A 55,347-nucleotide genomic window follows, 5' to 3' on the forward strand; every position below is an offset into this window, starting at 1 on the left:
GGTGAACACGCCGCCAATTGGAAAATGCAGGCCGGGCATATGCATGGTCTGCGTGCCGGCGGTCGAGCGCATCAGGCCATTGATCCAGATCGGACCACCGCCAACGCCGGCAGTCACCGCAGCGGCCATCGCGCCCGCCGCGACCGCCGCCGCGCTCACACTGCGCATCCCCAGCTTGACGATGGCTCCCGCACTCATCGCCATCATGCCCGTCGACACCATGCTGCCGACACCTTCCGGCAGCGTCGACAGGTATTCCATCGGATCGAGCACGAAGCCCACGTGCGGATGCGGCAGCGGCAAGACGACGCCCGCGGGCGTCTGAATCAGATGCACGTCCACGCCGACGACGGGCGTCAGGTGCGTGACCGCCGGCATGCCCATCAGACTTCTTCCCTGCCGATTGGCTGCTGAACATGGATTTCCGCCATGCTCAGCTTGAGATCGATCCGGCAATGGTCAACCAGATGGATAAGGTGCCCTGTCTGCATCATGCGCCCGAAGCCTCGTTGATCGAAGCTATCAAGCCTCCTGCATCCAGCCCTTCAACGGAATGATTAAAGTCTGAATTGTGAAATTGATGAAGTGAAGCAGATGCGCTGCATTCCCGGGGACAGTTCCGACAGCTTCTTGATGGCCCTTGCCACTACCCCAACCAATGCCGCGATCACGCCCGGGCCCATCGTTCCAAACCGACACTGTGATGGCGGCGCGTCGTGCGGCCGTGTTGCCGGTGGCGGCGGCACGCATCCCATTTCCTCAACTTCCTCGAACAGGAGAATGCCATGCGCGTTGGTCAGAGCCCCTATCCTCAGCAAACCACCACCGACTATCTCGATCCTCAAAGTCATCAGAACCTGAACCGCGTCACTCAAAAACCCGACGGCGGTTACAGCGTTGAGGACTATAACGGCCGCGGCAACGTCGGCTCGCTGCACGAATACGACGCCTTGCGCAAACCCCTCCAGTCGACGGGTTTCGATCCCGGCGAAGGCCGGGGGCGGCACGCTTACCAAGGTCAAGTTCCATCCCGACGGCAGTCGCACGGTGTCCAAGCTGGGGCAGAACGCGTTGATCACTTATGAAGTCGGCAAGGATGGCAAGGAAACGAATATTCAAAGCCGGCCATTGACGGCGAATGAATTTCGGGATTATTTGAAGTGGCGATCCGAGGCTGACACGCCGGAAAACGGAGCCGATACGCAATCGGAGGCCGCGCCTTCACCTCAGGCAGCAACTCAGCAACAGACGGCCCAGGCTCCCGAGCCTCCGGCTCAGCAACCCATGGACGATGCCTCACAGAACGCCGGGCAGCAGCCGGCGATGACCCCGCAGACCGCGCTCCAGCAGCAACCGGCGACAGCCATGCAAACCGCAGCGCAGCGGCAGACAACACCCGATCAGCAGACCGCCTTGCCGCCGTTTAAGCGACCACGCAGAGTTATTTCGATCCGCAAAGCGGCCGCGAATTGAACCGCTTGGTTACACGGCCTGACGGCAGTCACACCATTTACTCGTTCAACGAAAATGGCCATGAAGCGAGACAGGACAGCTTTGACAGCAGCGGCAAGCCCACGCATTTGATCGGCTACGATCACGACGAGGGTCTGGGGGGGACGTTGACGGTTTCCAACTTCAAGAACGACGGCCGCGACGTAACGAAGGCGAATCAAGCCGGCATGACAACTACTCGGTCGACGCCAACGGCAACGAGTCGAATATTCATGGGCAGGCGCTGACGCCGCAGAACCACGCGAACTATGCGACATGGCAGCAGCCGGGCGCCGCGGCACCACAGCTCGCCAGCGCACAGGCGCAGACTCCAACGCAGTTGCAGTTGGCACCGGCTCCGACGCAACAGCAACCGACGGCACAAGCTCCGAGACAACAGCAGCAGCCGGCAACACAGACTCCGTCGCAACAGGATCAACAGGATCAACAGGAGCAACAGCCAACACAAACTCCGACACAGCAGCAACAGCCGGAAGCCCTGCCCTCCGCTGAGCAAACGCCCGCCGCAGCCGACCCTGCCAAACAGCCCGACACCACGGCTGTGAACAGCGACGCTCCGGCCAAGGAAGCTCCGGAAGCCCCCACCGCTTCACAACCGGACACAAACTCCGTCGATACGTCCTCCACCCAGAGCGACTAACCTTCCCAGACGCGCCCACCCGGGCGCCGAACCTCACCGCGTGCGCGCCCACCCCGCAAGCCCCGCGCACGCGATCAACAAACTGCCCGTCACAAAAAACACCGAATGCAGGCCGAGCATCACGCCGATCTGCCCGCCGATCACCGGCCCGATCACCTGTCCGCTGAACTGCGCGGATTGCAGATATCCGAGCAGCGTGCCGCTGCTGTTCTCATCGACGGCACTGCGCGCGAGCTTGGCGATGGACGGCAGCAGTCCCGCCAGCGTCATGCCCATTACCACCCGCAGTCCGGCGAGCTGCCACCAGTGGTGCACAAAGGCTTGCGGCAGCATCGCGAAACCCGTCAGCACGAGACAGCCGACGATCACGTTCCAGCTGCCGATACGATCCGCCAGCGCGCCCAGCCGCGCCGCCGTCAACATGCTGCCAAGCGCCGAGCACGCCATCACGAGGCCCGCGATGCGCGTCACGTGATCGCCCGCCACGCCGAGACCGCTGATGTACACCGTGATGATCGGCTCGATCGACATGTTGGCGAGCAGCACCATCATCGCCGTCGCGAGCAGCGCGGCGACCACCGCGTAATTCGTGCGCCGGGCCGATTCGGCAACATGGCGCGCGCCGCGGCGCTTGGCATCGCCGGGATGGAAGTCCTCCCTGACGAACACGATGCTCAGCAGCGCGGCCACCGCGATCATCCCCGCGCCCGCGAAGAAGGTCCCGCGTATGCCGATCAGCCCAGGCAGGAACCCGCCCACCAGCGGCCCGGCGAGATTGCCGGCGAGCGCGCCCGTCGAGAGGATCCCGAGCGCCCAGCCCGCACGTTCGCGCGGGGCCTGCGTGCCGATCAGCACCGTCGAGGCCGACGCATAGCCGCCGATCAACCCCGCCAGCAGCCGCAGCGCCACGAGCTCATACACCGAATGCGCGACGCCGATCAGCGACATCACCACCGCCATGCCGATGGCGGCGCGCACGAGCATCGGCTTGCGGCCGTAGCGGTCGGCGAGCCGGCCCCAGAGCGGCGCGGTGACGGCGGTGCCGAGAAAGGTCGCGCTGAACGCGACGCCTGACCACTGGATCACACCCGCCTGCGACTCGACGCCCAGCTGCCGTACGTAGAGTGGCAGGAACGGCAGCAGCATGCTGAGACTGACGAGCGTCGTGAACGAACCGAACACGCAAACCGCGAGATTGCGCCGCCAGTAGCCGGCGTTGCGTTCGGCGTAGCCAGTCGGCGGCACGGCCGCTGACATGATCTGGCTCATCGCGTTTCTCCCCGTGTCGCCGCGAACAGGTCGATGGCGAGCGCCATCACGAGCGCCCCCGCGCCGATGCCGAACAGCACGCGGTAGTCGCCGCCGCTGTTCGCAAAGAGAAACGACATGCCGTACGCCGCGAGCGCCTGCAGGATGGCGAAGGACGTCGTCGCGGTGCGCCACGCGCCCTTCTGCTCCGCCGGATGATGCGCGAGCAGTTCGTTGACCCGCCCCAGCACGAGCGGCACGATGCCCGGCGTGAACGCGCCGACCATCACGCTCGACACCATCAGCAGCGCCGTGTTCGAGGTCAGCGCGGGAATCGCGACGGCCAAGGCCTGCAGCAGATAAGCCACGCGCAGTGCCGGCCCGAAGCCGGCGCGATCGGCGAGATGACCGGCCAGCAACGGCCCGGCAATCGCGCCGATGCCGTACAGCACCCAGAACTCGGCGCCGGCATCGACACCCTTGCCGAGACCGCGCGCGACGAAATCCACCAGGAAAATCATGTGCGGCACCAGACCGGCCGCGTTCAGCGCGTATTCGGCGAAGAGCGCGCGCAACGCGGTCGGCCGCGTGGCCTTCGCGTGACGGCGCGGCGCTGCTTGAGTCACATGAGTCACATGAGCGGGTGCATCCTGCGCAGGCCAGCCCCGCCACGCGACAACGGTCAGCAGCAGCGACACCACCGCGAGCCCGAGCCACGTCGCCGTGAGTCCATGCCGCAACAGCAACGGCACGATCGTGCCCGAGGCCGCGATGCCCAGCCCGATGCCCGTGAAGATCGCCCCGCTCGCAAAGCCGCGCCGCGCGGGCGCGACGTGCGCGATGATCGTCGGCGCGGCGAGCACCATCAGCGCGCCGCCCGCGATGCCCGAGAGAAAGCGCCACGCGAAGAACCATACGAACGACAGCGGGATCGCGCAGGCGACGAATGCCAGCGTGGCGAGCACCATCATCGCGCGCAGCACCGTCGCGGCGCGCGCGTGGCGGGCGAAGACGCCCGCCATCAATGCGCCGGCGAGATAGCCGCCGAGATTGGCCGCGCCGAGATAGGCGGCCGTCGAGGCCGGAAACCACTGCGCGCCGATGATCGCCGGCAACAGCGGCGTGTACGCAAAACGCGCCAGCCCGATGCCCACCAGACTCGCACTCGCGCCGGCCAGCACGCCGCGCCACACCTGAAACGTGCTGCGTTCCGTCCGATTGAAAACTGCATCACTCATACCGCCTCCACGACTGCGGCGAACGCGGTCTACGCATCCTGCCCATGGAGTCAATATAGTTTCAACCGGATGTCGAGAGAATCAGCACTCAATGGAAGACACTCTTCCGAGCGGCGGTTGAATCACATGGAAATCAATCCAGTCGCAGCCGCTTGAATTCGCGGCGCAGGCGCGGTGTCGCGAAATCGACGAATGCGCGCACCTTCGGCACGGCAAGGCGTCCGTGCGGTGTGAGCAGATGTACGGGCAACGGCGCGTGCTCGCGATCATCGAGCACGATCTGCAGCGACGCATCGCGCACTTCCTTCGCGACGTGATACGAGAACAGCCGCACGAGGCCGTGCCCATCCACCGCCGAAGCAATCGCCGCCCGCACCGTATTGACGATGAAACGCGGCGCGAATTGCACGACTTGCGGAATCGCCGCGCCGCCCGAGGTTGGAAAGCTCCACGAATCCAGGCCGAAATGGGTCATCGAGACAATCTTGTGGCGGGCGAGATCGGCGGGCTGGAGAATCGGCGGATGCTTCGCCAGATAGCGCGGCGACGCCGCCACGACGCGCCGCACCTCGCCCACTGGCACCGCCACCAGGGTCGAGTCCGGCAGATGCCCGATGCGCAGCGCGATATCGATGCCCTCGTCGATCAGGCTCACCGGCCGGTCCAGCAGTTGCAGCCGCACGGAAACCGCCGGAAAGCGCGCGATGAAGTCGTCGAGCATGGGGCGCAGCAGATCTTCGCCCGCCGCGACCGGCGCGGTCAGCGTCAACAGGCCGCGCGGCGCGGAGCGTTCGTGGGCGATCAGGAGATCGGCTTCCTCGAGATCGGTGAGGATCCGGCGGCACGCGGCGGCATAGCGCTCGCCGGCGTCGGACAGCTTGATGGTGCGCGTCGTGCGATGCAGCAGCGCCGTGCCCGTGTGCTCCTCCAGGAACGCAATCGCCCGGCTCACGGCGGCGGGCGAGCGGCCGAGCCGCCGTCCCGCGCCCGCCAGGCTGCCTTCGTCCAGCGTGGCGATGAAGACTTTCATCGCGTCGATTCGGTCCATTGGGGGATCGGCGGCGCCGGGTCGTCTCGAGAAGCGCCCAGTCTAACGCTGGCGCCCCTTCCGGGCCGCGTCAGACCACGGTGATCGTCACGTCGATATTGCTCTTCAGCGCCTTCGAATACGGACAGGTCTGATGCGCCATCTGCGCGATCTCTTCGGCCAGCGCGCGCTCGATGCCCGGCAGGCTCACGTTCAGGCGCGCACGCAGCAGATAGGCATCGCCGTTCATGCCGAGATCCACTTCCGCGTCGACGGCCGTCCCGGCGGGAAGGCGCGTTGTCAGTTTCGCGGCGGCCTTGCCCATCGCGCCGATGAAGCACGCCGACCAGCCCGCGGCCAGCATCTGTTCCGGATTCGTGCCCGGTCCGGTCGAGCCCGGCGGCGAGAGCTTCACGTCGAGACGGCCGTCGGTGCTGCGCGCATGGCCTTCGCGGCCGCCGACGACGCGGGTCTTGCCGGTGTACAGCACGGTATCGATCTGGGTGGTCATGATTAATCCTTGTCCTCTGTTGATGACTGATTTAACTGAATGGTTTAGTGATGAGCGAACAGCCGGGCGGTGTCGCTGACCGCCACGGCGCGCGCGCCGGATTGCGAGCGGGTGTCGTCCATGCCGCCGTAGGCCTCGGCCGGCGCGGCTGCGGCTTCCTGCGCGAGGGTCTGCACGCTGACGCCGCGCTGCGAGGCGGGCGCGCCGGCCAGCGGGTCGTAGTGCGGCGCGGGGCCGTAGCCGCTGCTGGCGAAGGCGGAACCGGCGGCGGCCGCGCTGGCGGCGATGATGGCGGCGGTAACGAAGTGCTTGATCATGATCGGTGCTCCATACGAGAGAGTGATTAGTGATGACGGGTGCGTCGGCTGAAAGTGCCTGCTGCGCCGTCGGTGGATGCATTTGAATGCCCGGAGGTATCCGGCATGTGTCCGGCAAGCGGGTCCGCTGCAATGTTTTGTATCGGCCACGCGGCAGATACAGTGAGATACGAAGGCCGCGCGCGCGCTGCCGTTCGCCGCGACATGCGATGGCAACCTTATGTATCGCCCGGCATGCGGGATACACTGCGATACAAACCATCCGCCGGGACGCGCTATAACGCATTCATCGACGCAAGCAACGCGTCACCCGCCGGAGCTTCCCGCATGAAACGCTTGCTCGCGATGTTCGCCTTCCTCGCAGGCGGCCTCGCCACCGAATTGGCCCATCCGGTCCAGTGCCTGCTCGTCAATCCGGGCCGGATGCAATCCTGGCGTCAACGACCACGGTCCATCGATGGAAAACACTGACCACGTATTGATCGTCGACGACGATCGCGGGATCCGCGAACTGCTCGCGTCCTATCTCGAGAAGAACGGCATGCGCGTGTCGCTGGCCGCCAATGGCCGGCAGATGCGCACAGTGCTGGAGCAAGGCGCGCCGGACCTGATCGTGCTCGACCTGATGCTGCCCGGCGAAGACGGTCTCGTGCTGTGCCGCGAACTGCGCGCGGGCAAGTTCCGCGACGTGCCGGTGCTGATGCTCACCGCGCGCAACGAGGAAGCGGACCGGATTCTCGGCCTCGAAATGGGCGCCGACGACTACCTGCCCAAACCCTTCGCGGTGCGCGAGCTGCTGGCGCGCATCAAGTCGGTGTTGCGCCGCACGCGCATGCTGCCGCCCGGCATGGAAGTGAGCGAATCGAGCTCGATGCTCGGCTTCGGCGACTGGAAACTCGATACCACCGCGCGTCATCTGCTGGACGCCGAAGGCACGATGGTCTCGCTGTCCGGCGCGGAATACCGGCTGCTGCGCGTGTTTCTCGATCATCCGCAACGCGTGCTGACGCGCGATCAACTGCTGAACCTGACGCAGGGACGCCAGGCCGACGCCTTCGACCGCAGCATCGACCTGCTCGTGTCGCGGGTGCGCCAGCGGCTGCGCGACACCGCGCGCGAGCCGCGTTACATCAAGACGCTGCGCAGCGAAGGCTATGTGTTTTCTGCCGAAGTCAAACCGCTCGGACCCTCAGAATGAGCACACTATCCACCGCTTCCACGACTGCCGCCGCCGCTCCGGCTGCGGCGCTGCTGCGCGGGCCGCGCACGCTGTTCGCGCGACTCGCGCTGATTCTCGTCGTCGGGCTGGCGCTCGCGCAGACCTTTTCGTTTCTGCTGACCATGCACGAACGCGACGACTCGATGACCCACATGATGGTCGGCTACGTCGAGCGCGAGGTGGCCACGTCGGTCGCGCTGCTCGATCACCTGCCGCCGGACGAACGCGCGCAATGGCTGCCACGCCTCGCGCGACGCAGCTACAGCTTCGTCCTCGGGCCGGGCGAGAGCGGCACGCCGCCCGCCGCGCCGCTCTCGGCGCGCTTCGCGCAATCGATGGTCGCGGGCGCCGCAGCGGGCCTCGGCACGCACGTTCCGCCCACCGTGAACGCCGTGCCCGGCGGCAAGGAACACTTCCAGGTGCATCTGAAGCTCTCGGACGGCACGCCGCTCACCATCGACATGCGGCCGATGGTCGGCATGCCGCTGTCCGACTGGCTGCCGCTGGTGCTGCTGCTGCAGCTCGTCGTGCTGGGCGCGTGCTGCTGGCTCGCGGTGCGCATCGCGACCGGGCCCCTCAAGCAGCTCGCGCGCGCCGCCGACACCCTCGGCCCCGATCTCAAGGCCAGCCGCCTGCCGGAAAGCGGACCGGAGGAAGTGGCGCATGCAGCGAAAGCGTTCAACGCGATGCAGGACCGCGTCGCGATGTACATGACCCAGCGCATGCAGATTCTCGCGGCCATCACCCACGACCTGCAGACGCCGATCACGCGCATGCGGCTGCGCGTCGACACGATGGACGACGACGCCACCGGCGCGCGCCTGCGCCAGGACTTGCAGGAAATGGAATCGCTCGTGAAGGAAGGCGTGACCTACGCGCGCACGCTGCATGGCACCCAGGAAGCGCCGCGGCGCATCGACCCGGACGCGCTGTTCGAGAGCATCGCCGACGACTATCGCGATGCCGGGCAGGACGTGACGCTGCGCGGCAGCATCGGCGGCGCGCTGATGGCGCCGCCGCAGGCGCTCAAGCGCGTGGTGGGCAATCTCGTCGATAACGCGCTGAAGTATTCGGGCGCCGCCGAGATCGAGACCGGACGGCAGGACGACGGCCGCGCGTTCATCGCGGTGCTGGATCGCGGGCCGGGGATTCCCGAGGAGTCGCTCGCCGCCGTATTCGAGCCCTTCGTGCGGCTGGAGGAATCGCGCAACCGGCAGACGGGCGGCACCGGACTGGGACTTGCGATCGCCCGTCAGCTGACGCTCGCGATGGACGCCTCGCTGACGCTGCACCGGCGCGAAGGCGGCGGGCTGGAAGCGCGGCTGGTGCTCAGGCCGGCGTAGTCATCGCCCCATGAGAGCCATGAGTCTGCGGACGGCCAGAAGCGGCAGCCGCAGCACGAAGCCCGCCAGCAGCCTGAGGTGCATCCACGTCAGCAGGAGGTTGTCACGGCCATACTGGAAGTGCGACACGCCGCCCTCTTCCGCCGTGAAATAACGCACCGGCGCGTCCAGGTTGATCGGGCGCACACCGCGCCAGCACAGCCGCACCACCGCTTCGGGATCGAAGTCGAAGCGGCGCATGAACGGCTGCGAGCGCATCACGGCGGCGAGCGGCGCGATCGGATAGACGCGAAAGCCGTACAGCGAATCGCCGATGCCCATCCACAGCGTCTCCAGATTCGCCCAGCCGTTCGATATGCGCCGGCCCTGCACGCGCAGTTGCGGCGCGCTCGCGTCGAAGCGCGGACGGCCGAGGATCATCGCGTCCGGCGCGGCGCGCGAGCTTTCCATGAATTGCGGAATCAGCGCGGCGGGATGCTGGCCGTCGGAGTCCATCGTCAGCGCGTGAGTGAAGCCCAGCCGCGCCGCTTCCTCCAGCCCTGCGAGAATCGCCGCGCCCTTGCCGCGGTTGTGCGGCAACACGATCACGCGCAGGCCCGCATCGGCTTCGGCCATCTGCGTCAGGCGTTCGGCGCTGCCGTCGGTGCTGCCGTCCACGACGACCCACACCGGATTCCACTGCTCGCGCGCGCCGCGCACGGTTTCCTCGACTTTCACACCGGGGTTGTAGCTCGGAATGAGGACGAGGTGCGTGGACGATGCGCGTGACGAAAGCATTGAGAAGAAATCGAACAGAACGGGATGCGACAAATTTTAACGGCTGTGGGACAACCCGCCCGTCAGCTGCGTGGACGATGCGGGTCCAGTTCGCCGGCATAGAAGCGCTGCAATTCGGCGATGAAGCCTTGCAGCGCGGCGTGATCGCGTGCCGGCGGCGCGAAACGGCGACCGAGCGTGACGCGGTAGGTGATCGGCAGCGCGGGCTTGCGGAAGATCTGCCAGCCCTTGCCGAGAAAGCCCGAATCCGTCTCGATGATGAGCGTCTGCACCGGCGCCTGCGCGCGCGCCGCAATCAGCGCAATGCCGCCCTTCAGCGGATTCACGGACCCCGAGCCGACGCCGGTGCGCGTGCCTTCGGGAAACAGCAGCAGTGGACTGCCGCGCTGCAATTCGCCGACGGCCGCGCGAATCAGCCCGACCGGCGAGTCGTTGACGATATAGCCGGCGAGCAGCGCGCCCGGCCCGAGGAACACGTTGCCCGCGACATCGCCCTTCATCACGCAGCAGGTGTCCGGCACGCGCGACGCGATCAGCAATGCATCGAGCAGGCACGGATGGTTCGGCGCGAGGATCATGGCCGGCTGGCCGGCGAGCGCATCGAGGGCCGAGAGATCGAAACGGCACGCGCCAAGCGAACGCAGCAGCACGAAATACAGATGCCAGACGCGCTGCACCGCCGCGCGGCCGACGCGCCGCCCGTCAGCGGCAGACAGCACGCGCCGCAGCAGCCACGCGAGCGGACACCACGTCAGACACACGAGCGCCAGCACCAGCAGCGCAAAGTAGAACGCCACGCATTGCCACGCGTATTCGAGCCCGCCGCCCGCCGTGATGCGTTCGCCCGCGCCGCCGATCTTGCGCTGCGCGTCACTCATCGCTCGCCACCATCTTCGACGACTGCCCGAACACCCATGCCACCGCGATGCCGCCCGACAGCACGCTCTTCTGCCGCACGAGCGGGCTGTCGTCGAAGTGCGCGCCCGCGAGATTCGCATAGCGCACGAACGCGCCGACCCAGTAGCGGCTGAAGCGCCGCGACATCGACACCAGCGCCTGCGAGCCGGCGTAACCGCCGCTCGCATGGAAGGCCGGACGCGCGGCGGTCGCGTATTGCGGGGCGACGGTGTAGTAGTGATCGCTGTACTTGCTGTCGGCGAACATCGGGCCGGCGAACACGGCCGCGTGCAGCCCGGAGACGTGGCCGACGTCGGTGAAATCGAGATTCAGGTTCGGCGTGAACTGCCAGCCGACCGTCTTCGGCGACGACTCCAGCGTGATGCCCAACCGCACCGGCATGCGCAGGTCCAGTTGCATGTCGCGCGATGCCGAACGCCACAGATGCACCTCCACCGAAGGCCCGACCTCGATGGTCGGCTTCAGGTCGGGCATGCCGGCGCGGGCGTTGTCGTCGCGGCTCGACACGGGCAGCGAACCGAGCACGCTGATGTTGAAGTTCACGCGATCGGTGTCGAGCAGCTGGCCGCGCACGCCGTCGCGATCGGCGCGCAGATACTTGCCGCGATAGACGATGTACGGAAACGGAAAGACCCACGCGCGCGTCTGGTCCGAGCCGGGATAGTGCGGAAACGCGGCCACGCCTGCGCCGACGCCCACTTCCCAGAGCGGCTTTGAAGGCGGCGGCGCTTCATCGGCTGCGGCGGAGGCCGTCATGACTAGCGCGAGCCACGCGAGATGCGCTGGACGGAACACGGTCGGCGTGATCAATTGGCCGGCCGCTCCATGTGCTCCGCCTCGCTCAGGTTGCGCCGCCGCATGCGCCACGCACGCAGCGAATTGCGAAAGTCGAGCGCCGCCGTCACGTAATAGACGCCCTTGAACGCGCGCAGCGAATGCCAGATCGGCGTCTTGCCGAAGATGTCGCCCGCCAGCAGCGACAGCAGCGCCTCCTTCATGCGCAGCGGATTGCGCGGGCCCATGAAGAGATTGCGCATCGTCGGCGACGTCATGCGATAGATGAACCACGAGAATTCGCGCGGGCCATGCCGCACGTCGCGGTCGAACTTCGCGAGCGCAGCCTGGGCGCGCGCCGGATGCGCCAGCGCCGTGTCGATGGCTTCCGCGCCCGCGAAGGCGCTTTGCATCGCCAGCATCACGCCGGAGGAGAACACCGGGTCGATGAACGCGAAGGCATCGCCGAGCAGCAGGAAGTTCGGCCCGTGCGTCATCTCGCCGGTGTACGAATAATTGCCGGTGGCGTGGACTTCGCTGACGAGCTCGGCGTCCTTCAGGCGTTTCGCGAGCGGCGCGCACAGCGCGATGGTGTCGCGGAAAAACGCTTCCACCGAAGTGCCCTTCGGCCGCTGCCTGAGATACGCGGGCCACACCACCGCGCCGATGCTGGTCGTGCCGTCCACGAGCGGAATGAACCAGAACCAGCCGTGCTCGAACCAGAACACGGTGATGTTGCCTTCGTTCTCGCCGGGGTTGCGCTGCGCGTGGCGGAAGTGCGCATAGAGCGCCGACGAATTGTGCCGCTCGTTGCGCCGCTTGGTCTTGAAGTGATTGGCGAGCAGCGTGTCGCGGCCCGAGGCATCGATGACAAAACGCGCCTGCACCGTCTCGCTGCGGCCGTCATCGTGCTCGGCGTGGATGGTTGCGCTCGCGCCGTCCGCCGCGAACACGACTTCGCGGGCGCGGCACCCTTCGCTCACTTCCGCGCCGTGGCGGGCCGCGTTGCGCAGCAGGATTTCGTCGAGTTCGGAGCGGCGCACCTGATAGGCGCTCGGCATCGACTTGTCCCAGGCGTCGGCGAACAGGAAGCGCTGCATGCGCCCGTCATGTTGCGGCGACACGAATTCCGCCGCCAGCTTGACCATGCCGATGCGGCGAACCTCGTCGGCCACACCGAGTTGCTCGAACAGGCGCAGGTTCGCGGGCAACAGCGACTCGCCGATATGAAAGCGCGGATGCCGCGCCTTCTCCAGCACGCGCACGCGATAGCCGCGCCCGGCGAGCAGCGTCGCCGCTGTCGATCCGGCCGGTCCGCCGCCGATCACGGCCACGTCCCAGGCCTGCGTCGCTTCAGTCATCCACGCTCCTTGTTTTGTCTCGTTTCGGCAGATGCGCCGGTTCAGGCGATCCCGCCATTGATCGACAGTACTTGCCCGGTGACATACGCCGCCGCGTCCGACACCAGGTACGCGACCATGCCCGCGACTTCCTCCGCCGTGCCCGCGCGCTGCGCCGGCACCAGCTGCCTGATGCGCTCGGGTGGAAACGCCGCGCCGAGCATCGGCGAATCGATGACGCCGGGCGCCACCGCGTTCACCGTGATGCCGCGCGACGCCAGTTCCTGCGCGAGCGCCCGCGTCGCGCCGATCAGCCCGGCCTTCGCCGCGGCGTAATTGACCTGTCCGCGATTGCCCATCAGCCCCGCCACCGACGACAGATTGACGATGCGTCCGTGGCGTGTGCGGATCATCGGCAGGAGCAGGGGCTGGGTGACGTTGAAGAAGCCGTCGAGCGTGACATCGAGGACGCGTTTCCATTGCTGGCGCGTCATGCCGGCCATGGGCGCGTCGTCATGGATGCCGGCGTTGTTTACCAGGATCTGCACCGGCCCGTCCGTCAGGATGCGTTCGATGGCGTGCTGGGCGGCGTCGGGATGGGTGACGTCGAAGGCGATGGCGTGCGCCGTGCCGCCCGCCGTGCGAATGGACTCCACGCACGCTTCGGCCCGCTCGACGCCGCCGTTGGCGTGCACCCAGACTTCGTGTCCCGCGGCGGCCAGGGTCCGGCAGATGGCCTGTCCGATGGCGCCGCTGCCGCCCGTCACGAGCGCGCGCATGGCTCGGCTTGTGTCATCGATTGCACTCCGCTGGTTGATTGCGCCGTCCAGTCTCGAGGCACTGGATTTCACCCGCGTGAAGGCGCCCGAGCCAAGAGGCTGAGCGCCGTTATGGGGTCTAGCGCGTGCGATGCGCCGCGACGTGTGCCGCGAGCGCGCCCAGGCTGGCGAAAATCTTCTGGTTGTCGGGATTGTCCGAGCGCAGCTCGAACCCGTATTTTTTCGAGATCAGCAGCGCGATCTCGAGGATGTCGATGGAATCGAGCCCGAAACCTTCTTCATACAGACGCGTGTCGGCCGATACGGCCTTGGGATCGACGTCCTCGAGATTCAGATCGGCGACGATCAGCTCGGCCAGCTCTCTTTCCAGTTCGTTCATCGTATTTGCAGAGCGGCGCAAAAAAACGCGCCAAAGGCCGCCCGGCGATAGTGCCCCGCGCGCTTGCGCACGCTTCCGGCGGCCTGATTTCGAGATAATTGCGGTTCGCGAAATTCTAGACGAAGCCCCTTGGGACGCCTAGTAGGAAAGGTAACCGCTCGTACGGCAGGCCCCTATGCGAAATTTCTGAGAAGAATCAGTGATTTCCACGCGGGGCCGGGCGCAGGTGGCCGTAGGGTAGAATCCGGCCCGTCCGACGGTTGTAAGAGCATCGAACAATCGGTTACAGACCGGGCGCGCACCCGCACGAGAAAATAAGCGTCAGGCAGGCGACTGCCGCATTTTTGTTCAACAAACGGGCGTTTTCGACAACGCCGCAGCCGCAATTCATGGTGCGTACTCTTTTTCTTCCGCGAGCCTGCTCGCAGCCGTTGGTGCATCTGCTTCCGGAGTCCGGCCGGTGAAGGCCGCCCGCGTCCTGCGCGCGGCGGGCGTCGTCGCCGGCATCGTCGCGTACCAGTGCGCCGCGCATTACGCGGTGTCCACGCCGGGCGCGCACGGCATCGGCCTGGCGCTGGTCCTCGCGCCGCTCGCGCTGATCCTTTTGAACGCCGCCGCGCGTTCCTCGGCGCGCGCCTGGCTGCTGCCGCTCTGGGCGCTGGCCGGCGTGGTGCTGTGGCTCGGACGGGCGCCGCTCGTCGAGCATTTCGGCTGGGGGTTGTGGATCGAGCACGCGGGCTTCAACCTCGCGCTCGCCTGGACCTTCGGACGCACCCTCGCGGCCGGTCGCGAGCCGCTCTGCACCCAGTTCGCCACCCTCGTCCACGGCCGCATCGAGCCGCGCGTGATGCGCTACACGCGCGGCGTCACGCTGGCGTGGACCCTGTTCTTCAGCGCCACGGCGCTGGTCTCCACGGTGCTGTTCGCGGGTGCGTCCATCGTCACGTGGTCGACGTTCGCGAACTATCTCGCGCTGCCGCTCGTCGGACTGATGTTCGTCGTCGAATATGCGTGCAGGCGCATCGCGCTGCCGGGCATGAAGCCGTCGAGCATCATGGACGCCGTCCGCGCGTATTCGCAGTCCACGCAGATGCGCCGCGGCGCGCCATGATCCCGCCGGGCCCGTTACTCATGCAGACCTTTCCGCTGGTTTTCCACGCATCGCCCGATCAGACGCTCGCCTGGCGCGATGGCGCGCCCGTCAGCGTCCGCGCGTTCCTCGCCGACGTGCGGCGCGTGGCCGCCGCGCTGCCCGAGGGCGGGCATGTGTTCAACGTCTGCGCGGACCGCTACCGCTTCACCGTGAGCCTGTGCGCGACGCTGTTATCGGGCCGCATCAGCCTGCTGCCGTCCACGCACACGCCCGAGATGGTGCGCGCGCTGGCGTCGTTCGCGCCCGACGCGTTCTGCCTGCACGACAGCGACGACTGCGCGATCGACCTGCCGCGCATGCGCTATCCCGAAGACGCCGCGCCCTGTGACGGCGCCGACGATCCCGATGTGCCGATGATCGACGGCGCGCGCGTCGCGGCCTATGTGTTCACGTCGGGCTCGACCGGCGCGCCGGTGCCGCATCGCAAGACCTGGGGCTTCCTGGTGAAGAACGTGCGCGCGGCGGCGGCGCGTCTCGGTCTGCTCGGCGGCGCGCCCGCCACGCTCGTGGGCACGGTGCCGCCGCAGCATATGTACGGTTTCGAATCGACGGTGCTGCTCGCCCTGCTCGGCGGCCTCGCGTTCAGCAACCGCCAGCCGTTCTATCCGGTCGATATCCGCGCCGAACTCGCCGCCGTGCCCGAACCGCGCGTGCTGGTGAGCTCGCCGATCCACCTGCGCGCGCTGTTCGCCAACGAAGCGCCGCTGCCGCCCGCCGCGCTGGTGCTGTCCGCTACCGCACCGCTGTCCGAGAAACTGGCGCTGGACGCCGAGGCGCGGCTCGCCGCGCCGCTGATGGAAATCTACGGCAGCACGGAAACCGGCCAGATCGCGACGCGCCGCACCTCGCGCGGGGCGGCGTGGGAATTGTTCCCCGATGTCACCCTGACGCCGCGCGCCGATGACAACGGCGACACCACCATGTGGGCCTCGGGCGGACACGTCGAGACGCCGGTGCCGATGGGCGACGCACTCGAACTCATCGACGGCGCTTTTTTCCTGCTGCACGGACGGCGTGCGGACCTGATCAACATCGCGGGCAAGCGCACTTCGCTGGCTTACCTGAATCATCAGCTGAATGCGATTCCGGGCGTCATCGACGGCGTGTTTCACATGCCCGACGACACCCACGCCGACGACGAACCCGTGCGCCGACTGATGGCGCTCGTCGTCGCGCCGGAACTCGACGCGGCGGAATTGCAACGCGCGTTGCGCGAACGCATCGACGCCGCGTTCATGCCGCGTCCGCTGCTGTTCTTCGACTCGCTGCCGCGCAACGCCACCGGCAAGCTGCCGCGCGACGTGCTGACGCGGCTGGTCGCGCAGGAACGCGGGCGGCGCGCGGCGCTGTCGTTTTCGGTGCCGCCCGGCCATCCCGCGCTCGCCGGGCACTTTCCTGGGCGGCCGATCGTGCCGGGCGTCGTGCTGCTCGATCACGCGCTCGATGCGCTCGGCATCGCGCTCGGTCAGCGTTTCGATGCCTGCCGGATCGATTCGGCCAAGTTCCTGAGTCCGGTGGCGCCGGGCGAGGCGCTGGACGTCGCGTATGAGACGGCGGCGAGCGGCGCGATCCGCTTCACGATCCGCGCGGGCGCGCGTGCGGTGGCGAGCGGTTCGCTTACCGCACCGTCCGCACGGTCCGCACGGTCCGCGACGTGAGCGACATGAAGCCCGCGCGCATGAACCGCGACGACTGGGCCGAGCGCCAGGAACGCAGCAATTTCGCGTTGCTGCGCTTCATGACGTGGATTTCGCTGCGCTTCGGCCGGCGCGCCGGGCGCGTGCTGCTGCGGCTCATCACCGCCTATTTCGTGCTGTTTTCGCCGGCGGCGCGGCGCGCGTCGCGCGGTTATCTGAATCGCGCGCTCGGGCGGCATGCGGGCTGGCGCGACGGCTATCGGCATGTGTTTTCGTTCGCCTCGACGATCCACGACCGCATCTACCTGCTCAACGATCGCTTTGACCTGTTCGACATCCGCACCCACGGCGTCGCGGACGTCGAGGCCGTGCTCGCGGACGGCGGCGGCGCGTTCCTGATGGGCGCGCATCTCGGCAGCTTCGAGGTGGTGCGGGCGATCGGCCGGGCGCAGCCACACATTCGCATTGCGATCACGATGTACGAGGAGAACGCGCGCAAGATCAACGCGATCCTCGCCGCCGTGAATCCCGCCGCGCATCACGACGTGATTGGCCTCGGCAAGGTGGACGCGATGCTCAAGGTGCGCGAGCGGCTCGATGCCGGCAGCCTGGTCGGCATCCTGGCGGACCGCACGCTGCGCCAGGCCGGCGACACGCTCAAGGAACGCGACTTCCTTGGCGCGCCTGCCGCGTTTCCGCTCGGCCCGCTGCACATGGCGGCAGTGTTGCGGCGGCCGGTCATCTTCATGACGGGGCTGTATCTCGGCGGCAACCGCTACGATATCCACTTCGAGACGCTCGCCGATTTCTCGAAAGTGGAACGCGGCGAGCGCGCCGCCGCCGTCGATGCCGCGCTCACGCGTTACGTGGCCTTGCTGGAGAAGTATTGCCGGGCGGCGCCGTACAACTGGTTCAACTATTTCGACTTCTGGCAGGCCAATGCGGCGTCCGCGCCGCAACGCGCGGCCAAGGCATCCGGCGCCGCCCAGGCTGCAGATGCCTGCGTGCCCGAAGTCGCACGGGATTCCTGAGCTTATGCGAATTTTGATCGCGGCCCTGACCGCTGCGCTGGTGTGTGGCGCCTTCTCACTCGCCACCGCCGCCGACGCGCCTTCCTCCGCGTGGACGCTCGACCGCCTGATGAACACGCTCGGCGCGAAGAAATCCGGCCGCGCGCATTTCACCGAGACGCGCTATCTGAAGATCGCGCAGGAGCCGCTGGAGTCGTCGGGCGAACTGGTGTTCGTCGCCCCGGATCATCTGGAAAAGCATACGGTCAGTCCGAAGCCGGAGAACCTGGTCGTCGATGGCGACATGCTCACCGTCGACCGCAACGGCCATACGGTCACCATTCCGCTGCGCAATTACCCCGAACTGGGCGCGTTCATCGAGAGCATCCGCGCGACGCTCGCCGGCAACCGCTTCGCGCTGGAGCAGGCGTACCGGGTGTCGGTGACGGGCAAGGGCAACGACTGGACGCTGACGCTCGTGCCGATCGATTCGCGCATGCAGAAGAAGGTCAGTGAAATCACGCTCGCCGGGACCGGCGCGGCGCTGGCGCGCGTCGAGATCAGACAGGCCGACGGCGATCATTCGCTGATGCGCCTGCAAGACGCTTCCGCCCACTGACGCCGATGTCTTCAGGCGCGCGCGGCCTCGTCGCGGTGTGGCGGGTGCTGCGCCAGCCCGCCGTGATCCTCTGGGTGTGCCTGCTCGCAGCGTGCGCGGGCGTGATTGCGCGCACGCAGTTTTCCGCCGATCTCTCCGCCTTCCTGCCACGCACGCCGAGCGAACAGCAACGCGTGCTGGTCGAGCAACTGCGCGACGGACTGGTGTCGCGGCTGATTCTCGTCGGCATCGAGGGCGGCGACGCGGCCGGGCGCGCCGAGGTGTCGCGCAAGCTGGCGGCGACGCTGCGCAATGACGCGCGTTTCTCCGCGATCCATAACGGCGAGCCGGTCGCGCAGGCGCGCGACGAGCGCTTCGTGTTCGAGCATCGCTATCAGCTGAGCCCTGACGTGACGCCCGAGCGTTTCAGCGAGGCGGGCCTCAAGGATGCGCTGGCGGGCAGCCTCGACCTGCTCGAATCGTCGGCGGGCATGATGGCGAAGGACCTGCTGCCGCACGATCCGACCGGCGAAGTCACCGCGCTCGTCAGCCAGCTCGACAGCGGCGCGCAGCCGCCGTTGCAAGATGGCGCGTGGGCGTCGCGCGACGGCCGGCGCGCCGTGCTGCTCGCGCAGACCGCCGCCGCCGGCTCCGATACCGACGCACAGTCCGCCGCGCTCGGCGCCCTTCAACATGCCTTCCGGCAGGCCGCGCCTTCGGCGTCGCCATATCGCCTGCTGCTGACGGGTCCGGGCGTGTTCGCCGTCGAGACCCGCGACACCATCATGCGCGAGGTGCGCTGGCTGTCGGCGGCGAGCATCGCGTTGATCGTCGTGTTGCTGCTGGCCGTGTACCGCTCGCTGCCTACCCTCTTGCTCGGCCTGATGCCGGTGCTGACGGGCGTCGCGGCCGGGGTCGCCGCCGTGAGCCTCGTGTTCGGCACGGTGCATGGACTGACGCTGGGCTTCGGCACGACGCTGATCGGCGAGGCTGTCGACTATTCCATCTACCTCTTCGTGCAGTCCGCCGGCATCCGTTTCGGCGGCCGGCGCGAGTCGCTCAAGGACTGGGTCGCGGGCTTCTGGCCGACCATCCGTCTGGGCGTGCTGACGTCGATCTGCGGCTACGCGTCGATGCTCTTCTCGGGCTTTCCGGGCCTCGTGCAACTCGGGCTGTATTCGATCGTCGGCCTGGCGACGGCGGGCGTCGTCACGCGTTTCGTGCTGCCGTATCTGCTCCCGGCCAACTTCACGATTCGCGATGTCTCGCGCCTCGGCACGCTGCTCGCGCGCGGTGCGGCGCGCGCCTCGAAGCTGCGCGGCGCGCTCGCGGTGCTGCTGATCGCCGCGCTCGCCGTGCTGCTGATGCAGCGCCACGGCCTGTGGAGCCAGGAACTCGCGGCGCTGAGTCCGGTGCCGAAGGCCAGCCAGGATCTCGATGCCCGCCTGCGCGCGGATGTCGGCGCGCCGGACGTGCGCTATCTCGTGGTGGTGTCGGCGGCGACGGAGCAGGCGGCGCTCGAACGCGCGGAGGCGGTCGCGCGGCCATTGCAGCCGCTCGTCGATGCACACGTGATCGCTGGTTTCGAAAGCCCGGCGCGCTATCTGCCAAGCGAGGCGGCGCAGCGCGCGCGCATCGCCAGCCTGCCGCCCGCCGACACACTGCGCACGCGGCTCGCCGACGCGCTGCGCGAGCAGACCGTTCGTATCAAGCCGGAGGTGTTCGAGCCGTTCATCGCCGATGTCGACACGGCCCGCGCCCAGCCGCCGTTGCATCGCGCCGACTTGCAGGGCACGTCGATGGCGCTGGCCGTCGATTCGCTGCTCACCGGAAGCAATGGCCGCTGGACCGCGATGCTGCCGCTGCGCGCCGCCGCGGGATCGGACCTGCAGGCGCAGCGGATTCGCGCGGCGCTGGCGGAGGCGCACGTGCCCGCCGCGCTGTTCGTCGACATGAAAGCCGAAGCCGACCGGCTCTACCAGAACTACGTGCACGAGGACATCCGGCTGTCGCTGGGCGGCTTTGCGGCGATCGTCGTGCTGCTCGTGTTCGCGCTGCGCTCGCCGGTGCGCGCGGCCCGCACGCTGGCGCCGCTGGTGGCGGCGGTGATCGTCGTGATCGCCGGGCTGGCGGCGGCGGGCAAGGCGCTGACGATCCTGCATCTGATCGGCATGCTGCTGATCGTCGCGGTCGGCTCGAACTACGCACTGTTCTTCAATTACCGCCCGCACGCTGAACGCGGCGCCGTTTCGCCGCAGACGCTGGTCTCGCTGCTGATCGCCAATCTGGCGACGGTGCTCGGCTTCGGCCTGCTGGCGCTGTCGCATGTGCCGATGCTCGAAACCTTCGGACTCACGGTCGGCCCCGGCGCGATTCTCGCGCTGCTGTTCTCGGCGATTCTCGCGCCGCGTCCGGAGTCCCGACGATGAGTTCGCCCCTTGCACCGCCCGGACAGCCGCGCCGCTGGCGGCCAGCGCCGCTCGTCGGCGGCGCGGCGGCCGTGCATGCGGGCGCGCTGGCCGCGCTGCTGGCGGCGCCCGCAAGCTGGCCGTGGGCGGCGGGCGGCGTCGTGGCCTCGCATCTGGCGCTGACGGCGGCGGGACTCTGGCCGCGCAGCGCGCTGCTCGGCCACAACTGGACGACGCTGCCGGACACGGCCGGCGCGTGCGTGGCGATCACCATCGACGACGGTCCTTCTCCCGAAGTCACGCCGCGCGTGCTCGACCTGCTCGACCGGCATCAGGCTCGTGCGACCTTCTTTTGCATCGGCGAGCGGGCGCGCGAACATCCAGGCATCGTGCGCGAGATCGTCGCGCGCGGGCATGCGGTGGAGAACCACAGCCAGCGGCATCGGCATCATTTTTCGCTGCTGGGGCCGCGCGCGATGCGGCGCGAGATCGAAGCCGCGCAGGACACGCTCGGCGATATCACGGGCACGCGGCCGCTGTTCTTCCGCGCTCCGGCCGGCTTGCGCAATCCGTTTCTTGAGCCGGTGCTGTGCGGGCTCGGCCTGCATCTCGCCAGTTGGACGCGGCGCGGCTTCGACACCCGCACCGGCGACGCGGCGCTCGTCGCGCGCCGTCTGCTGGACGGCTTTGCGCCGCGCGACATCCTGCTGCTGCACGACGGCCACACCGCCCGCGATGCATCCGGCGCGCCGGTCATCCTCGCCGCGCTCGACACCGTGTTGCACGCGGCCGGCGCGCGCAGCCTCGCGGCCGTCACCTTGCGCGAGGCGATCGCGTAGACTGCACGGGCCCATCGTTCATCAGGTCCCGCATGGTCCCGGCCGAGCTCATCGAGACAGCCCGTCGTCCTTTCCGCGCCGCAGGGCGCTTTGCGTGGCATTTCGCGGCCGCCAAGCTGCGGCACGATCCCTTCTTCCCCCATCTGCTCGCGCACGGCCTGATTCCGGACGGCGCGCGCATCCTCGATCTCGGCAGCGGTCAGGGGCTGCTGGCCGCCTGGCTGATGGCCGCGCATGCCTGGCATCGCGATGGCGCGCCCGGCACATGGCCCGGGCATTGGCCCGCGCCGCCGCTGCTGGGCTCGCTGCATGGCATCGAACTGACGCCGCGCGATATCGAGCGCGCGCGCATCGGCTTGCGGGCGCATCGGGCGCGCGTGCAGTTCGTCTGCGACGACATTCGCGCCGCGCCGTTTCCGCAAGCGGACGTGATTGTCGCGTGCGACGTGCTGCATTACGTCGATGCCGACGCCCAGGAATCGGTCCTGCGCCGCATCCGCACGAGTCTGGCGCCGGACGGCGTGCTGCTGCTGCGCGTCAGCGACGCGGCAGCGGGCTGGCGAGCGGGCCTCGACCGGGCCGTCGATTTCGGCATGCAGATCGCGCGCTCCGGCCGCGCGAACGGTCTGACCTGCCGCAGCGAGGCGCAATGGCTGGCCTTGCTCGACGCGCTCGGCTTCAACGTGACGACCCGTCCGATGGGCGACGGCGCGCATGAGGCGAATCGGCTGATGATCGCCCGCCTTGGGCGCATCGGCCGCCTCGGTCGCTGAGCCCCTGAGCCCCGTCCGGCGCGCGACAGAGCGTTTGTTACAATTCATCGAATATCGAATGCCTGAGCCCGTAGTGAACCCTTTTCTGCTGACGCACTTCACCGCCACGAGTTGCGCGGGACGCGGCCTCGACGCGACGCGCGCCGCGCTCGTCGAAGGACGCGGCGGACTCGCCCCATGCGACTTCGACGGGGCCGATCTCAAGACCTATACAGGCCGGGTTGCCGGCATCGAGGACGAACCCGTCCGCGCCGATCTTTCCGCCTTCGACTGCCGCAACAACCGGCTCGCGCAGATCGCGCTGACCCAGGACGGTTTCGACGCGCGTGTGCGGGACGCCATTGCGCGGGTGGGCGCGGCGCGCGTCGGCGTGTTCATGGGTACGAGCACGGCGGGCATCCTCGAAACCGAGCTTGCCTATCAGCGCCGCGATCCGCTCACCGGCGCACTGCCCGCCGACTTCAACTACGCCGCCACCCACAATCCGTTTTCCCTCGCCGCCTTCGTGCGCGTGTATTTCGGCGTGCGCGGGCCGGCGGTGTCGGTGTCGTCGGCGTGTTCGTCGGGGGCGAAGGTGTTCGGCTCGGCGCGCCGCATGCTCGATACCGGCCTGATCGACGTGGCCGTGGTGGGCGGCGTCGATACGCTGTGTCTCACCACGCTCTACGGCTTCAATTCGCTCGAACTGCTCGCGCCGGGACCGTGCAGGCCGTTCGATCTGCATCGCAACGGCATCAACATCGGCGAAGCGGCGGCCTTCGGGCTGCTGGAACGCGATACGCCCGAGGCCGACGCTCACGCGATTCGCTTCCTGGGCATCGGGGAAACGAGCGATGCGCATCATATGTCGTCGCCGCATCCCGAGGGTCTCGGCGCGCGCATGGCGATGGAACAGGCGCTGGCGAGCGCCGGACTCGATGCACGCGACATCGGCTATGTAAACCTGCACGGCACCGCGACGCCGAGCAACGACGCCGCCGAAAGCCTCGCGCTGAACAGCGTCTTCGACAGCGTGCCGTGCAGTTCCACCAAAGGCGCAACGGGGCATACGCTCGGCGCGGCGGGGGCGCTCGAAGCCGTCATTGCGGCGCTGGCGCTGCAACACCAGATGATCCCGGCGGGCGCGAATACGACCGAACCGGACCCGGCGCTCGGCCTCGATTACGTCACGGCGACGCGCCGCGCACCGTTGCGCGCGGTGCTGTCCAACTCGTTCGGGTTTGGGGGCACCAATTGCAGCCTGGTGTTCGGGCTGGGCGCGCGCGAAGGGGGATCGGCATGATTCCGCTGCGCGCGTATATCGAAGGGATCGGGGTGATCGGGCCGGGGCTTGCGGACTGGCCGCAGGCTGCGGAGGTGCTGACGCAGCGCGCCGCGCTGCATGCCGCCCGGACCGTGTTGCCCGCGCCGGCCGGACTGCCGTCCGCCGAGCGTCGGAGGACGGGTCCGGTAGTGCGCGCCGCGCTCGCCGCCGCGCATGAAGCGGTGGCGCAGAGCGGCCGCGACGCCGCGACGCTCGCGGCCGTGTTCGCGGCATCCGGCGGCGATGGCGGCAACTTCCACGCGATCTGCGAAACCCTCGCGAGCGACGAGCCGCAACTCTCGCCGACCCGTTTTCACAACTCGGTGCACAACGCGCCGGCCGGCTACTGGAGCATCGCGACGCGCGCGATGGCGGCGTCGAACGTGCTGTGCGCGTATGACGGCAGCTTCGCAGCGGGGCTGCTGGAGAGCCTGGCGCAGGTGAGCGTCGATGGCGCTGCAACCCTGCTCGTCGCCTACGACACGGACTACCCGGAACCCTTGCGCAGCGTGCGTCCGATCGACGATGCCTTTGGCGTGGCGCTCGTGCTCGCGTCGCAGAAGAGCGAGCGCTCGCTCGCGTGCATCGAGGCGCGGCTGTGCGCGACGCCTGTCTCCGCGCTCGATGATGCCGCGCTGGAAGCGCTGCGCGTGTCGAATCCGGCGGCGCGGGCGTTGCCTTTGCTCGAAGCAATCGCCGCCTCGCGCACAGCGAGCGTGGTGCTCGATTATCTCGACGACACGCAGCTTGCCGTGGAAGTTGAATCGGTATGTTGAGCGCGGCCCGGACGTTGAAACGCGATGAAATCGCCGCGCGCATTCCGCACGACGGCGCGATGTGCCTGCTGGAATCCGTCGTGGCGTGGAATGCGGAACGCATCCGCTGTACCGCGACGAGCCATCTTGCCGCCGATAACCCGTTGCGCTTCAAGGACCGGCTCGCGTCGGTGTGCGGCATCGAATACGCGGCGCAAGCCATGGCGACGCACGGTGGGCTGATCGGCACGGAACGTGGGCAGCGTCCGCGCGCCGGTCTGCTGACGAGCGTGCGCGGCGTGGACCTGTTCGTTGATCGGCTCGACGGGCTGGATGGGCCGCTCGATATCGAGGCCGAGCGTATCGGCGGGGATGAGAACACGGTGCTGTATCGCTTCAGCGTGCAATGCGCCGGGCGACTGCTGCTGAGCGGCCGCGCTGCTGTGATTCTCGATGCGGGTCAGTCGGCAGGTTGTGCTGCGCCGGGTTTGACTGCGCAGTAGGCTGAGAAGATGCCGAGTTCCACCTCGCGGCGCACTTCGATGAAACCGGCGCTCCTGATTGCCGCCAGCACGGTCGCAGGCGGCACGCAGGCTTCGATGCTGTCCCAGTAATAGCGCATCAGCTCGACGCTTTCCCCCTTCTTCCCCACGACACGCGCAATCAACGGCACCACGCCGCGCATGTAAAACTTCAGTGCTGCGAGGCCCAGGCCATGTTCGGGGCGCGTGATTTCCAGCACGCACAAACGGCCGCCGGGCGCCAGCACGCGGAAGTATTCATCGAACACACGGGTCAGGTCGCCGACGTGGCGCAGCGCGAAGCCCATGCTCAGGAAGTCGTATGAGACGTCATCGCAGGGCAGCTGCTCGGCACTGCCGATACGCGTCTCGACGCCAACCGGCAACTGCGCCTGTCCGACCATGCCCGGGCTCGGATCGACTCCGGTGACGAGCGCCGCGTCGCCGGTGATCGCGACGGCCTCCTTCGTGACGAGACCGGTGCCCATGCCGACATCGAGCACGCGCATGCCCCGCTTAAGGCCCGCCGAGCGCAGCGCCCGATTGCGATACCACGGGCCGGAACCCAACGCCATCGCGCGTTCGATGGCGTCGTAGTCGCTCGCGGTGCGGTCGAACATGCCGCGCAGCCAGGTGCGTCGGTTGGATTCGTCGGGGTAGTAGGCGGTCAGGGGTTCGTGCGGGACCTCGGGGCGGGAGGGTTCACGCATGGTGGTTGGGGGTTGGTGGGGTGTTCGTCGAATGACGAGCATTCGGTTGCAGCGATTGGGTCATGAGAATCATGAAGGGAAATCCGCTGGAAGGGTTGACAACGGAGTATCGCGGGTGGAGGGGCTGGAGTAAATGGGTGGTTGGGGTTGGGGCATGCATGCAGCGTTCGTTCGGTCAGCGCTGCTGGATTCCAGACTACCCCTGTCTCTTATGAATGAATTGAAGATCTTTTGATGAGAATTCTCCATTTTCAATAAAAATTAATTGCAGCTCTTTATCAGAGAAATACGATGGGCTATGCAGTCCATCTTCTCTTGACATCGAATACTGGAGATATTCTTGAGAGCTAGCGAAAAACCCTCGTCTCTCCTTCCTTTGTTCGAAAAGGACAACGGTGTTTCCGTAGCTATTTTCCAGGAGAAATTGCGAATTCACCCGTTCGACCGGATGACTGACCCGCGTCCACAGAGGTCCGCAGGTGGAAGTATCCAAAGCGCAGTATTACAGCGGGGAAGGAAAGAAGCGCAGATATGCCTCTATCGACCGGGCCTCATTGGACTGTGTTTCCCTTAGCGCCTGCGACGCCAGAAAATACATCCATCTTTTAAATCCGCTTCGATTCAAGTTCACATTCGTCGACGGCCAGTGCGCTGCGAAGTAGTGAAGGAACTCTGGCCAGAGTATAGAGTTCGGGTCGCTCTGGAATCTGCCAGCGGTTTTTCGATTCAGGCGCTTGCGATGCCGCATTCAGAACGCAGAAATTCATTTGGCATTGAGCATGCAAAAGGCTTGATGCAAGGGCGCTTCTAACAGGGAAGCTGGCACTCCACTCCGCCTCGACGGCGCGCCACATTACCTCGATCTCCAGTGCAGCATGTCGCCGCGGTAGTCACCACTGCAGCCAGCACTGCATTCATCGACGCCACCGTCGACCAATCCCGTGCAGCAACGCCGCCGTGCCGGCACGGCGTGCGCGACGCAATCCGACGCCGATGGGTCCTTCCTGACTGGTCAGCCGCCCTTGCTCAAGAGCGCGACGGACAACGCGCCCAGCACCTTGCATCATGCAATCCCGCACGCAGAACGCGAAATACTCTTTGGCATTCGGTATGCAAAAGGCTTAATACCGAGTCCCATCCGAAGCAAATGGAAGCGATTCGCAGTGCGTCAATCAGCCGCGACCGCAGCATGTTGTACTGTCCTTGCACTTCCGCCGACGGCCGCCGCAGCAAAGCCCGGATCCATCGTCCCAGAACTCACCACCGATCGATCAGCTGCAGGCGCCGGCAACGCCAGCGTCATCGCACGCTGTGCGCGCCGCATCGAGTTGCGGACACGCCGCTCCGGCCGGCTCAGCATTCCGCCGCCCACGAGCGCCACGAATGAAGCCACCAACGGAACCGCGAGCAGCATCGTCGCGAACTTGAACAACCCGAGCCGCAGCGGACTGCGCGCCGCCCATGCCGACCAGCCGGTTGCAAAAAAAACATAGGCAAGGCCGGCGGGCGCGCCGGCAAGCTCGGGCGCACCCACCCACTGCGCGAAGGGCAAAGGAAAAACGAGTACGAAAAGCGCGACGCTCGCGAGGGCATGCACCAGCAGCGCCCGCCGACGTCTTGCCAGACCGCTCAACGACCAGAACGCCAGCACCAGCACGAACGGCGGACACGCGGCTACGACGATCGCCAGCGTCAGATAGACCAGCACGCCTGCCAGCAGATTGCGCGAGTAACCCGCCGACGACGCATACCACACCAGATACGCCGCCGCGGCCGCCCCCACGCAGGCGAAGTACGCCACCATGCCGCTCTGCCCGTCGGGCGCGACGACGAGTCTCAGCAACAGCAGGCTCGTGAAGGCGATGAGATAAACCAGAAAACGCAAGACCGAAAAACGTTGCTGCATGCCACACCCCAGTTCCCCTGACGGCTTCGCGGTCCTGGTCCGGCTGATGTGCCGGGGAGACCGTCTGCGTCCGTCTGTCGCCTGCGTCCGCGTTCGGATGACGGATCGCGAGGCTCAAGATGTCGCCGCCAATGGCCAATGAGGCGTTCGCGATCGACTTTTATTTATCGACTGAGGAATGGGAAATCTTTAGTGCGCAATAAAACGCACCGGCAGTCAGCGCGGCAGCGTCCTGGCCTTTTTCATCGCGGACGCACTCACGAAATTTCCCGCGCCGAGATGGTGCAGCGTATGCAGCGGCTCGTTGGACTCGTCGAGGTGCCAGTGGCCCTCCGAGAACACGACAGGGTCCGCGGCCGCCGCGACGACTTCCGCGAAACACGTGTCGTACGCGTCCTCGGTGTGCTTCTCTTCGATGAGCCTGCACTCGAGCCACGCCGCACAGTTCTTCTCGATCAGCGGCAGCCCGAGCACCGGACCTTCCACCGTTTCGATGCCGAAGGTATCGAACTTGTCGAGTTCGCGTCCGTCCGTCGTGCCGACCGCGTAGGTCATGTCCATCGCGGCCGCGCCCGGCACGATCACGCCGAATATCCCGCTCGCAGCGGCGAGTTCGCGTGTGAACGTGCGCTTGTCGATGACGATGGCAATGCGCGGCGGCGTGAATTCCACCGGCATCGACCAGGCAGCGGCCATCACGTTGCGGCGGCCGCCGTGTGCGCTCGTGACGAGCACCGTCGGACCATGATTGATGAGGCGGCTCGCGTGTTCCAGCTTGACGGGAAGAAAGTGGCTCATGGGGTTTCTAAAAAAAGTGGAACGATTTGCGTGGAAAAAAAGCGGAACAGATGACGTGATTTTAGGCGGCGACCGGCGCACACGCCCTGGATCCGCTCGAAGCCGATAATCAGCTTGACAGACACTCTTACGATATATATCTTTAGATATGTTTTACGACATATCTGGAGCGTACCTCATGAAATCCCGTTGCTTTCAACATGCACGTGAAGTCGGCTTCCGTGCATCTGGTTTCGATTTCCCCTTCGATGCACCCGAGTGGTTCGAACGGTTTGCCATCGAGCGCCGCGGCATGATCGGGCGCCATGGCCGTGGCGGCGGACGCTTCGGCGGCGGCCCTGGCGGTCCCGGAGGCATGGGTGGGATGGGCGGCATGGGCGGGTTCGGCGAAGACGGCATGCCGCGCGGCCGCAAGTTCTCGTCCGACGACCTGCAATTGCTTCTCCTCGCCATGCTGGCCGAGGCGGCGCGTCATGGCTACGAACTCATCAAGGCGCTGGAAGACCGTTCGAACGGCTTCTACGCACCCAGTCCCGGCATGGTGTATCCGGCGCTCACGTATCTGGAAGAACTCGGCCACACCACCGTCGAACTGGAAGGCAACCGCAAGCGTTACGCGCTGTCCGAGACCGGCCGCGAGTACCTCGCGGCGAATCGCGAACGCGTGGACATCATGCTCGCGAAGCTCACGCATTTCGCACGCAAGATGGATCTCGTGCGCCGCGCCTACATGGGCGAGGACGTCGAGGACCCGAGCGGCGACACCGGCTGGGTGCCCGAGCTGATCGCCGCGCGGCGCGCGCTGAAGAAGGCCATGCTGCTGCGCACGAACGCATCGGCGGACGAACAGCGCCGCATTGCCGCGATCCTCGCCCGCGCCACGGCCGAGATCGAACAGAACCCCGCGCCCAAGCAGGCGTAACCAGGACGCAAGAAAAAACGGAAAAAAGGAAACGCATACGATGATCGATTCCATCCTCCAACACCGGCCCGACCTCGAAGTCACCCGCGTCCGTCACCCGCTCAGGTTTCGCCTGGTGCAAGTGCAGCGCGTGCAGACACTGAACCCTTTCCTCGTGCGCGTGACCTTCAGCGGCGACGATCTCGCTGACTTCGTCAGCGCCTCCTTCGACGATCACGTCAAGCTGTTCTTCCCGGCGCCGGGCGAGTCCATGCCCGCGCTGCCGCAATCGAGCCCGGACGGTCCGGTCTTCGATCCGTCGAAGCCCCGTCCCGTCGCGCGCGACTTCACGCCGCGCCGTTTCGACCCGGCCGCCCGTGAACTCGACATCGAGTTCGCGCTGCATGAAGCCGGTCCCGCCACCGACTGGGCGTCGCAAGCCGCGCCAGGTCAGTATCTCGGCATCGGCGGGCCGCGCGGGTCGTTCGTGATTCCAGTGCAGTTCGACTGGCATCTGCTGATCGGCGACGAAACCGCCTTGCCTGCGATCGCCCGACGCGTCGAAGAGCTGCCTGCCGGCACGCGCGTGGCTACCTTGATCGAGGTGGCCGAGCCATCCGCGCGCATTGAATTCGACACCCATGCCGACCTCTACGCGCAATGGCGTTATAGAAACGAAAGCGAGCATCCCGGCGGCGCGCTGTTGCTCGCCTTGAGGGAGACCTACATGCCCGAGGGCGAAGGCTATGTATGGGCCGCTGGCGAAGCGACGCTGATGCGCGCAGTGCGCCAGTTGCTGACCACCGAGCGCGGCATCGACAAGCGGCGCATCCGCGCGTCCGCCTACTGGAAGCGCGGCGAGCAAGGCGTGCATGGCAGCATCGAGGACTGAGCACACGCGGTCCGCTTTCATGGCGCGGACAGCCGGACCCAAAGCCGCGATAATCCCGTCATGGAGACAACCGGCAACCAGACATGACCGACGACACCAGCAATAAGCCACGCGGCCTGCGCAAATCGCTGACGAGCTATGGAGACAACGGCTTTTCGCTCTTTCTGCGCAAGGCCTTCATCAAGGGCGCGGGCTATACCGACAGCGCGCTCGACCGCCCGGTCATCGGCATCGTCAACACCGGCAGCGCGTACAACCCCTGTCACGGCAACGCGCCGCAGCTGATCGAAGCGGTCAAGCGCGGCGTGATGCTGGCAGGCGGCCTGCCGATGGACTTCCCCACCATCTCCATCGCCGAATCGTTCTCGCAACCGACGAGCATGTATCTGCGCAACCTGATGTCGATCGACACGGAAGAGATGATCCGCGCGCAGCCCATGGACGCCGTGGTGCTGATCGGCGGTTGCGACAAGACCGTGCCCGCGCAGTTGATGGGCGCGGCATCGGCGGGCATTCCTTCCATTCAACTGATCACCGGCTCGATGCTCACCGGCGCGCATCGCGGCGAACGCGTCGGCGCATGCACCGATTGCCGGCGCTACTGGGGCCGCTTTCGCGCTGAAGAAATCAATGCCGATGAAATCGCCGCGGTCAACAACCAGCTCGTCGCGAGCGTGGGCACCTGCTCCGTGATGGGCACCGCGAGCACCATGGCATGCATCGCCGAGGCGCTCGGCATGACGGTGCCCGGTGGCGCGTCGCCGCCGGCGGTGACATCGGACCGCATGCGCATCGCCGAACTCACAGGCACCCAAGCCGTGAAGATGGCGCACGAGCAGCTCACCATCGACAAGATCCTCACCGCCGAGGCCTTGGAGAACGCCATGCGCGTGCTGCTCGCGATCGGCGGGTCGACGAACGGCATCGTGCATCTGACGGCCATCGCGGGACGCATGGGCTATGAAGTCGATCTGAAGGCCCTCGACCGCATGGGGCGCGAGACGCCCGTGCTCGTCGACCTCAAGCCTTCCGGCGCGCATTACATGGAGGACTTTCACAAGGCCGGCGGCATGGCGAGCTTGCTGCGCGAGCTCAAGCCGCTGCTGAACCTCGACGCCCTCACCGTGACGGGACGCACCCTCGGCGAGGAGATCGACGCGGCGGGCCCGCCGTTCGCGCAGGACGTCGTGCGTCCGTTCGACAGGCCGGTCTATCCCCAAGGCGGCATCGCCGTGCTCGAAGGCAATCTCGCGCCGGGCGGCGCGATCATCAAGCAATCGGCGGCCGACGCACGGCTGATGGAACACGAAGGCCGCGCGGTCGTATTCGAGAACGGCGCGGACCTCGCGGCGCGTATCGATGCCGACGACCTCGACGTCACGCCGGACGATATTCTCGTGCTGAAGAACATTGGGCCCAAGGGCGCGCCGGGCATGCCGGAAGCCGGCTATATCCCGATCCCGCGCAAGCTCGCGGTGCAGGGCGTGAAGGACATCGTGCGCATCTCGGATGGCCGCATGAGCGGCACTGCGTTCGGCACCATCGTGTTGCACGTGACGCCGGAGTCCGCCATCGGTGGACCGCTTGCGCATGTACGCAATGGCGATCGTATTCGTCTGAGCGTATCGAAACGGGAATTGAGCCTGCTGATCAGCGATGAAGAACTGGCGGCGCGCGCGCAGGCATCGCCCGTGACGGAACCGAGCGCGGATCGCGGCTATCGCAAACTCTTCTACGACACGGTGACGCAGGCAGACAAGGGCGTCGACTTCGACTTTCTGCGCGCGGCACGCATGCGCGGCGTGACGCCGCGCGGCTGATCAGTCTTCATGCGTGAGATGTCGCTGCCACGCCAGGAACAGCATGTTCACCAGCGTCGCGAACACGAACAGCATCAGCGCGAGCGCCATGATCGTGCTGGTCTCGTTGCGGTTCATCGCGATCATCAGCAGGCGGCCGATGCCGCTTTGCGATGCGAACATCTCGCCGATCAGCGTGCCGAGCAAGGTCAGCGAGAAGCCAATGCGCAGGCCTGCGACCACCTCGGGCACGCACGCGGGCAACAGCACGAAGCGCGCGAAATCGCCGGGACTCATGCGATAGGTTCGCGCCGCCCGCGCGTAAATGGGCGGCATGTTGCGCACGGCATTCATCGTGAACAATGCAATCGGCACGATGCCATGCATCACGCCGAATACGATCTTGGCCCATAGCCCAAGGCCACACGCCAGCAGCACCACCGGGTATAGCGTCACCTTCGGGATCGAATAGAAGCCCATCATCAGCGGCTCCATCACATCTCCGGCGAGGCGTCGCGCCCCCAGCAGCAAGCCGATGCCGACGCCCGCCACAGCGGATATCGCAAACGCCGATGCGAATGCGAGCGAGGTCACATAGAGACTCTGCGGGAAGTCCACATCGCTCACGATATGCACGGCGCGCTGCACGGTATGCAAAGGCGTCGTCAGCACATCGGGGCCGAGCCATTCGCTCAGGATCTGCCACAACGCGACGAGCACGACGATCAGCACGAGCGCATCCGTCCAGCGTCGCGCGGCGCGCGGCTTCGCGACAGCGGAGGCAAGCGCCGTACTCATGCCGCCTCCCTGCGGATACGCCGGTACAGCCGCTTCTCGGCTTGCCGCAGCAAGCCGTTGATCGTCGTGACGAAGACCAGCATCAGCACCATGAGGCCATACATGACGGCGTTGTCGAACGCGTTGTAGGCGAACGCGATCTGATAGCCGAACCCCGAACCCGACAACACGAATTCGCCGGCCACGACCGCAATGAACGCATACACCACGGTCAGCTTGATGCCGGTGAAGACGAACGGCAGGCTGGCGGGCAGCGTAATCAGGCGAATCTCGTCGAGGGTGCTCAGGCGGCATACGCGCGCGGTGCGCAACAGAACACGCGGTACGCGCTCGAGACCGTTGAGCGTGTTGACGGCCATCGCGACCACCGCGAACAGGAAGCCGATGCCCACCAGCGGCCAGCGATTGAGCCCGAAGATCACGATCAGGATCGGATACAGCACGAACACGGGCACCGCGTAGTACGAGAGCAGCAAAGGGTCGAGCACCCGGCGCAGGCGCGGCAGCCTGAACAGCACCACCCCGCCGATGAAGCCCGCAATCACCGCGAGCACCACGGCCAGCAGGGCGCTGCTGAGCGTCTGCACGATATCGAGCGTGAACTGCCCCGACGTAAGGATCTGCCATGCGCTGAGCGCCATGCGCGAAGGCGGAATGAACGACACCGGGTTGATCCACGCGAGACGCGTCGCCACTTCGAGCAAGGCGAGCAGCGCGACGACCAGCCCGATGCGCCAGCGCGCCGCCTCGTTCATGGCCGGCTCCCGAGCGCCTTCAATGCCTCGTCGCGCAGCAGGCCCCACACTTGCGCGGTCAGCTCGCCGAAGCGCGGATCAAGCGCGATGGTGCTGTCGCGCATACGCGACCAGCCGGTCTCGATGGTCGCAATGAAGCGCCCCGGACACGCCGACATCACGCCGATGCGATCCGAGAGCAGCACCGCTTCATCGATCGAATGCGTGATCAGCATCACGGTCGCGCCGGTATCGCGCCATAGCTTGAGGGTTTCGTCGCCCATCAGGAGGCGGGTCTGCTGATCGAGCGCGCCGAACGGTTCGTCGAGCAGCATGAGACGCGGCCGGACCACCATGGCCCGCGCAATGCACACGCGCTGCCGCATGCCGCCCGACAATTGCGCGGGATAGGCGCGCGCAAACGACGCCAGGCCCATGAACGAAAGCGCATGCTGAACGCGTTCGCGCACTTCGTTTTCCGGAACGTTGGCGCGACGCGCGGCGAACGCGGCGTTATCGAATACATTGAGCCACGGGAAGCTCGCGTCTTCCTGGAACACGACCGCCACGCCGTCGGGCACCTGTCGTCCCACCGGCTGCCCCTCGAACTCGACCGTGCCGCCGCTCGCCGGATTCAGGCCCGCGAGCACGTCGAGCAACGTGGACTTGCCGCAACCCGAAGGACCGACGACAGAGAAGAATTCCCCCGCGCGCAATTCGAGGCTCACCGGTCCGAGCGCATGAAAAGGCGGCTTGCCCGCGGCGCCGGGATAGATGCGCGTGACGTCCGTCAGGCGCGCCTGGATGCGCTGCTCGCCGGACGCGGCGGGCTCGCTCGACACCACCGATATCTTCGTGCGACGGGGCAGCACGCTCATTGCTGACTCACTTCGCCGCGCGCAAGTCGGCGGGCAACTGCGATTCGTCGATGATCTTCGTCCAGTCGAACGCACCATCGGGGATGGCCTTGACGAGAATCAGGCCCTTGAGCACTTCGTCCATGCTCTTGCGATCGAAGCCGCCTTCGCTCCAGTATTTCGGATCGGCATCGAGCACGTTATTGATCGCCGAGGCCGCGACGCCCGGGTCCATCTTGTACTGCTTCGCGAGAATCTGCGCGGACTCCTCGCGATGCGCGGCAATGTACTGCACGGCCTTGCGGCGCGCCTTGATGATGCCGCGTATCACTTCCGGATGCTGCTTCAGGTAGTCCGTGCGCACGATGCCGACGGTCTGCGTTTCGTTGGGCACGATATCGCTCGAACGGAACGCGATGCGCAACTGATCCTTCTTCGCGCTATAAGACGGCTCGGTCATGTAGGCCACGTCCACGGCGCCCTGCTGCAGCGACGTCAACATGCCGCTCGAACTGCCGACCGGCTTGCGCTGCACCTGCCCCGTCAGACCGGCACGATCCAGCGCGATGGTGACGATGGTATCGGTCGTGGACTTCGGACTGCTGTAGCCGATGGTCTTGCCCTTCATCTGCTGGATGTTGGTGATCGTGCCGTTCTTCTGTTCGACCCACACGAGATCCGCGAGGCTTTGCACGCCGCCATGCACGATGGTCAGGTCGACGCCCTGCTTGACCGCCGAAATAGCCGCAGGCAGCGCGACTTCGCCGTAAGGAATTTCGGATGCCATCGCGTTGCGCACTGTCGTGCCGCCGCCTTCGGAGGTGATGAAACCCGTGACATCGACGCCTTCTTCCTTGAAGAAACCCTTGTCCATGGCCACCGCGAAGGGCACGCCGTACATGCCGTCGCCCCAGTGCGTGACGGTGAGCGGCGCGGCCTGAACACGAGCGGTCCCTGCTATGAGTGCAGCGGCCGCCATGAAAGAAAACAGACCGGCTCTCCCAAGCTTCCCAAGGGCAAACATGTAGGCGTCTCCGTGCATGAACGGCGGCTTCGTCCGTCGTGCGCGAAGTCGCGCACAGGCGGCCGCCTTTTGATTCTGGACACAGTTATCGCGGATAACCGTGCAAGTTAATGTATGCATTAAATTCGTGAAAGTCCAGTTTGATGCAGGGCGGAGATACCCTTGTCTGGCACGCGCCAGACGATGTATCAGGCCTGCTGAATGCCGTATTGCTGCAGCACGGCGGTTTGATCACGCCAGCCCCGTTCGCGATGAGCGCGGTAGAGCGCACTCGCCTTCGCTGCATCGCCGCAGCGCAATGCTTCGATGATCGCGCGATGTTCCTCGATCGACTTGGCAGGCTGCGGATGCGGTCGGACTCGCTGCGTGAAGCGCCTGACGCGATGCACCTGGTCACGGCAATTCATCACGATGCTACGCAGCCGCGCATTGCCGCTGAGCGCCACGAGGCTTTCGTGGAAGACCTCGTCCGCTTCGGCCCAGGTCAGCATGTCGCCGGCTTCGAGTGCGCGGACCATCGTGTCGCAGGCATCGACGAGCGGCGTGAGATCGACGTCGGGCTGCGCGGCGACGAGCCCCGCGGCCGTGGATTCGAGGCTGATCAAGACCTGATAGATGTGTCGGATGTCGGAGATCGACGTGGGAACGATGCGAATGCCGTGACGCGGCACGATTTGCACAAGTCCCTCTCCCTGGAGTCTCAACGCAGCCTCGCGGATGGGCGTGCGGCTGAAGCCCAGCATCAGGCCCAGTTCCTGTTCGAGCAGATAGGATCCCGGCGTGAGTTCGCTTTCGATGATGCGGCGACGCAGTTCGCCGTAAGCGAGATCCGCTGTGTTGAGCCGGGCGGGCTTGGCGGTGGCGACGGGATGATCGTTCGAGATGACCTTCACGCGCCTTGCTGGATGCGGCGCGACCGTGCTGCGCGATGCGGCCATGCTGGACTCCCTGAAGGAAACTCCGCGTTGAGCCGATGGTACTGCATCGGAACCTTCATCATCCAACCCATCAAGCGCGCGCAAGATGGGCGACCAGTTTCTTGCACGCCTCGGGCAAGGCATCGGGGGAGCGTATGGCGATCAACAGTTCGCGCATCGCCCAGGTATCCGTGAGCGGAACGAAGCCCAGCCCGTGCTGCCGCGCCACCGCTTCCGGCATGACGCCGAAACCAAGCCCCGCTTCGATCATCAGGCACTGGGCGTCGTAGCTCGACACCTGCATCCGCACCCGCACCGAGCGCCCTATTTCGTTGGACGCCCGCGTGAGACTCAGCGTGATGGCGGCGTCGACGGGCAGCGTGATGAACTCGTGTTCGAGCACGTCGGCAAAGGCCGTCGCTTGCCGCTGCAGCAGCGCGTGTCCGGGCGGCGCGACGAGTACAAGGTGATCTTCGCGATAAGGCATCGTATGGATCGCATGACCATGCGGAAGGGACGTGAAGATACCGATATCAGCCGCATTGCCGGCTACCGCGCGCACTACGTGCACGCTCGGCTTCTCGTCGAGTTCGATGCGCACATGGGGATGGAGCACCGCGAACGACTGGAGATCGCGCGGCAGGAACTGCACGATCGACGAGACATTCGCCACGATGCGCACGACGCCGCTCGTGCCGCCCGAGTACTCGCGCATCTGCACGACGATGTCGTCGATCTGATGCAGTGCGCGATGCGCGAGCGTCCTGAGCCGCTCGCCCGCTTCGGTGGCTACGACACCCTTGTTCGTGCGGCGCAACAAGCGCACGCCGATGGAAGACTCGATCTCGCTGATGCGACGGCTGACGGCGGCGGCTGCAATGTGTTCGCGTTGCGCAGCGGCGGCGATCGTGCCGGCATCGACCACGGCAAGGAAGAGTCTCAGCGAGAGCGGATCGAGCGTCTGCATGAACGATGTCCTCGTTACGGCCAGCAGTTCGCGTCGTCTTTTTGGGGGCGCTGGCCATCGCATGCGGCGATGGCGGCATGACGAAGCGTTGCTTTGCCGTCATCGCCGCATCACGCAGAATGCGCGCAAACGTTACCGTCTGACGGAAAGACATGCAATAGGCATCTTTTGACAACTTTCTTTTTGCACGACACCACATCCTCATCACGCTCGGCCGCACATGGGCGGCAATCGGCCTCGGGGGCTTGGCGTTGCCGCAAGAAATCTGAGGTGCGATCGGCTTCTCTCCCGATCGCGCGGCCGCGCGCAAGTCCATTTCAGCCGCCCCTTCGGGGGCGGCTCTTTTTTGCCCGGAAAGCTCCGGCGCCGTACTGTTCAATGCATACATTAAACAATGCGGCGAGTTTCTTTTCTTATAATGAAGACAGCCTGTCGCCCGAACGATCAGCGGGCCGACCTGTCCTCCGTGCATCGACGGCAACGTTATCGGAAAGCCCAGCATGGCTCCAGCCCGACCCGTTGAAGCAATCAGCAAGCCACGCGAGAAATCCACCGACACGGTCTATCTCGCGCTGCGTGAGCAGATCCTCAGCAACGCGCTGCGGCCCGGCACCCAAATGCTGGAACAGGAACTGGTGCAGTGGTTCGGGGTGAGCCGCACGCCGGTGCGCGAGGCGCTGATCCGCTTGCAGAATGAACGCCTCGTACAAATTATTCCGCGTCACGGCATGCGGGTGCGCAATGTGTCGCTGACGGACATCGAGGAAGTGTTCCAGGTCCAGACCAGTCTCGAAGCCACGGCCGCCGCTGCCGTCGCCGCGCGCAAGCCCGGCGTGAAGGAGTTCAGGCCGCTCGAAAAGGCCTGCACGGACATGGACCGCGCACTGGAGAAAGACGACCGCGATGCCTGGGCCGCGGCGCATGACGCGTTCTATGCGCGGCTCGTCGAACTGAGCGGCAATCCGCGTCTCATGCAGATCGTCGGCGAATGCGTGGATCAGGTGCGCCGCGTGCGCGAACTCACGCTGCGGCTGATTGCGCCAGATGCGTCACAAGCACAGACCTTGCGCAAGGTAATTGAAGCCTTGCGCCAGAGCGATGCCGAAGCGGCACAGGCGCTGTGCCGCGACAATCGGCTGCTCAATCTTCAGACGCAGGTCGAAGCGCTTCAGCGCTACCGGATCCTCGACGTCTGAGCGGCTTCATGCGCTACGCGCATTGCAACGTGCGCGGGGTCGGGGCATACGCAATCAGCACGTTGCGGCCGGTCCGGCGGCGCACGATATTGCGCACATGATGCATGCCGATACCGCCGAACGACGACCTGCCCGCACCCAGCACGATGAGATCCACATCCAGCCGGTTCGCTTCGAGGGCGATCACGCCACCGATGCTATGGCCGTCCTCCGGTAGCCTGCGCGTTTCCCAGTCAGCCTTCATGCCCGCGTTCGCCAGCATCTTCTCGCAATGGCCGCGAATTGCCAGCGCGAGTTGATCGACGAGCTCGGGCATGTTGCAGAAAGTCTCCACTGACCACCCTGCCCACCACGGCGCGGATTCGATCACGTGCAGCAGCGTGATGCGGGCAGCGTTGCCGCGCGCGAGTTCGATGGCCTTCGACAAGGCGGCTTCGCTGAAGCCGGGGCCCACGGCGACGAGAATATGCGGGTACATGGCGTTGCCTCCGTTCGTTGTACGGCACTCTTTTCGAGTGACCGTCGTTGTTTGCATGAAGGCATGATGGCCGCGCAAAGTTAGGAAAGACTGAGCCTGACATTCCTCGCGATGCTTCTGATGCCGCGGCTCGCGATAAATTAAACTGATGGCATCATCCCCGCACGCCGCACGCTCATGGACTCTCGCGATCTTCTCAACCTTGCCTACCTGCGCGCGTTCCGCCTCGTGGCGGAGACCGGCAGCGCCACGCGCGCCGCCGCCGCGCTGTTCCGCGCGCAATCGGCGGTCACGCGTTCATTGCAGGAACTGGAGGCGGCCGTTGGCGAAACCTTGCTGGAACGCCGTCCATCAGGCATGTTGCCCACGCCCGCCGGACGCGCCGTGCTGCTGCGCTGCCAGCGCATCTTCGCGGAACTGGAGGAACTCGCGCAGTGGTGCGCGGCGCGGCAGTCGCGCCGCAGAACTGCGGCGGCCAGCACGCTGCCGGCGTTCCTGCTCAATACGCGCCGGCTGCAACTGTTCTCGGCGCTCGCGCGCCACCGGCACATGCCGAGCGCGGCGCAAACCCTTGGACTCAGTCAGCCCGCCGTCAGCAGCGCCATCCGCATCATGGAAACGGGTGCGGGCATGCAACTGTTCTATCGCAGCCCGCGCGGCCTCCTGTTGACCAGCGAAGGCGAGACCTTCGTGCTGCACGTGCGCCGCGCATTGAACGAACTGCGCCATATCCCCGACGATCTCGCCGCTCTGCGCGGCACCATTCAGGGCGTGGTGACGGTCGGCGCGCTGCCGCTCGGCCGTACGCTCATCTTGCCGGGCGCCATCGCCCGCGTGGCCGCACAGTATCCGGGCGTGCGCATCGTGACCGATGAAAGCGCGTACGAAACGCTCGTCGCGGGACTGCGCGCAGGCGAAATCGATTTCGTGCTCGGCGCGCTGCGTCCGAACGATGCATCGAGCGGACTGGTGAACGAGCGCTTCATGTCGGAGGATATCGTCGTGATTGCGCGCAGCGGGCATCCGCTTGCTCGCTCACGCGGCCTGGCGCTCGCCGATCTCACCACCGCTCAATGGATCCTGCCGCGCAACCAGGCCCCCGCGCGTGGCATGTTCGAAGCACAATTCAAACGCGGCAAACTCAAACCGCCGATGCCCACCGTCGAAACAGCGGACCTCGCCGTGATCCGCGGCTTGCTGCTGCATACCGACATGCTTGCGGCCGTATCGGCGCAACAACTGCATTACGAGCGCGAATCGGGACAACTGGCCGTGCTCGACATCGCGATGCAGAACACCCGGCGCGACATCGGACTCACGCTGCGCGCGGGCGGCTCACCCTCGCCGGCCGCGCGCGCGATGATCGACGCGCTGCGTCTCACCGTCGATCAACTGGGTCATGCCATGCGTCGCGATGCACAAGCTGCCGTGATGTCACGCGCATGACAAGCGCGAGGTGCAATCTGAATTATTTATCGGGGCAGCGGCTTTTGCGGTGCGTGCTTGCGGTGCTGTATGGTGACAGTCGCGCATGGCGTGAACCGCAGGACATCCCAGCGAATAAAGAGGAGTTGGCATGAACGAACAGCAGTGGATCGCAATGGACGAATACCTTTGCGAACGAACCCAGGCGCCGGATGAAGTGCTCGAAGCCGCGCTGCGCGACAGCGTGAACGCAGGATTGCCCGCCATCAACGTCGCGCCGAACCAGGGCAAGATGCTGCACATGCTTGCGAAGCTGCGCGGCGCACGACGCATCCTCGAACTCGGCACGCTGGGCGGCTACAGCACGATATGGCTCGCGCGCGCACTGCCTTCGGACGGCACGCTGCTGACACTGGAAGCCGTCGACGCGCATGCGCACGTCGCACGTGGCAACCTTGCGCGGGCGGGCTTGTCGAGCGTGGCATCGGTCATCGTCGGCGATGCGGTGCACACGCTGCGGTCCTTCGTGCGCGACGGCATCCCGCCGTTCGATTTCATCTTTCTCGATGCCGACAAGAAAAGTTATCCGGCTTATCTCGATCTTGTCCTGCTCCTCAGCCGCCCGGGAACGCTGATCGTCGCCGACAACGTGATTCGTCGCGGGCGGGTACTGGAAACCGGCAGCGATGACCCCGACGTGAATGGCGTGCGCACCTTCTTCGACATGCTCGCCACACATCCCCGCCTCGACTCCACGGCGATCCAGACAGTCGGAAGCAAGGGATGGGACGGCTTCTCGATGTCCATCGTGACTGAATGAAGTCATCAGGCACGCCTTGCGCGAGGTGCCGCGCAAGACGTGCAGCGAACGCTATTCCGATGCGGTACGCGGTCTTGCCGTGCCGAACCAGCGGTTCCGGACAGGCGTGAACGTTTCCTCCTCCACACGCGGCATGTTCCGGCATTCGACGTGCATGTTCCGCGCAGGCGCAGCGGCCACGAACTTGTCGATCTCCTCACGGACATCCGGATCGACATAGTCGGCTCGCGAAGCATCGAGAATCACAACGGCCCCGTCAGGGATCGCGGCGAGTCGGCGCTTCAGCGTCACCTTGCACAGAAACGACACGTCCTTGCGGAACGACAGCAGGTAATGGTCATCGTGCTGCGCCATCGTGATCGGGCGGCGCAGGTTGGCGCGCACGGCGAGGAACAGACTGCATGCAATGCCGATCACGATGCCGATCAACAGGTCGGTGAGCAGCACGCCCGCAATGGTCGCGATGAACGGTGCGAAACGTTCGAAGCCTTCCTTCGCGACGGACGCGAATAGCGACGGCTTGGCAAGCTTCAGTCCCGTGAAGATCAGAACGGCGGCGAGACATGACAGCGGAATCAGGTTGATCACACTCGTCAGGCCGAACACGCTCACGAGCAGCAACACGCCATGCACGAATGCAGACCAGCGGCTCTGTGCGCCCGCCGTCACGTTTGCCGAGCTGCGCACGATCACCGAAGTGATAGGCAGCGCGCCGATTGCGCCGGCCAGCATGTTGCCGATGCCCTGCGCCTTCAGTTCACGGTCCGGATTCGCGGTGCGCTTCTTTGGATCGATCTGCTCGACTGCTTCGAGGCTGAGCAACGTCTCGAGACTCGCGACGATCGCAAGCGTCACCGCAAGCCGCCACACGCCGGGATTGAGCAGTTGGGAGAAGTCCGGCAGTTCGAGCGCTTTCGTCAAGGCCGTGAACGATTCGAGCGAGGGCAATGCCACGCGATACTGCTCGGGCGGCGCGAAGCCCGGCGCAAAGCGGTCGATCAGCAGCGTAGCGCCCACGCCGAAGACGACCACAGCCAGGGGACCGGGCACCAGCCGCACGAGGGCGAAGCGGCGCAGCGCGGCCGTTTCCCACGCCGCGAGCATGCCGAGCGAAACGACCGCGATGACGCAGGCCGCGATCGATACATGTCCATAGGATGTGGACAGCAAGCCGTCACCGCCCGTGACGTGGACACCATCGTTCGCGAATCCCGCGGCCAGCGGAATCTGCTTGATGATCAACAGAAGGCCGATAGCCGCCAGCATGCCCTTGATGACCGACGAGGGCACATAAGCGGCGAAGCGTCCCGCCTTGAGCATACCCAAGCCGAACTGGATCATGCCCGACAACAATACGGCGAGCAGGAACGCGGAGAAGCTGCCCAGCCCTGCAATGCCACCGACGACGATCACGATCAACCCCGCCGCCGGGCCGCTGACGCTCAATTGCGAGCCGCTCAGCAAGGCAACGACGACGCCGCCGATGATGCCCGCCATCAAGCCGGCAATCGGCTCGACACCGGATGCATTGGCAATGCCGAGACATAATGGCAATGCCACGAGAAACACGACAATGCCCGCGAATAAATCGCGTGGAAGATTGGCTAAACGATTAGCTGCTTTCATGGTTCATTCCGTTTACGCGAGTGAATGCCTGCGAGCGTCGCTTTCGCGACATCGCATAAGAATCAACGGCTGAATTGAGTGCCTAGACTGTTTCAAGCAGAGCAGCGCTTACCTGATCGCTGCCTTGATGACCGGATTCGTTTTCATAACCTGAAGCCAGCACCTTGAGATGTCCGTCATGCAGGCCGAAGATCCACCCATGCACGAGCGGAGGGTTATCGCGTTCACGGATGATGGCGTGCTCGCGCAGCAGACGCACCTGTTCGAACACGCTCAGTTCGGCGAGCCGATTGGCGCGGGTATCGAGGTCCGCAAAGGTGGCGAGATGGTCGCGATGCGTCTCGCCCAGTGCGCATAGCGGCGCGATGCGGCGATTGACATGCGGCAGGTCGTTCGACAACGGCAGCAGCGACGCACGCACGCCGCCACAGCCGTAATGGCCGCAGACGATGACGTGATCCACCTTCAGCACACGCACCGCATATTCGAGCACGCTCAACGTGTTGTCGTCGGATGGACAAAACAGATTGGCGATGTTGCGATGAACGAAGAGGTCCCCGGGATCCGCATTCGTCACGGTCTCGGCAGGCACGCGGCTGTCCGAGCAACCGATCCACAGCACGCGCGGGCTTTGACCTTGCGCCAGGCGCGGAAAGAAGTCCGCATCGGCATGCGCTGTTTCACGCGCCCAGGCAATGTTCTCCAGCAACATTCGTTTAGGTCGTTTCATCCACATTCTCCATAAGCGACATTCAAATAAATAGGGACAAGGTTTAACGCAGCGTGGCGCGCATTCTTACGAATGACTTTCGCAGAAAAAGTTCAGGCAAGTCCAGAGAAAAAATCCAATGGACTGAGAAACCTGTTTTTTGTGTGTTGCTTGCGATTCAATAGCTTTATTCATTACCTTGCATGCACTGTTCCGATGCATGCTCGCAAGGGAGATTCGCATAACCGCCCGACGGTGTCTGTTAATCTTTGTGCTCTATCTTGCCGATCTTCCAATATGACATTTCAGACAGGCCAGTCTGTTTCTTTTGCCGATTTGAACGGCGGCGCATATCCCGTGCGGGTCGAATACGAATGGCTCAATGCCGAACGCGGCGATGCGCACATCGCCGTATTCCTGCATGAGGGACTGGGATCGGTCAGGTTATGGAAGCGTTGGCCACAAGTGTTGTGTGACCGGCTGCAATGTCGCGGGCTGGTCTTCTCGCGTCCGGGCTATGGGCGCTCGACTCCGCGCCGGCCCGGCGAAACCTGGCCGGTCAGCTTCCTGCATCATGAGGCGCAGGTCGTATTGCCCGCGTTGCTCGATGCGTTGCGCATCGATGCCCGGGAGCGCGCCCGCATGTGGCTCATCGGTCATAGCGACGGCGGCACGATCGCCCTGCTCCATGCCAGCGCATTCCCCGATGCTCTGGCGGGCGCCGCCATCATGGCGCCGCATGTGTTCGTGGAACCCATGACGGTGCAGGCGATCAGGGAAACGCGCGCGGTCTATGAGACCAGTGCGCTGCGCGACAGGCTGGGCGCCTATCACGATGACGTGGATTCGGCCTTTTACGGCTGGAACGACGCGTGGCTCAATCCCGAGTTCCTGCACTGGGACATCACCGCCGAGATCGCCGCGATAAGAAAGCCGCTGCTCGCCATTCAGGGACACGATGACGAATATGCATCGATGCTGCAACTCGACAGGATTCAGGAAGCCGTGCCGCACGCGCGGCTCGTCAAGCTGTCGCAATGCGGACATTCACCGCATCGCGATGCCGCCGATGCCGTGAACGAAGCGATCGCCGCCTGCATTGCGGAACATCGCGAATGACGCTGGCGTGAACGCACGCTGGACCGGCATGTGCTACGGGCCGTGATAACGTCACCGCTATCCGCAGGGAGAACACCATGTTGCTTTCCGATGAAGAACTGGCGCGTTTGCAGGACGTCGCTCCTTTCCTGGCAAGCGAGGCACGCGGCGCACTGGAAGCCGAGGCGCCCTATCAGGTGACCGCGGAACTGGCGTCGCACCTGCAGCCCGGCTTGCGGATACGAGCACCGGGTGCGCCGACGACCGATGCCGACCCCGATGCGCCGCCTTACCCAATCGATCTGTTCGTAGGCTTGCCGTTGAGCGAACTGCGTGCGCTCTCGCATGCCGATGAAGCCACACGCAATGACGCCCTTGCACGTTTCGGCGCGGGCTTCTCGCCACGCCTGCTGCGCGCCATTGCGAAGATGGCGCCGCACGAAATTGATCTCGATGCAGGTGTGCAGAACGAAGCCGGCACGCTCTCCGTGATGCTTGACGAGGCGTAGCACGCAGGCTCCAGGCAAGGCGGCTCAGCTCGCCTCCTGGCCCTTCCCCGAAGCCTCATGCGCGCGACGCAGACGCTCCCGGCTGTTCGACAGGTGCATGCGCATTGCGGCGCGCGCGGCTTCGGGATCGCGACGCTCGATGGCGTCGAAGATATCTTCGTGCTCGCGATTCACGCGATCTAGATAGCTGCCGGGATCGTGATGAGCGAGCGCCGCGGAGTTGACCCGCGTGCGCGGAATGATGGTGTTGCCAAGCTGGCTCAGGATGCTGTGGAAGTACCGGTTGCCGGTGGCCTTCGCGAGTTCGAGGTGGAAGGCGACATCGGCGGTGACCGCACTGCTCTCGCCCGCTTCGATCAGGCGTTCGAACTCGTCGAGCGCGCGGCGCATCTGCGCCAGATTCTCGTCCGTGCGGCGCATTGCGGCGAGCCCGGCCGCCTCGGCTTCGAGGCTGATACGCAGTTCGAGAATCGCCATCACGTCGCGTACGGTGAGGTCGCCCGCAGCTTCGATCTGGAAGCGGTCGTGATCGGTTGCCTCCAGCACGAAGGTGCCGATGCCATGCCGCGTCTGTACGAGACGCGCGGCCTGCAGGCGCGAGATCGATTCACGCACGACCGTGCGGCTGACGCCGAGCTGCGCCATGATTTCCGATTCCGTCGGCAGCTTGTCGCCGGGCTGAAGTGCACCGCTGCGAATGCGCTCCGACAACTCGGCGACAACCTCCTCGGTCAGGTTGCGGGAGCGGCGCAGCGCGCCGGACGACAGTGCTTGGGACATGGGAGGACCGGTCTTGAATAGGCTCGATCGCCCATTATAGGGCGCAAGTCAGCTTGTACGATGACTGATCGTTTCCGCGGTTTTTGTATGCATCATGCAGCATGCCAAAGCTGAGACCGCCATGCCGCTGCGACGAACTGCCCCGAAAAAACCTTGCGTTTCAATCGATTAGGGCCGCATCAAACCGTTGATAATCGGTCCTTTGCGGCGTAAAGTTCATGTACCGCATGAAGTGAACACGCCTGGAACCGCAACCGTGGGCTCCGGGTGTCGGCTGTATCTGCCCCGGCACCCGGCCAGTGGGTTCATTTCGTCGCCAGGCTCGCGTATCCCGGTCCGCATCCGTTGGATTCGCCATCTCCTCGCGCACTCGCGAGCCTGAATAAGGGTTTTCCGGCGTGTCGCTGCCGCGCCCTCGTGCGCCGCTCCCTGTGCCTCTCGCGCTTTTCCCGATCCCTCGGGGCGACAACCGGTATGAACCCGTGTTCACAAAGGCTCGCTTCACGGCGATACTGAATTCGTGGCACCGAGGCAGCAAGGAGACAGGCAATGATGCGAGAAGTATCCGGAGCTTTTTTCGGCTCCCGCAAGCTCGACGAAGCACTCGAAGACCTCCGCGCGGAAGGCATCGCGGGAGACCGTGTCCGCGTGGCCAGCATGACCGGCTTTGCGGACTTTCACAGTTCGGTGGTGCAAAGCGCGGCGGCGCAAAACCAGTGGATCTCAGCCGAATACGCCGGTCACGGCGAACATCTCGGCGTCGTCGATACGCATGAGTACCCGTTCGGTCTCGACATCACCGGCGACGACATTCTTCCGTCGTTCGGCGCGGACGGCGGCGACGCCGACACGCTGTGCGGCCTGACGCGCGTGGTCGTCAGCATCCGCGATGAAGCGGAGATGCGCGCAGTCTGCGATATCTTCTCGCGCCTCGGGACCGACGACATCGACATCGAAGGCGTCGCGGCAGCCTGAAACATTTCGCGCGGACGCGTGCTCCGGCCGTGCTCGTCATCATCACTGCGCGCTGGACGGCGCGGGCTTCGCCTTCTTTTTGTGCTTCAAATGCAGGCCCTGGCGCGTACTGCCCGGCACGGAGGTATTGTCGCCTCCGGCCGTCGGTCCGGCAGTCGCCGCGCCGTGCGCATTGCCTCCGCCTGAACCGCCATTGCCGTTCCCGCCCGCCATTGCAGCGCCCGATACGCCCATCGCCAGGCTCGCCGTCAGTGTGAGCAGTATCTTCAATCCGCTTGTCTCTGATTTCATTGCATTGCCTCTCCTATCAGTCTCATCACGGTTCTGAACGAGCGCTGACGCCCACGCAATCCACGCGTGAAAGAAATTCTCGCCCGCATTCTGCATTCAACATGCATAACGCAAAATGCCATCCGGCATATGGAATGCTGCATGCAATCTCGAAGCCATCACCACTTTTTGCCATGGATGTCCGCAAAGCCCATCACGCTGTCGCCGCACACGACGATGCCAATGAAAAGTCCAGAGCAGGTTTCGTGCGCGTTCGCGGCGCGCGTGAGCACAACCTGAAGAACGTCGATGTCGACGTCCCCCGCGACGCCCTCGTGGTCTTCACCGGCGTCTCGGGGTCCGGAAAATCCTCGCTGGCATTCGGTACGCTTTACGCGGAAGCGCAGCGCCGCTATTTCGAATCAGTCGCGCCGTACGCACGACGGCTCATCGAACAGGTCGGCGTGCCGCAGGTCGATTCGATAGAAGGCCTGCCGCCCGCAGTCGCGCTACAGCAGCAGCGCGGCGCGCCGAATGCCCGTTCTTCCGTAGGCAGCGTGACGACCCTGTCCAGCCTCGTGCGCATGCTGTATTCCCGTACGGGCAGCTATCCGCCGAAGCAGCCCATGCTTTACGCGGAGGACTTCTCCCCGAACACCGTGCAGGGCGCGTGTCCCGTCTGCCATGGCCTCGGACGCGTGTACGAGGTCACGGAGAAGTCAATGGTGCCGGACGACTCCCTCACCATCCGCGAGCGCGCCATCGCCGCGTGGCCGCCCGCCTGGCACGGTCAGAACCTGCGCGACATCCTCGTGACCCTCGGCTATGACGTCGACACCCCCTGGCGCGATCTGCCGAAGAAGGACCGCGACTGGATCCTCTTCACCGAAGAGCAGCCGACCGCACCGGTCTACGCCGGACTCACACCGAAGGAAACCCGCGCGGCATTGAAGCGCGGCGCCGAGCCGAGCTATCAGGGCACCTTCACCGGTGCGCGGCGCTACATCCTGCATACCTTTGCGCACACGCAAAGCGCATTGATGAAGAAGCGCGTATCGCGCTTCATGGTGGGCAGCGACTGCCCTTCGTGCCACGGCAAACGGCTGAAGAAGGAAGCGCTCTCCGTCACCTTCGCGGGACTGGACATCGCCGGGTTCGCGCATCTGCCGATGAACCGCCTCGCCGACCTGCTCGCGCCCATCGCACGCGGCGACTGGTCCACGCAGACGCAGCCGCATGGCGAGACATTGGACAAGGCCGCTCGCCGCGCGGCCACTACGCAACGAGTCGCGGCCGGCGGCTCGGCTCACAAGGCGGCGCCCGATGTGCGCCGCACCGCGAATCTTTCGGACGAAAAACGCGCCGCAGCCGAACGCATCGCCGCCGATCTGCTGGAGCGCTTACGAACGCTCATCGATCTTGGCCTCGGCTATCTGTCGCTCGACCGCGCGACGCCCACGCTCTCGTCCGGCGAACTACAGCGCCTGCGGCTCGCCACGCAACTGGCGTCGCAACTGTTCGGCGTCGTGTATGTGCTCGACGAACCCTCGGCCGGACTTCATCCTGCGGACAACGAGGCGCTCTTCGTCGCGTTGCAGCGTCTCAAGGCCGCGGGCAATTCGCTGTTCGTCATCGAACACGATCTGAACACGATGCGCCGTGCCGACTGGCTCGTCGATGTCGGTCCGGCCGCGGGCGAAGGCGGTGGTCATGTGCTCTACAGCGGCCCGCCGGAAGGCCTTGCAGCCGTCGATGCCTCGCAGACCCGTGAACACCTGTTCGCGCAACATCGTGCGGTCGAGCGCGCGCCGCGCCGGCCGCGTGGCTGGCTCAGGCTTGCGCGCATCGAGCGCAATAACCTCGATGGCGTCGATGCCGCCTTTCCGCTCGGCGCCTTCACGACGGTCACCGGCATCTCGGGCTCGGGCAAGTCGAGCCTCGTCAGCCAGGCTTTGCCGGAGCTCGTCGCCGAACACCTCGGACGCGCCCTCGACGACGCCACCGAAGACGAATCCGACCCATTGCTCGCGACACCGGACGCGCCCGCAGGCGGAAGCATCGTCGAAGGCATGGAGACGATCAGGCGTCTCGTGCGTGTCGATCAGAAGCCCATCGGCCGCACGCCCCGCTCGAACCTCGCGACCTATACCGGCCTGTTCGATCACGTCCGCAAGCTCTTTGCGGACACGCCGAGCGCGCGCAAGCGCCGCTATGGCGCGGGCCGCTTCTCCTTCAACGTCGCACAGGGGCGCTGCCCCACGTGCGAAGGCGAAGGCTTCGTCAGCGTCGAACTTCTGTTCCTGCCGAGCGTGTACACGTCCTGCTCGACCTGCCACGGTTCGCGCTACAACGCGCAGACACTGGAGATCGAATGGCACGGCAAGAACATCGCGCAAGTGCTGGACATGAGCGTCGATGCCGCATGCGCTTTCTTCGCCGATGAACCCAACATCATGCGTGCGCTTGCCGTGCTGCGCGACATCGGGCTCGGCTATCTGCGCCTGGGTCAGCCGGCCACCGAGCTATCGGGAGGCGAGGCGCAACGCATCAAGCTCGCGACGGAACTGCAGCGCGCCCATCGCGGCGACACGCTCTATATCCTCGACGAACCCACCACCGGCCTGCATCCCGCCGACGTCGACCGCCTGATGCGCCAGCTGCAAGGGCTGGTCGATGCGGGCAACACGGTGGTCGTCGTCGAACACGACATGCGCGTGGCCGCGCATTCCGACTGGGTCATCGACATGGGCCCGGGTGCCGGCGAGGATGGCGGCAAGGTGGTGATTACGGGTGTTCCCGATGCAGTCGCGAAGCATGCCGAAAGCCGCACTGCGCGCTATCTGAAAGAAGCGCTTCAGCGCTGAGCACCGGGCTGCACGCCCGGATACAGACCGATCCAGTGCCACACCCAGAACCGCATGATGCCGATCAATTCATGCAGCGCGAAGTTCGAATCGATCCATCCTTCAGGATGCGGCACCCACCATGATTTGGGATTCCGTATGAAGGCTACGCCGGGCTGCGGATCGATGCCGAACACCTGAAAAGCCAGCAGCGCGCGCTGCATGTGCAGCGAGGACGTGACGAGGATCGACGTGTCGTATCGCCGCGACCGTAGGATTTTCTCCGTATTGCGCGCGTTGGCGTAAGTGTCGAGACTCGTGTTTTCGAGGATCAGGTCGCGGCTTTCGACACCCCGTTCGAGCAGCAAAGGTCCGATGACATCCGCTTCGCTCAGCTCGTGACGCTGCGGATTGCCGCCGCTCACGATCACGAGGCAGTCCGGTTCGCGCATCCGGCACCGCTTGTACAGCGACGCGCCGAGATCCACGCGTGTGATGGTGTCGCCTTTCGGAATCAAATGCCGGTTGCGGTCGTACTCGGTCCCGCCGCCGAGCACGATGATGACCGTGTGCGGACCGAAGCGCGGCTCGGTCATGACGGCATGCCCGTCGTTTGCAAGCCTCATCAAGGGTCCGGCCAGCCAACTGCCGACCAACCAGAAGAAGGCGCCCGCCATCAGCAGAACCGCCACGCGGCGCTTCCTCCACACGATGAACAGTGCGACGAAGCCCAGCAGAAAGGAGAACAGTACCAATTACCTCACCCCGTGAGTCAGTTTTCAAATGCCTTGCAGTCTCGCATAGTTTTTGCAAGGCACAGGCTCGTGGAAGCTGCAGGTCTTACCTGAAGCAGTGCAGCAGCCAGTCTGAAGGATTGACGCGAAATGCTGCGTGCCGGATATCGCACATAGCACGCCTTTGCTCTTGAAGGCCCACCGTGCGCCATCGCACGGACGTCCCGGCCTCGTAATTCGTTAAATACGATCAAACAACAAACAAGAAGGTGAGTGCGAGGGCTCTCGTGAAATCGTCTTCACGAAAGTGAACAACACCACCCCATTTCGCTCCGGAGCGAAGACGACATTCGACCACCACGCTACGTCGCCTTCCGGATTTAATGCACCGTTGGCCGGGTACAAGGGAAAACACAGACAATGAAAACTGAATTGCGCCGCATCCTCGCCGAGTCCGCTCGGCTCGACGTGCCTGTCGATACGCTCTCCGACAGCGACGATCTCTACGCCGCCGGTCTCTCATCGCTCGCCACGGTTCACGTGATGCTCGCGATCGAAGACGAGTTCGGCATCGAGATCCCCGATCACATGCTCACGCGCCGGCTCTTTTCGAGCGTCGATTCGCTCGCGGCCGCCGTCGAGGAGTTGCGCCGCTCGCAGGCGGCCGCATGAACGCGCCCGCTCAGGAGCTCGAGGCGGCGCAACTGGCACAGAGCATGAACGCACGCAGCGAAAGCGCGTTGATCGATGCTGCAAAGCGTGTCGCCGCCGTCGCGGCGCAGCACGCCGATGCAGTGGATCGTGAAGCGCGCTTTCCTGCGGAAGCGGTCGCTGCGATGCGCGAGGAGCGTCTCTTCTCCGCGATGGTGCCGGTGGAACACGGCGGCGACGGACTCTCGCTGACCGGCGTGGCCCGCCTGTGTGAAGCCCTCGCCCAGGGCTGCGCCTCGTCCGCGATGATCTACGCCATGCACCAGAGCCAGGTCGTGTGCATCGTCGATCATGGCGCCAACGTGCCTTGGCAGCGCGCGTTCCTCGCGCGCATGGTGAACGAGCAACTGCTGCTCGCGTCGGCCACGTCCGAAGAGAACATCGGCGGCAACATGCGGACGAGCGCATGCGCGGTCGATCTCGTCGACAACGCGTTCCAGATCGAGAAGATGGCGCCGACCATTTCGTACGGCACCTACGCGGACTGCATTCTCGTGACGGCGCGCCGTCATCCGGATGCACCGCCTTCCGATCAGGTCCTGATCGTCGCGCCGCGTGAAACGCTCACGCTCGAACAGCGCGGCACGTGGGACACGCTGGGCATGCGCGGCACGTGCAGCCAGGGCCATCGGCTCACGGCAAGCGGCATCGCCGAGCAGATCCTGCCCGCGCCGTTCTCGAAGATCGCCGACGAAAGCATGCTGCCCGTATCGCACACGTTGTGGTCGTCGGTGTGGTGCGGCATTGCCTGCGACGCAGCGAATCGCGCGCATCAGTTCTTCCGCAACCAGGCGCGCGGCAAGCCCGCCCTGCCTCCTTCGGCGGCGCGGCTCTCGCAGATCATCACGCTCATCAGGATGATGCAGGCGCGCCTGCGCGAATCGCTCGCCAACGTCGAGGCCGCGAGCGCCGAACGCGCCATCCGCCGGGCCACGCAAGGCAACGACGACGACGCGCCGCTTACGGCGTCGATCGGCATCAACGCAGACCTCAACATGCTCAAGCTGGCGATTTCGCAGTCGGCGCTGCACGTGGTGCAGGAGACGCTGATGATCTGCGGCATGGCCGGCTACAAGAACGACACGCCGTTCAGCGTGGGACGCCATCTGCGCGATCTGCATTCGGCGCCCCTCATGATCAGCAACGACCGCATTGAATTGAACACGGCGAACCTGCTGCTTGCGCAGCGCGCCGCAACGGGAACCCTTTGACGCTATGAACATGCCGACAGAACAGGCCGCCATGATGCAGGCCGAAGCACAAACTCAAACACAAGAGACGCAGGCACCGTACGACAAATCGGACCTGACCTTGCGGGACCGCCTGATTGAAGCGGGCATCCTCATCGATACCGGCGAAGACGGCCTCTATGGCCGCAGCGAAGTGTTCGAGGACATCGTCGAGCGTCTGAACCAGGCGATCACGCTGCTCGGCGCCGACCAGCACGCCGAAGTGCTGCGCTTCCCGCCGGCCATGCGCCGCCGCGACTTCGAAGACAGCGAATACCTGAAAAGCTTCCCGAACCTCGCCGGCACGATCCATTCGTTCCAGGGCAACGATCGCGGGCATCATCGCCTGCTCGAAGCGCTCGACAAGATCGTGCACATCGGTGAAGAGGAAGAGCGCTCCGACGACTGGATGGATCAGCAGAAGCCCACGCGCCTCGTGCTCACGCCGGCCGCATGCTATCCGATCTATCCGCTGGTCGCGAAGCGCGGCAAGCTCGCTGCCGACGGCGCGATCTTCGACGCCTTCTCGTACTGCTTCCGTCACGAGCCGTCCATCGATCCGGGCCGCATGCAGATGTTCCGCATGCGCGAATACATCCGCGTGGGCAGCCCCGAACAGGTGATGGCGTTCCGTCAGAAGTGGATCGAGCGCGGCTCGCTGCTGATCGAACTGCTGGGCCTGCCGTATGAGATCGATCTCGCCAACGACCCGTTCTTCGGCCGCGGCGGCAAGATCGTCGCGGACAGCCAGCGCGAACAGCAACTCAAGTTCGAACTGCTGGTGCCGGTCGCGACGCCCGACCGTCCCACGGCGTGCCTGTCGTTCAACTATCACCAGGACCACTTCGGCGAGCTGTGGCACATCAGCCAGGCCGACGACCAGGTCGCGCACACCGCCTGCGTGGGCTTCGGCATGGAACGCACGACGCTGGCGCTGTTCCGCCACCACGGCCTCGACGTCAACGCATGGCCGGAGCAGGTGCGCCAGCTGCTGTGGGGCGACAAGGCCGCGCTCATCGCCCAGGGTCTCGACAAACTGGGTAATCGGGCATGAACGCACGCTCGCCGGCTGATGCCGTGACGGACACGTCCGCGCCCGCGCATGGCGAATATCGCCAGCACGCGCTGCATCGCGACGAGCGCGTGTGGCTGGAGACGAACTGCTACGTCGACTTGTGGATCGAGCTGCTGCATCACTACGGCTGCGATCCGCACGCGGCGCTCAGTTTCACCGTGACGCAGAACTTCGAGGGCGATCAGTTCACGTTCCCGAAGTTCTCGCTCGACGATATCGCGCGGCTCTATGGTCTCCAGGCCCAGGAGCTCGCGATCTACGACACGGTCGAGGCGCACGTGGTGGAGCAGACGAAGCGCGGCCAGATCGTGGTCGCGGAGATGGACTCGTACTGGCTGCCGGATACGCGCGCCACCGCGTACCGGCAGACGCATACGAAGACGACCATCGCCATCGACGCCATCGACGCGCAAGCGAAGCACATCACGTACTTCCACAACGCGGGGTATTTCTCGCTGTCCGGCGAGGACTACGACGGCGTCTTCCGTCTGACGCCCGGTCTCGCGAGCGACGTGCAGGCGCTGTTTCCTTACGTCGAATTCGTGAAGCGCGCGCGCGATCCGCTGCAAGGCGAAGCGCTCGTGCAGCGTTCGGTGGAACTGCTCAAGCTGCGTCTGCAGGACCGGCCGGCGTCGAACCCGGTGGTGCAATGGCGTGCGGCGTTCCCCGAGCACATGCGTGCGATGCTCGAACGCGACCCGGCGTATTACCACCTCTACACGTTCAACATGATGCGTCAGATCGGTTCGAACTTCGAGTTGCTGTCGAAGTATCTCGGCTGGCTGAACGCACATGGCGTGGACGTGCCGGGCCAGATCCAGGCAAGCGCTCAGGCGATTGCAAGCGAAGCGATGGTCATGCAGTTCCGTCTCGCGCGCGCCCGCATGCGCTCGCGCACCGACCTGTGCGAAGACTGCCTCGGATCGATGCAGACTTCGTACGACAAGGTCATCGAGCCGCTCGCCGCGCGCTTTCTCTGAAGACCGAAGCCGCGTCGCGATGACGCGGCTTCTTCAATGTTCTCTTATTCCATTCACGAGGAAGAGTCATGCACGTCTCGCTCGCGCACGCGCCGCGACGCCTCGCCGACGGCTGGCAATGCGTGAGCACGCCCGCGGGTGCCTGCGCGACACCGGCTTCGCTCGACACGCAGACACACTGGATCGACGCGCCCGTGCCGGGCACGGTGGCTTCGGCATTGCGCGCAACCGGCGTGAAAGACGAGGCGCTGGCTCAGCCGTTCGCGCATGCGGATCATTGGTATCGGCTGAAGCTGAGCGGGCACGGCAAGCGCCGGCTGCGCTTCAATGGCCTTGCAACCATCACCGAAGTCTGGCTCGACGACGTCAAATTGCTCGACTCGGATTCGATGTTCATCGCGCATGATCTCGATGTCGAACTGAAGGGCGAGCACGTGCTGCACCTGTGCTTTCGTTCGATCGCGCCCGCGCTCGCCGCGAAACGGGGCCGTGCGCGCTGGCGTCCGAAGCTCGCGCAACCGGCCACCTTGCGCAACGTGCGCACGACGCTGCTCGGTCACATGGCGG

58 protein-coding genes (1 of these 58 running past the window's edge) are annotated in these 55,347 nt (G+C 65.4%); 30 read left to right on the plus strand and 28 right to left on the minus strand.

Features of this window, described 5'->3' with window-relative positions; all coding sequences use genetic code 11:
• Positions 1-384 (minus strand): hypothetical protein (locus tag QCE69_RS25325; RefSeq protein ID WP_309933620.1); only part of this gene is annotated, 384 nt, incomplete at its 3' end.
• A gap of 32 nt (positions 385-416) precedes the next feature.
• On the opposite strand from QCE69_RS25325, the gene QCE69_RS25330 reads away from it, so the two are divergent.
• On the plus strand, positions 417-557 hold the full coding sequence (locus tag QCE69_RS25330) for a hypothetical protein (RefSeq protein WP_309933621.1): 141 nt from the start codon (positions 417-419) through the stop codon (positions 555-557).
• On the opposite strand, the gene QCE69_RS25335 is transcribed toward QCE69_RS25330, so the two are convergent.
• Positions 558-1,022, minus strand: a complete 465-nt coding sequence (locus tag QCE69_RS25335; protein WP_309933623.1) for a hypothetical protein — start codon at positions 1,020-1,022, stop codon at positions 558-560.
• Between the two features lie 25 nt (positions 1,023-1,047).
• Between QCE69_RS25335 and QCE69_RS25340 the strand changes: the two genes are divergently transcribed.
• A complete protein-coding gene (locus QCE69_RS25340; RefSeq protein WP_309933625.1) occupies positions 1,048-1,473 on the plus strand; it encodes a hypothetical protein in 426 nt (141 codons plus the stop codon).
• Positions 1,474-2,185: 712 nt separating this feature from the next.
• Here the strand turns inward: QCE69_RS25340 and QCE69_RS25345 are convergent.
• The 5 genes from QCE69_RS25345 to QCE69_RS25365 all read right to left on the minus strand — a co-directional run bounded on the left by QCE69_RS25345 (position 2,186) and on the right by QCE69_RS25365 (position 6,493).
• Entirely contained in the window at positions 2,186-3,421 is a 1,236-nt protein-coding gene (locus QCE69_RS25345) for an MFS transporter (RefSeq protein WP_309933627.1), read from the minus strand.
• Complete coding sequence (locus tag QCE69_RS25350; RefSeq protein ID WP_309933629.1) at positions 3,418-4,638, minus strand: YbfB/YjiJ family MFS transporter; 1,221 nt, start codon at positions 4,636-4,638, stop codon at positions 3,418-3,420. The genes QCE69_RS25345 and QCE69_RS25350 overlap by 4 nt, the downstream gene beginning before the upstream one ends.
• 133 nt (positions 4,639-4,771) lie before the next feature.
• On the minus strand, positions 4,772-5,686 hold the full coding sequence (locus tag QCE69_RS25355) for a LysR family transcriptional regulator (protein ID WP_309933631.1): 915 nt from the start codon (positions 5,684-5,686) through the stop codon (positions 4,772-4,774).
• A 70-nt stretch (positions 5,687-5,756) separates the two neighbouring features.
• Positions 5,757-6,176 (minus strand): organic hydroperoxide resistance protein, encoded by a 420-nt coding sequence (locus tag QCE69_RS25360; RefSeq protein ID WP_309933633.1) that lies wholly within the window; start codon positions 6,174-6,176, stop codon positions 5,757-5,759.
• Between the two features lie 44 nt (positions 6,177-6,220).
• Positions 6,221-6,493 carry a hypothetical protein gene (locus QCE69_RS25365; protein WP_309933634.1) on the minus strand — a complete coding sequence of 91 codons (273 nt, stop codon included), beginning with the start codon at positions 6,491-6,493 and terminating at the stop codon, positions 6,221-6,223.
• A 327-nt stretch (positions 6,494-6,820) separates the two neighbouring features.
• Here QCE69_RS25365 and QCE69_RS25370 point away from each other — a divergent pair, with 327 nt between their 5' ends.
• The 3 genes from QCE69_RS25370 to QCE69_RS25380 are packed head-to-tail and all read left to right on the plus strand — an operon-like array spanning position 6,821 to position 9,055.
• On the plus strand, positions 6,821-6,964 hold the full coding sequence (locus QCE69_RS25370) for a hypothetical protein (RefSeq protein ID WP_309924204.1): 144 nt from the start codon (positions 6,821-6,823) through the stop codon (positions 6,962-6,964).
• A complete protein-coding gene (locus QCE69_RS25375) occupies positions 6,951-7,691 on the plus strand; it encodes a response regulator (RefSeq protein WP_309933636.1) in 741 nt (246 codons plus the stop codon). Before QCE69_RS25370 ends, QCE69_RS25375 begins: the two co-directional genes overlap by 14 nt.
• Complete coding sequence (locus QCE69_RS25380) at positions 7,688-9,055, plus strand: HAMP domain-containing sensor histidine kinase (RefSeq protein WP_309933637.1); 1,368 nt, start codon at positions 7,688-7,690, stop codon at positions 9,053-9,055. Before QCE69_RS25375 ends, QCE69_RS25380 begins: the two co-directional genes overlap by 4 nt.
• Here QCE69_RS25380 and QCE69_RS25385 read toward each other — a convergent pair whose 3' ends face one another.
• The 6 genes from QCE69_RS25385 to QCE69_RS25410 all read right to left on the minus strand — a co-directional run bounded on the left by QCE69_RS25385 (position 9,056) and on the right by QCE69_RS25410 (position 14,022).
• Positions 9,056-9,832 carry a glycosyltransferase family 2 protein gene (locus QCE69_RS25385; protein ID WP_309924210.1) on the minus strand — a complete coding sequence of 259 codons (777 nt, stop codon included), beginning with the start codon at positions 9,830-9,832 and terminating at the stop codon, positions 9,056-9,058.
• A gap of 62 nt (positions 9,833-9,894) precedes the next feature.
• Positions 9,895-10,710 carry a lysophospholipid acyltransferase family protein gene (locus QCE69_RS25390; protein WP_309933638.1) on the minus strand — a complete coding sequence of 272 codons (816 nt, stop codon included), beginning with the start codon at positions 10,708-10,710 and terminating at the stop codon, positions 9,895-9,897.
• Positions 10,703-11,560 carry a MipA/OmpV family protein gene (locus QCE69_RS25395; protein ID WP_309933639.1) on the minus strand — a complete coding sequence of 286 codons (858 nt, stop codon included), beginning with the start codon at positions 11,558-11,560 and terminating at the stop codon, positions 10,703-10,705. Before QCE69_RS25395 ends, QCE69_RS25390 begins: the two co-directional genes overlap by 8 nt.
• On the minus strand, positions 11,557-12,885 hold the full coding sequence (locus QCE69_RS25400; RefSeq protein WP_309933640.1) for an NAD(P)/FAD-dependent oxidoreductase: 1,329 nt from the start codon (positions 12,883-12,885) through the stop codon (positions 11,557-11,559). Before QCE69_RS25400 ends, QCE69_RS25395 begins: the two co-directional genes overlap by 4 nt.
• Positions 12,886-12,926: 41 nt before the next feature.
• Complete coding sequence (gene fabG, locus QCE69_RS25405; RefSeq protein ID WP_309933642.1) at positions 12,927-13,643, minus strand: 3-oxoacyl-ACP reductase FabG; 717 nt, start codon at positions 13,641-13,643, stop codon at positions 12,927-12,929.
• 118 nt (positions 13,644-13,761) lie between these two features.
• The gene (locus QCE69_RS25410; protein ID WP_309907769.1) at positions 13,762-14,022 is read right to left on the minus strand and encodes a phosphopantetheine-binding protein; all 261 of its coding nucleotides are present in this window, start codon (positions 14,020-14,022) and stop codon (positions 13,762-13,764) included.
• Between the two features lie 460 nt (positions 14,023-14,482).
• On the opposite strand from QCE69_RS25410, the gene QCE69_RS25415 reads away from it, so the two are divergent.
• From QCE69_RS25415 to QCE69_RS25460, 10 genes are all read left to right on the plus strand, one after another.
• Positions 14,483-15,133, plus strand: coding sequence for a hypothetical protein (locus tag QCE69_RS25415; protein ID WP_309924220.1), 651 nt, complete (start codon positions 14,483-14,485; stop codon positions 15,131-15,133).
• 20 nt (positions 15,134-15,153) lie between these two features.
• On the plus strand, positions 15,154-16,833 hold the full coding sequence (locus QCE69_RS25420) for an AMP-binding protein (RefSeq protein WP_309933644.1): 1,680 nt from the start codon (positions 15,154-15,156) through the stop codon (positions 16,831-16,833).
• Positions 16,834-16,853: 20 nt separating this feature from the next.
• Complete coding sequence (locus QCE69_RS25425; RefSeq protein WP_309934187.1) at positions 16,854-17,843, plus strand: acyl-CoA synthetase; 990 nt, start codon at positions 16,854-16,856, stop codon at positions 17,841-17,843.
• Between the two features lie 4 nt (positions 17,844-17,847).
• Positions 17,848-18,441 (plus strand): LolA-related protein, encoded by a 594-nt coding sequence (locus tag QCE69_RS25430; protein ID WP_309933645.1) that lies wholly within the window; start codon positions 17,848-17,850, stop codon positions 18,439-18,441.
• A gap of 5 nt (positions 18,442-18,446) precedes the next feature.
• The gene (locus QCE69_RS25435; protein WP_309933646.1) at positions 18,447-20,849 is read left to right on the plus strand and encodes an MMPL family transporter; all 2,403 of its coding nucleotides are present in this window, start codon (positions 18,447-18,449) and stop codon (positions 20,847-20,849) included.
• The gene (locus tag QCE69_RS25440) at positions 20,846-21,667 is read left to right on the plus strand and encodes a polysaccharide deacetylase family protein (protein WP_309933647.1); all 822 of its coding nucleotides are present in this window, start codon (positions 20,846-20,848) and stop codon (positions 21,665-21,667) included. Before QCE69_RS25435 ends, QCE69_RS25440 begins: the two co-directional genes overlap by 4 nt.
• 32 nt (positions 21,668-21,699) lie before the next feature.
• A complete protein-coding gene (locus QCE69_RS25445) occupies positions 21,700-22,440 on the plus strand; it encodes a class I SAM-dependent methyltransferase (protein ID WP_309933648.1) in 741 nt (246 codons plus the stop codon).
• A 73-nt stretch (positions 22,441-22,513) separates the two neighbouring features.
• Positions 22,514-23,722: a beta-ketoacyl-[acyl-carrier-protein] synthase family protein gene (locus QCE69_RS25450; protein ID WP_309934188.1), complete on the plus strand. Its 1,209-nt coding sequence runs from the start codon at positions 22,514-22,516 to the stop codon at positions 23,720-23,722.
• Complete coding sequence (locus QCE69_RS25455; RefSeq protein WP_309933651.1) at positions 23,719-24,519, plus strand: beta-ketoacyl synthase chain length factor; 801 nt, start codon at positions 23,719-23,721, stop codon at positions 24,517-24,519. Before QCE69_RS25450 ends, QCE69_RS25455 begins: the two co-directional genes overlap by 4 nt.
• Positions 24,513-25,001 (plus strand): hotdog family protein, encoded by a 489-nt coding sequence (locus tag QCE69_RS25460; protein WP_309933653.1) that lies wholly within the window; start codon positions 24,513-24,515, stop codon positions 24,999-25,001. The genes QCE69_RS25455 and QCE69_RS25460 overlap by 7 nt, the downstream gene beginning before the upstream one ends.
• Here the strand turns inward: QCE69_RS25460 and QCE69_RS25465 are convergent.
• The 3 genes from QCE69_RS25465 to QCE69_RS25475 form a co-directional block, all read right to left on the minus strand.
• Positions 24,959-25,729: a class I SAM-dependent methyltransferase gene (locus QCE69_RS25465; protein WP_309924234.1), complete on the minus strand. Its 771-nt coding sequence runs from the start codon at positions 25,727-25,729 to the stop codon at positions 24,959-24,961. The two genes, QCE69_RS25460 and QCE69_RS25465, sit on opposite strands and share 43 nt — an antisense overlap.
• 1,168 nt (positions 25,730-26,897) lie before the next feature.
• Positions 26,898-27,635 (minus strand): hypothetical protein, encoded by a 738-nt coding sequence (locus QCE69_RS25470; protein ID WP_309933655.1) that lies wholly within the window; start codon positions 27,633-27,635, stop codon positions 26,898-26,900.
• 216 nt (positions 27,636-27,851) lie between these two features.
• A complete protein-coding gene (locus QCE69_RS25475) occupies positions 27,852-28,433 on the minus strand; it encodes a flavin reductase family protein (RefSeq protein ID WP_309933657.1) in 582 nt (193 codons plus the stop codon).
• Positions 28,434-28,611: 178 nt separating this feature from the next.
• On the opposite strand from QCE69_RS25475, the gene QCE69_RS25480 reads away from it, so the two are divergent.
• The 3 genes from QCE69_RS25480 (at position 28,612) to QCE69_RS25490 (ending at position 32,046) form a co-directional block, all read left to right on the plus strand.
• Positions 28,612-29,355: a PadR family transcriptional regulator gene (locus QCE69_RS25480; protein WP_309933659.1), complete on the plus strand. Its 744-nt coding sequence runs from the start codon at positions 28,612-28,614 to the stop codon at positions 29,353-29,355.
• 40 nt (positions 29,356-29,395) lie between these two features.
• Complete coding sequence (locus tag QCE69_RS25485; protein WP_309933661.1) at positions 29,396-30,226, plus strand: siderophore-interacting protein; 831 nt, start codon at positions 29,396-29,398, stop codon at positions 30,224-30,226.
• Between the two features lie 83 nt (positions 30,227-30,309).
• Positions 30,310-32,046, plus strand: a complete 1,737-nt coding sequence (locus tag QCE69_RS25490) for an IlvD/Edd family dehydratase (protein ID WP_309933663.1) — start codon at positions 30,310-30,312, stop codon at positions 32,044-32,046.
• Here the strand turns inward: QCE69_RS25490 and QCE69_RS25495 are convergent, their stop codons facing one another.
• The 6 genes from QCE69_RS25495 to QCE69_RS25520 all read right to left on the minus strand — a co-directional run bounded on the left by QCE69_RS25495 (position 32,047) and on the right by QCE69_RS25520 (position 37,322).
• Positions 32,047-32,823, minus strand: coding sequence for an ABC transporter permease subunit (locus QCE69_RS25495; protein WP_309924244.1), 777 nt, complete (start codon positions 32,821-32,823; stop codon positions 32,047-32,049).
• A complete protein-coding gene (locus tag QCE69_RS25500; RefSeq protein WP_309924246.1) occupies positions 32,820-33,578 on the minus strand; it encodes an ABC transporter permease subunit in 759 nt (252 codons plus the stop codon). Before QCE69_RS25500 ends, QCE69_RS25495 begins: the two co-directional genes overlap by 4 nt.
• Complete coding sequence (locus tag QCE69_RS25505) at positions 33,575-34,435, minus strand: ABC transporter ATP-binding protein (RefSeq protein WP_309933665.1); 861 nt, start codon at positions 34,433-34,435, stop codon at positions 33,575-33,577. The genes QCE69_RS25500 and QCE69_RS25505 overlap by 4 nt, the downstream gene beginning before the upstream one ends.
• A gap of 7 nt (positions 34,436-34,442) precedes the next feature.
• The gene (locus QCE69_RS25510) at positions 34,443-35,438 is read right to left on the minus strand and encodes an ABC transporter substrate-binding protein (RefSeq protein WP_309933669.1); all 996 of its coding nucleotides are present in this window, start codon (positions 35,436-35,438) and stop codon (positions 34,443-34,445) included.
• Between the two features lie 188 nt (positions 35,439-35,626).
• Positions 35,627-36,376, minus strand: a complete 750-nt coding sequence (locus QCE69_RS25515) for a GntR family transcriptional regulator (protein WP_309924252.1) — start codon at positions 36,374-36,376, stop codon at positions 35,627-35,629.
• Positions 36,377-36,446: 70 nt separating this feature from the next.
• Entirely contained in the window at positions 36,447-37,322 is an 876-nt protein-coding gene (locus QCE69_RS25520; RefSeq protein ID WP_309933671.1) for a LysR family transcriptional regulator, read from the minus strand.
• A 500-nt stretch (positions 37,323-37,822) separates the two neighbouring features.
• Between QCE69_RS25520 and QCE69_RS25525 the strand changes: the two genes are divergently transcribed.
• Positions 37,823-38,518 (plus strand): GntR family transcriptional regulator, encoded by a 696-nt coding sequence (locus QCE69_RS25525; protein WP_309933673.1) that lies wholly within the window; start codon positions 37,823-37,825, stop codon positions 38,516-38,518.
• 13 nt (positions 38,519-38,531) lie between these two features.
• Here the strand turns inward: QCE69_RS25525 and QCE69_RS25530 are convergent, their stop codons facing one another.
• Positions 38,532-38,996: a universal stress protein gene (locus QCE69_RS25530; protein ID WP_309924260.1), complete on the minus strand. Its 465-nt coding sequence runs from the start codon at positions 38,994-38,996 to the stop codon at positions 38,532-38,534.
• Positions 38,997-39,173: 177 nt separating this feature from the next.
• On the opposite strand from QCE69_RS25530, the gene QCE69_RS25535 reads away from it, so the two are divergent.
• Complete coding sequence (locus QCE69_RS25535; RefSeq protein ID WP_309924262.1) at positions 39,174-40,442, plus strand: LysR family transcriptional regulator; 1,269 nt, start codon at positions 39,174-39,176, stop codon at positions 40,440-40,442.
• Between the two features lie 130 nt (positions 40,443-40,572).
• The gene (locus QCE69_RS25540; RefSeq protein ID WP_309924264.1) at positions 40,573-41,241 is read left to right on the plus strand and encodes an O-methyltransferase; all 669 of its coding nucleotides are present in this window, start codon (positions 40,573-40,575) and stop codon (positions 41,239-41,241) included.
• A gap of 51 nt (positions 41,242-41,292) precedes the next feature.
• Here the strand turns inward: QCE69_RS25540 and QCE69_RS25545 are convergent, their stop codons facing one another.
• Together QCE69_RS25545 and QCE69_RS25550 are read right to left on the minus strand one after the other, a co-directional pair.
• A complete protein-coding gene (locus QCE69_RS25545) occupies positions 41,293-42,867 on the minus strand; it encodes a SulP family inorganic anion transporter (protein WP_309933675.1) in 1,575 nt (524 codons plus the stop codon).
• Between the two features lie 82 nt (positions 42,868-42,949).
• Positions 42,950-43,597 carry a carbonic anhydrase gene (locus QCE69_RS25550; protein WP_309933678.1) on the minus strand — a complete coding sequence of 216 codons (648 nt, stop codon included), beginning with the start codon at positions 43,595-43,597 and terminating at the stop codon, positions 42,950-42,952.
• Between the two features lie 276 nt (positions 43,598-43,873).
• On the opposite strand from QCE69_RS25550, the gene QCE69_RS25555 reads away from it, so the two are divergent.
• A complete protein-coding gene (locus QCE69_RS25555; RefSeq protein ID WP_309934190.1) occupies positions 43,874-44,695 on the plus strand; it encodes an alpha/beta hydrolase in 822 nt (273 codons plus the stop codon).
• Positions 44,696-44,772: 77 nt separating this feature from the next.
• Complete coding sequence (locus QCE69_RS25560) at positions 44,773-45,183, plus strand: hypothetical protein (protein WP_309933680.1); 411 nt, start codon at positions 44,773-44,775, stop codon at positions 45,181-45,183.
• A 24-nt stretch (positions 45,184-45,207) separates the two neighbouring features.
• Here QCE69_RS25560 and QCE69_RS25565 read toward each other — a convergent pair whose 3' ends face one another.
• Positions 45,208-45,963, minus strand: a complete 756-nt coding sequence (locus QCE69_RS25565; RefSeq protein ID WP_309924270.1) for a FadR/GntR family transcriptional regulator — start codon at positions 45,961-45,963, stop codon at positions 45,208-45,210.
• Between the two features lie 549 nt (positions 45,964-46,512).
• Between QCE69_RS25565 and QCE69_RS25570 the strand changes: the two genes are divergently transcribed.
• Positions 46,513-46,938 (plus strand): hypothetical protein, encoded by a 426-nt coding sequence (locus QCE69_RS25570; RefSeq protein WP_309924272.1) that lies wholly within the window; start codon positions 46,513-46,515, stop codon positions 46,936-46,938.
• A gap of 42 nt (positions 46,939-46,980) precedes the next feature.
• Here the strand turns inward: QCE69_RS25570 and QCE69_RS25575 are convergent, their stop codons facing one another.
• Positions 46,981-47,229, minus strand: a complete 249-nt coding sequence (locus tag QCE69_RS25575) for a hypothetical protein (protein ID WP_309933682.1) — start codon at positions 47,227-47,229, stop codon at positions 46,981-46,983.
• A 173-nt stretch (positions 47,230-47,402) separates the two neighbouring features.
• On the opposite strand from QCE69_RS25575, the gene QCE69_RS25580 reads away from it, so the two are divergent.
• Positions 47,403-50,072, plus strand: coding sequence for an excinuclease ABC subunit UvrA (locus QCE69_RS25580; protein ID WP_309933683.1), 2,670 nt, complete (start codon positions 47,403-47,405; stop codon positions 50,070-50,072).
• Here QCE69_RS25580 and QCE69_RS25585 read toward each other — a convergent pair.
• A complete protein-coding gene (locus QCE69_RS25585) occupies positions 50,063-50,806 on the minus strand; it encodes a YdcF family protein (RefSeq protein ID WP_309924276.1) in 744 nt (247 codons plus the stop codon). The genes QCE69_RS25580 and QCE69_RS25585 overlap by 10 nt on opposite strands.
• Before the next feature lie 399 nt (positions 50,807-51,205).
• Here QCE69_RS25585 and QCE69_RS25590 point away from each other — a divergent pair, with 399 nt between their 5' ends.
• The 5 genes from QCE69_RS25590 to QCE69_RS25610 form a co-directional block, all read left to right on the plus strand.
• A complete protein-coding gene (locus QCE69_RS25590) occupies positions 51,206-51,457 on the plus strand; it encodes an acyl carrier protein (protein ID WP_309817013.1) in 252 nt (83 codons plus the stop codon).
• Positions 51,454-52,707: an acyl-CoA dehydrogenase family protein gene (locus tag QCE69_RS25595; protein WP_309924278.1), complete on the plus strand. Its 1,254-nt coding sequence runs from the start codon at positions 51,454-51,456 to the stop codon at positions 52,705-52,707. Before QCE69_RS25590 ends, QCE69_RS25595 begins: the two co-directional genes overlap by 4 nt.
• Before the next feature lie 4 nt (positions 52,708-52,711).
• On the plus strand, positions 52,712-53,779 hold the full coding sequence (locus tag QCE69_RS25600; RefSeq protein ID WP_309933686.1) for an amino acid--[acyl-carrier-protein] ligase: 1,068 nt from the start codon (positions 52,712-52,714) through the stop codon (positions 53,777-53,779).
• On the plus strand, positions 53,776-54,780 hold the full coding sequence (locus tag QCE69_RS25605; protein WP_309933688.1) for a DUF1839 family protein: 1,005 nt from the start codon (positions 53,776-53,778) through the stop codon (positions 54,778-54,780). Before QCE69_RS25600 ends, QCE69_RS25605 begins: the two co-directional genes overlap by 4 nt.
• Before the next feature lie 68 nt (positions 54,781-54,848).
• Positions 54,849-55,347, plus strand: the start of a protein-coding gene (locus QCE69_RS25610; RefSeq protein WP_309933689.1) for a glycosyl hydrolase 2 galactose-binding domain-containing protein. Its footprint extends 1,967 nt past the window's final position; only the first 499 of its 2,466 coding nucleotides appear in the window; it begins with the start codon at positions 54,849-54,851; the stop codon falls past the right edge of the window.

It is taken from the genome of Caballeronia sp. LZ032 (assembly GCF_031451315.1).
Classification (GTDB): Bacteria; Pseudomonadota; Gammaproteobacteria; order Burkholderiales; family Burkholderiaceae; genus Caballeronia.

What these genes read in the sequence shown, in the direction of transcription:
- QCE69_RS25330 (WP_309933621.1), top strand. Translation starts at nt 417, where the DNA reads ATGGATTTCCGCCATGCTCAGCTTGAGATCGATCCGGCAATGGTCAAC.
- QCE69_RS25345 (WP_309933627.1), bottom strand. Translation starts at nt 3,421, where the DNA reads ATGAGCCAGATCATGTCAGCGGCCGTGCCGCCGACTGGCTACGCCGAA.
- QCE69_RS25350 (WP_309933629.1), bottom strand. Translation starts at nt 4,638, where the DNA reads ATGAGTGATGCAGTTTTCAATCGGACGGAACGCAGCACGTTTCAGGTG.
- QCE69_RS25355 (WP_309933631.1), bottom strand. Translation starts at nt 5,686, where the DNA reads ATGGACCGAATCGACGCGATGAAAGTCTTCATCGCCACGCTGGACGAA.
- QCE69_RS25360 (WP_309933633.1), bottom strand. Translation starts at nt 6,176, where the DNA reads ATGACCACCCAGATCGATACCGTGCTGTACACCGGCAAGACCCGCGTC.
- QCE69_RS25365 (WP_309933634.1), bottom strand. Translation starts at nt 6,493, where the DNA reads ATGATCAAGCACTTCGTTACCGCCGCCATCATCGCCGCCAGCGCGGCC.
- QCE69_RS25370 (WP_309924204.1), top strand. Translation starts at nt 6,821, where the DNA reads ATGAAACGCTTGCTCGCGATGTTCGCCTTCCTCGCAGGCGGCCTCGCC.
- QCE69_RS25375 (WP_309933636.1), top strand. Translation starts at nt 6,951, where the DNA reads ATGGAAAACACTGACCACGTATTGATCGTCGACGACGATCGCGGGATC.
- QCE69_RS25380 (WP_309933637.1), top strand. Translation starts at nt 7,688, where the DNA reads ATGAGCACACTATCCACCGCTTCCACGACTGCCGCCGCCGCTCCGGCT.
- QCE69_RS25385 (WP_309924210.1), bottom strand. Translation starts at nt 9,832, where the DNA reads ATGCTTTCGTCACGCGCATCGTCCACGCACCTCGTCCTCATTCCGAGC.
- QCE69_RS25390 (WP_309933638.1), bottom strand. Translation starts at nt 10,710, where the DNA reads ATGAGTGACGCGCAGCGCAAGATCGGCGGCGCGGGCGAACGCATCACG.
- QCE69_RS25400 (WP_309933640.1), bottom strand. Translation starts at nt 12,885, where the DNA reads ATGACTGAAGCGACGCAGGCCTGGGACGTGGCCGTGATCGGCGGCGGA.
- fabG (WP_309933642.1), bottom strand. Translation starts at nt 13,643, where the DNA reads ATGCGCGCGCTCGTGACGGGCGGCAGCGGCGCCATCGGACAGGCCATC.
- QCE69_RS25410 (WP_309907769.1), bottom strand. Translation starts at nt 14,022, where the DNA reads ATGAACGAACTGGAAAGAGAGCTGGCCGAGCTGATCGTCGCCGATCTG.
- QCE69_RS25420 (WP_309933644.1), top strand. Translation starts at nt 15,154, where the DNA reads ATGCAGACCTTTCCGCTGGTTTTCCACGCATCGCCCGATCAGACGCTC.
- QCE69_RS25425 (WP_309934187.1), top strand. Translation starts at nt 16,854, where the DNA reads ATGAACCGCGACGACTGGGCCGAGCGCCAGGAACGCAGCAATTTCGCG.
- QCE69_RS25430 (WP_309933645.1), top strand. Translation starts at nt 17,848, where the DNA reads ATGCGAATTTTGATCGCGGCCCTGACCGCTGCGCTGGTGTGTGGCGCC.
- QCE69_RS25435 (WP_309933646.1), top strand. Translation starts at nt 18,447, where the DNA reads ATGTCTTCAGGCGCGCGCGGCCTCGTCGCGGTGTGGCGGGTGCTGCGC.
- QCE69_RS25440 (WP_309933647.1), top strand. Translation starts at nt 20,846, where the DNA reads ATGAGTTCGCCCCTTGCACCGCCCGGACAGCCGCGCCGCTGGCGGCCA.
- QCE69_RS25445 (WP_309933648.1), top strand. Translation starts at nt 21,700, where the DNA reads ATGGTCCCGGCCGAGCTCATCGAGACAGCCCGTCGTCCTTTCCGCGCC.
- QCE69_RS25455 (WP_309933651.1), top strand. Translation starts at nt 23,719, where the DNA reads ATGATTCCGCTGCGCGCGTATATCGAAGGGATCGGGGTGATCGGGCCG.
- QCE69_RS25460 (WP_309933653.1), top strand. Translation starts at nt 24,513, where the DNA reads ATGTTGAGCGCGGCCCGGACGTTGAAACGCGATGAAATCGCCGCGCGC.
- QCE69_RS25465 (WP_309924234.1), bottom strand. Translation starts at nt 25,729, where the DNA reads ATGCGTGAACCCTCCCGCCCCGAGGTCCCGCACGAACCCCTGACCGCC.
- QCE69_RS25470 (WP_309933655.1), bottom strand. Translation starts at nt 27,635, where the DNA reads ATGCAGCAACGTTTTTCGGTCTTGCGTTTTCTGGTTTATCTCATCGCC.
- QCE69_RS25475 (WP_309933657.1), bottom strand. Translation starts at nt 28,433, where the DNA reads ATGAGCCACTTTCTTCCCGTCAAGCTGGAACACGCGAGCCGCCTCATC.
- QCE69_RS25480 (WP_309933659.1), top strand. Translation starts at nt 28,612, where the DNA reads ATGAAATCCCGTTGCTTTCAACATGCACGTGAAGTCGGCTTCCGTGCA.
- QCE69_RS25485 (WP_309933661.1), top strand. Translation starts at nt 29,396, where the DNA reads ATGATCGATTCCATCCTCCAACACCGGCCCGACCTCGAAGTCACCCGC.
- QCE69_RS25490 (WP_309933663.1), top strand. Translation starts at nt 30,310, where the DNA reads ATGACCGACGACACCAGCAATAAGCCACGCGGCCTGCGCAAATCGCTG.
- QCE69_RS25495 (WP_309924244.1), bottom strand. Translation starts at nt 32,823, where the DNA reads ATGAGTACGGCGCTTGCCTCCGCTGTCGCGAAGCCGCGCGCCGCGCGA.
- QCE69_RS25500 (WP_309924246.1), bottom strand. Translation starts at nt 33,578, where the DNA reads ATGAACGAGGCGGCGCGCTGGCGCATCGGGCTGGTCGTCGCGCTGCTC.
- QCE69_RS25505 (WP_309933665.1), bottom strand. Translation starts at nt 34,435, where the DNA reads ATGAGCGTGCTGCCCCGTCGCACGAAGATATCGGTGGTGTCGAGCGAG.
- QCE69_RS25510 (WP_309933669.1), bottom strand. Translation starts at nt 35,438, where the DNA reads ATGTTTGCCCTTGGGAAGCTTGGGAGAGCCGGTCTGTTTTCTTTCATG.
- QCE69_RS25515 (WP_309924252.1), bottom strand. Translation starts at nt 36,376, where the DNA reads ATGGCCGCATCGCGCAGCACGGTCGCGCCGCATCCAGCAAGGCGCGTG.
- QCE69_RS25520 (WP_309933671.1), bottom strand. Translation starts at nt 37,322, where the DNA reads ATGCAGACGCTCGATCCGCTCTCGCTGAGACTCTTCCTTGCCGTGGTC.
- QCE69_RS25525 (WP_309933673.1), top strand. Translation starts at nt 37,823, where the DNA reads ATGGCTCCAGCCCGACCCGTTGAAGCAATCAGCAAGCCACGCGAGAAA.
- QCE69_RS25530 (WP_309924260.1), bottom strand. Translation starts at nt 38,996, where the DNA reads ATGTACCCGCATATTCTCGTCGCCGTGGGCCCCGGCTTCAGCGAAGCC.
- QCE69_RS25535 (WP_309924262.1), top strand. Translation starts at nt 39,174, where the DNA reads ATGGACTCTCGCGATCTTCTCAACCTTGCCTACCTGCGCGCGTTCCGC.
- QCE69_RS25540 (WP_309924264.1), top strand. Translation starts at nt 40,573, where the DNA reads ATGAACGAACAGCAGTGGATCGCAATGGACGAATACCTTTGCGAACGA.
- QCE69_RS25545 (WP_309933675.1), bottom strand. Translation starts at nt 42,867, where the DNA reads ATGAAAGCAGCTAATCGTTTAGCCAATCTTCCACGCGATTTATTCGCG.
- QCE69_RS25550 (WP_309933678.1), bottom strand. Translation starts at nt 43,597, where the DNA reads ATGAAACGACCTAAACGAATGTTGCTGGAGAACATTGCCTGGGCGCGT.
- QCE69_RS25555 (WP_309934190.1), top strand. Translation starts at nt 43,874, where the DNA reads ATGACATTTCAGACAGGCCAGTCTGTTTCTTTTGCCGATTTGAACGGC.
- QCE69_RS25560 (WP_309933680.1), top strand. Translation starts at nt 44,773, where the DNA reads ATGTTGCTTTCCGATGAAGAACTGGCGCGTTTGCAGGACGTCGCTCCT.
- QCE69_RS25565 (WP_309924270.1), bottom strand. Translation starts at nt 45,963, where the DNA reads ATGTCCCAAGCACTGTCGTCCGGCGCGCTGCGCCGCTCCCGCAACCTG.
- QCE69_RS25570 (WP_309924272.1), top strand. Translation starts at nt 46,513, where the DNA reads ATGATGCGAGAAGTATCCGGAGCTTTTTTCGGCTCCCGCAAGCTCGAC.
- QCE69_RS25575 (WP_309933682.1), bottom strand. Translation starts at nt 47,229, where the DNA reads ATGAAATCAGAGACAAGCGGATTGAAGATACTGCTCACACTGACGGCG.
- QCE69_RS25580 (WP_309933683.1), top strand. Translation starts at nt 47,403, where the DNA reads ATGGATGTCCGCAAAGCCCATCACGCTGTCGCCGCACACGACGATGCC.
- QCE69_RS25590 (WP_309817013.1), top strand. Translation starts at nt 51,206, where the DNA reads ATGAAAACTGAATTGCGCCGCATCCTCGCCGAGTCCGCTCGGCTCGAC.
- QCE69_RS25595 (WP_309924278.1), top strand. Translation starts at nt 51,454, where the DNA reads ATGAACGCGCCCGCTCAGGAGCTCGAGGCGGCGCAACTGGCACAGAGC.
- QCE69_RS25600 (WP_309933686.1), top strand. Translation starts at nt 52,712, where the DNA reads ATGAACATGCCGACAGAACAGGCCGCCATGATGCAGGCCGAAGCACAA.
- QCE69_RS25605 (WP_309933688.1), top strand. Translation starts at nt 53,776, where the DNA reads ATGAACGCACGCTCGCCGGCTGATGCCGTGACGGACACGTCCGCGCCC.